Annotated in this window: 40 protein-coding genes (1 of these 40 running past the window's edge); 16 read left to right on the plus strand and 24 right to left on the minus strand. The window is 55.7% G+C overall.

All coding sequences use genetic code 11. The annotated features are described in order from the left end of the window. Window positions 1-174 precede the first annotated feature (174 nt). The 9 genes from LKE08_RS07110 to LKE08_RS07150 form a co-directional block, all read right to left on the minus strand. Window positions 175-1,719 (minus strand): phosphomannomutase/phosphoglucomutase, encoded by a 1,545-nt coding sequence (locus LKE08_RS07110; RefSeq protein ID WP_324703558.1) that lies wholly within the window; start codon window positions 1,717-1,719, stop codon window positions 175-177. A 287-nt stretch (window positions 1,720-2,006) separates the two neighbouring features. Then, window positions 2,007-3,299 (minus strand): hypothetical protein, encoded by a 1,293-nt coding sequence (locus LKE08_RS07115; protein ID WP_324703513.1) that lies wholly within the window; start codon window positions 3,297-3,299, stop codon window positions 2,007-2,009. Window positions 3,300-3,440: 141 nt separating this feature from the next. Beyond that, on the minus strand, window positions 3,441-3,632 hold the full coding sequence (locus LKE08_RS07120; protein WP_324703514.1) for a hypothetical protein: 192 nt from the start codon (window positions 3,630-3,632) through the stop codon (window positions 3,441-3,443). 124 nt (window positions 3,633-3,756) lie between these two features. Continuing rightward, a complete protein-coding gene (locus LKE08_RS07125; protein ID WP_324703515.1) occupies window positions 3,757-5,274 on the minus strand; it encodes a diguanylate cyclase domain-containing protein in 1,518 nt (505 codons plus the stop codon). Continuing rightward, window positions 5,258-9,517 (minus strand): PAS domain S-box protein, encoded by a 4,260-nt coding sequence (locus LKE08_RS07130; protein WP_324703516.1) that lies wholly within the window; start codon window positions 9,515-9,517, stop codon window positions 5,258-5,260. Before LKE08_RS07130 ends, LKE08_RS07125 begins: the two co-directional genes overlap by 17 nt. Before the next feature lie 49 nt (window positions 9,518-9,566). Further along, window positions 9,567-10,403 carry an ABC transporter permease gene (locus LKE08_RS07135; RefSeq protein ID WP_324703559.1) on the minus strand — a complete coding sequence of 279 codons (837 nt, stop codon included), beginning with the start codon at window positions 10,401-10,403 and terminating at the stop codon, window positions 9,567-9,569. 65 nt (window positions 10,404-10,468) lie between these two features. Continuing rightward, window positions 10,469-11,380, minus strand: coding sequence for an ABC transporter permease (locus LKE08_RS07140; protein WP_324703517.1), 912 nt, complete (start codon window positions 11,378-11,380; stop codon window positions 10,469-10,471). Between the two features lie 48 nt (window positions 11,381-11,428). Next, a complete protein-coding gene (locus LKE08_RS07145; protein ID WP_324703518.1) occupies window positions 11,429-12,517 on the minus strand; it encodes a spermidine/putrescine ABC transporter substrate-binding protein in 1,089 nt (362 codons plus the stop codon). 148 nt (window positions 12,518-12,665) lie between these two features. After that, window positions 12,666-13,826: an ABC transporter ATP-binding protein gene (locus LKE08_RS07150; protein ID WP_324703519.1), complete on the minus strand. Its 1,161-nt coding sequence runs from the start codon at window positions 13,824-13,826 to the stop codon at window positions 12,666-12,668. Between the two features lie 291 nt (window positions 13,827-14,117). On the opposite strand from LKE08_RS07150, the gene psb34 reads away from it, so the two are divergent. After that, complete coding sequence (gene psb34 / locus LKE08_RS07155; RefSeq protein WP_324703520.1) at window positions 14,118-14,285, plus strand: photosystem II assembly protein Psb34; 168 nt, start codon at window positions 14,118-14,120, stop codon at window positions 14,283-14,285. Between the two features lie 225 nt (window positions 14,286-14,510). Here psb34 and LKE08_RS07160 read toward each other — a convergent pair whose 3' ends face one another. After that, window positions 14,511-14,999 (minus strand): helix-turn-helix domain-containing protein, encoded by a 489-nt coding sequence (locus tag LKE08_RS07160; protein WP_324703521.1) that lies wholly within the window; start codon window positions 14,997-14,999, stop codon window positions 14,511-14,513. A gap of 200 nt (window positions 15,000-15,199) precedes the next feature. Here LKE08_RS07160 and LKE08_RS07165 point away from each other — a divergent pair, with 200 nt between their 5' ends. Together LKE08_RS07165 and LKE08_RS07170 are read left to right on the plus strand one after the other, a co-directional pair. Beyond that, entirely contained in the window at window positions 15,200-15,772 is a 573-nt protein-coding gene (locus tag LKE08_RS07165) for a TerD family protein (protein WP_324703560.1), read from the plus strand. Window positions 15,773-15,870: 98 nt separating this feature from the next. Then, complete coding sequence (locus LKE08_RS07170; protein WP_324703522.1) at window positions 15,871-16,653, plus strand: VWA domain-containing protein; 783 nt, start codon at window positions 15,871-15,873, stop codon at window positions 16,651-16,653. Between the two features lie 164 nt (window positions 16,654-16,817). Here the strand turns inward: LKE08_RS07170 and LKE08_RS07175 are convergent, their stop codons facing one another. Then, entirely contained in the window at window positions 16,818-24,041 is a 7,224-nt protein-coding gene (locus tag LKE08_RS07175; RefSeq protein ID WP_324703523.1) for a PAS domain S-box protein, read from the minus strand. A 412-nt stretch (window positions 24,042-24,453) separates the two neighbouring features. Between LKE08_RS07175 and LKE08_RS07180 the strand changes: the two genes are divergently transcribed. Further along, on the plus strand, window positions 24,454-25,641 hold the full coding sequence (locus LKE08_RS07180; protein ID WP_324703524.1) for an ATP-binding protein: 1,188 nt from the start codon (window positions 24,454-24,456) through the stop codon (window positions 25,639-25,641). Then, on the plus strand, window positions 25,638-27,368 hold the full coding sequence (locus tag LKE08_RS07185) for an EAL domain-containing protein (RefSeq protein WP_324703525.1): 1,731 nt from the start codon (window positions 25,638-25,640) through the stop codon (window positions 27,366-27,368). The genes LKE08_RS07180 and LKE08_RS07185 overlap by 4 nt, the downstream gene beginning before the upstream one ends. On the opposite strand, the gene LKE08_RS07190 is transcribed toward LKE08_RS07185, so the two are convergent. Continuing rightward, on the minus strand, window positions 27,357-28,337 hold the full coding sequence (locus tag LKE08_RS07190; RefSeq protein ID WP_324703526.1) for a glutathione S-transferase family protein: 981 nt from the start codon (window positions 28,335-28,337) through the stop codon (window positions 27,357-27,359). The genes LKE08_RS07185 and LKE08_RS07190 overlap by 12 nt on opposite strands. Before the next feature lie 69 nt (window positions 28,338-28,406). On the opposite strand from LKE08_RS07190, the gene LKE08_RS07195 reads away from it, so the two are divergent. After that, window positions 28,407-29,084, plus strand: coding sequence for an N-acetylmannosamine-6-phosphate 2-epimerase (locus tag LKE08_RS07195; protein ID WP_324703527.1), 678 nt, complete (start codon window positions 28,407-28,409; stop codon window positions 29,082-29,084). A 133-nt stretch (window positions 29,085-29,217) separates the two neighbouring features. Next, the gene (locus tag LKE08_RS07200; protein ID WP_324703528.1) at window positions 29,218-29,769 is read left to right on the plus strand and encodes a DnaJ domain-containing protein; all 552 of its coding nucleotides are present in this window, start codon (window positions 29,218-29,220) and stop codon (window positions 29,767-29,769) included. 435 nt (window positions 29,770-30,204) lie between these two features. Here LKE08_RS07200 and LKE08_RS07205 read toward each other — a convergent pair whose 3' ends face one another. Further along, window positions 30,205-31,152, minus strand: coding sequence for a ribonuclease Z (locus tag LKE08_RS07205; protein ID WP_324703529.1), 948 nt, complete (start codon window positions 31,150-31,152; stop codon window positions 30,205-30,207). A 165-nt stretch (window positions 31,153-31,317) separates the two neighbouring features. Between LKE08_RS07205 and LKE08_RS07210 the strand changes: the two genes are divergently transcribed. The 4 genes from LKE08_RS07210 (at window position 31,318) to LKE08_RS07225 (ending at window position 36,548) form a co-directional block, all read left to right on the plus strand. Then, window positions 31,318-32,460, plus strand: a complete 1,143-nt coding sequence (locus LKE08_RS07210) for a SpoIID/LytB domain-containing protein (RefSeq protein ID WP_324703530.1) — start codon at window positions 31,318-31,320, stop codon at window positions 32,458-32,460. A gap of 267 nt (window positions 32,461-32,727) precedes the next feature. Continuing rightward, window positions 32,728-33,405 carry a DnaJ domain-containing protein gene (locus tag LKE08_RS07215; protein ID WP_324703531.1) on the plus strand — a complete coding sequence of 226 codons (678 nt, stop codon included), beginning with the start codon at window positions 32,728-32,730 and terminating at the stop codon, window positions 33,403-33,405. A gap of 129 nt (window positions 33,406-33,534) precedes the next feature. After that, on the plus strand, window positions 33,535-34,434 hold the full coding sequence (locus LKE08_RS07220; protein ID WP_324703532.1) for a 6-carboxytetrahydropterin synthase: 900 nt from the start codon (window positions 33,535-33,537) through the stop codon (window positions 34,432-34,434). A 251-nt stretch (window positions 34,435-34,685) separates the two neighbouring features. Beyond that, window positions 34,686-36,548: a tetratricopeptide repeat protein gene (locus LKE08_RS07225; RefSeq protein WP_324703533.1), complete on the plus strand. Its 1,863-nt coding sequence runs from the start codon at window positions 34,686-34,688 to the stop codon at window positions 36,546-36,548. Between the two features lie 277 nt (window positions 36,549-36,825). Here the strand turns inward: LKE08_RS07225 and LKE08_RS07230 are convergent, their stop codons facing one another. Next, complete coding sequence (locus tag LKE08_RS07230) at window positions 36,826-37,110, minus strand: hypothetical protein (protein ID WP_324703534.1); 285 nt, start codon at window positions 37,108-37,110, stop codon at window positions 36,826-36,828. Between the two features lie 285 nt (window positions 37,111-37,395). Beyond that, entirely contained in the window at window positions 37,396-37,818 is a 423-nt protein-coding gene (locus LKE08_RS07235; RefSeq protein WP_324703535.1) for a RidA family protein, read from the minus strand. Window positions 37,819-38,015: 197 nt separating this feature from the next. Between LKE08_RS07235 and ilvC the strand changes: the two genes are divergently transcribed. Further along, entirely contained in the window at window positions 38,016-39,014 is a 999-nt protein-coding gene (ilvC, locus tag LKE08_RS07240; RefSeq protein ID WP_324703536.1) for a ketol-acid reductoisomerase, read from the plus strand. A 140-nt stretch (window positions 39,015-39,154) separates the two neighbouring features. On the opposite strand, the gene LKE08_RS07245 is transcribed toward ilvC, so the two are convergent. Then, complete coding sequence (locus LKE08_RS07245) at window positions 39,155-39,388, minus strand: hypothetical protein (RefSeq protein WP_324703537.1); 234 nt, start codon at window positions 39,386-39,388, stop codon at window positions 39,155-39,157. Between the two features lie 211 nt (window positions 39,389-39,599). On the opposite strand from LKE08_RS07245, the gene crcB reads away from it, so the two are divergent. Next, a complete protein-coding gene (gene crcB, locus LKE08_RS07250; RefSeq protein WP_324703538.1) occupies window positions 39,600-40,052 on the plus strand; it encodes a fluoride efflux transporter CrcB in 453 nt (150 codons plus the stop codon). 81 nt (window positions 40,053-40,133) lie between these two features. On the opposite strand, the gene LKE08_RS07255 is transcribed toward crcB, so the two are convergent. From LKE08_RS07255 to trpS, 3 genes are all read right to left on the minus strand, one after another. Continuing rightward, a complete protein-coding gene (locus LKE08_RS07255) occupies window positions 40,134-41,216 on the minus strand; it encodes a DUF1611 domain-containing protein (RefSeq protein WP_324703539.1) in 1,083 nt (360 codons plus the stop codon). 305 nt (window positions 41,217-41,521) lie between these two features. Then, a complete protein-coding gene (locus tag LKE08_RS07260; protein WP_324703540.1) occupies window positions 41,522-42,412 on the minus strand; it encodes a methylenetetrahydrofolate reductase in 891 nt (296 codons plus the stop codon). A gap of 349 nt (window positions 42,413-42,761) precedes the next feature. Further along, window positions 42,762-43,772 (minus strand): tryptophan--tRNA ligase, encoded by a 1,011-nt coding sequence (gene trpS, locus LKE08_RS07265; RefSeq protein ID WP_324703541.1) that lies wholly within the window; start codon window positions 43,770-43,772, stop codon window positions 42,762-42,764. Window positions 43,773-44,391: 619 nt separating this feature from the next. Between trpS and LKE08_RS07270 the strand changes: the two genes are divergently transcribed. Continuing rightward, window positions 44,392-49,725, plus strand: a complete 5,334-nt coding sequence (locus tag LKE08_RS07270; protein WP_324703542.1) for a PAS domain-containing protein — start codon at window positions 44,392-44,394, stop codon at window positions 49,723-49,725. 127 nt (window positions 49,726-49,852) lie between these two features. Here LKE08_RS07270 and ilvA read toward each other — a convergent pair whose 3' ends face one another. The 3 genes from ilvA to LKE08_RS07285 form a co-directional block, all read right to left on the minus strand. Then, complete coding sequence (gene ilvA / locus LKE08_RS07275) at window positions 49,853-51,364, minus strand: threonine ammonia-lyase, biosynthetic (RefSeq protein WP_324703543.1); 1,512 nt, start codon at window positions 51,362-51,364, stop codon at window positions 49,853-49,855. A 333-nt stretch (window positions 51,365-51,697) separates the two neighbouring features. Continuing rightward, window positions 51,698-52,249: a YetF domain-containing protein gene (locus tag LKE08_RS07280; protein ID WP_324703544.1), complete on the minus strand. Its 552-nt coding sequence runs from the start codon at window positions 52,247-52,249 to the stop codon at window positions 51,698-51,700. 49 nt (window positions 52,250-52,298) lie between these two features. Beyond that, the gene (locus LKE08_RS07285; RefSeq protein ID WP_324703545.1) at window positions 52,299-53,333 is read right to left on the minus strand and encodes a potassium channel family protein; all 1,035 of its coding nucleotides are present in this window, start codon (window positions 53,331-53,333) and stop codon (window positions 52,299-52,301) included. Window positions 53,334-53,629: 296 nt separating this feature from the next. On the opposite strand from LKE08_RS07285, the gene LKE08_RS07290 reads away from it, so the two are divergent. After that, window positions 53,630-54,937: a Tudor-knot domain-containing protein gene (locus LKE08_RS07290; protein WP_324703546.1), complete on the plus strand. Its 1,308-nt coding sequence runs from the start codon at window positions 53,630-53,632 to the stop codon at window positions 54,935-54,937. A 210-nt stretch (window positions 54,938-55,147) separates the two neighbouring features. On the opposite strand, the gene LKE08_RS07295 is transcribed toward LKE08_RS07290, so the two are convergent. Both LKE08_RS07295 and LKE08_RS07300 read right to left on the minus strand, forming a co-directional pair. Continuing rightward, window positions 55,148-55,390: a hypothetical protein gene (locus LKE08_RS07295; RefSeq protein WP_324703547.1), complete on the minus strand. Its 243-nt coding sequence runs from the start codon at window positions 55,388-55,390 to the stop codon at window positions 55,148-55,150. A gap of 218 nt (window positions 55,391-55,608) precedes the next feature. After that, window positions 55,609-56,505, minus strand: coding sequence for a hypothetical protein (locus tag LKE08_RS07300; protein ID WP_324703548.1), 897 nt, complete (start codon window positions 56,503-56,505; stop codon window positions 55,609-55,611). A 223-nt stretch (window positions 56,506-56,728) separates the two neighbouring features. Here LKE08_RS07300 and LKE08_RS07305 point away from each other — a divergent pair, with 223 nt between their 5' ends. Continuing rightward, window positions 56,729-57,671: the 5' portion of a DNA polymerase beta superfamily protein gene (locus tag LKE08_RS07305; protein ID WP_324703549.1), read on the plus strand. Its footprint extends 146 nt past the window's final position; the window shows 943 of its 1,089 coding nt (coding positions 1-943); it begins with the start codon at window positions 56,729-56,731; its stop codon lies off the right edge, out of view.

A 57,671-nucleotide genomic window follows, 5' to 3' on the forward strand; every position in this document is an offset into this window, starting at 1 on the left:
CGACTAAAGCCGCCGTTCGTTTTTCCTCCCTGCTCTAAAGAGACAGAGCTTCCAAACGTATCGGAGATTTTACGTGACGCTCTGTCAGACAGCATACCCGCGATTTCCCACTCCTGTCGTCGGCAGTGAAAAGTGAACAGTGAAAAGTTCCCGATTCCCGATTCCCGACTCCCCTCATTTCCCCGCCGAAAACTCCGAGATATCCAAATGAGCGATCGCCTCAAAAAACTCGAACAGCCGCCCGGAAATCTCCGCCACACCGCCTTCGACATTCGATTCGATATTCAGCGGCAAAACGGGGTCGTGCAGCGACAGCCGCAGCAAAAACCACCCGTCCTCCGCCGGCGACTTGCACGCCACCCGCACCCCCTCGTAATTCTTGGGGACGATTTCCCAATCTTCCTGTTGGGAAACGAACTGTTTCAGGTCGTCGATGATTTGATTGCCGTAGGATTTGAAGTCGTCCGCCAAAATCTTGATGCGAATTTCCCGACTCTCCTCCGGTTCCCGCAAATTGGCGATCAAATCGGTCAAAGATTTGCCCTCTCGGTGGGTTTTCGCCAACTCGATCAATAACTTACTCACCAAATAGGCGCCGTCGTCCAAGAAGTAGTTTTCCTTCATGGCGCCGTGGCCGGAGGTTTCGATCGCCAGCCCGGATTCCTGTCCGCTTTCGTTCAATTTTATCGCTTCGTTGATCACATTTTTGTAACCCCGTTTGAAGCGGTGGTGCACTCCCTTCAATTCCCCTTCGATAAACTGGGTCAAACCGTCGGAGGTGATGGAGTCCGTGACAATCGTCGAACCCGGATGTTCCTGCAAGACGATCGCGGAAATTAACGCGATCAAACGATTTCGGTTGAGTTCCTTGCCATCTTTATCCACCGCCGCGCCGCGATCGACGTCCGTATCGAAAATAATACCAAAATCCGCCTGATTCTCAACTACCGCCTTGCAAATCGACTCCATCGCTGCCCCATTTTCCGGGTTGGGGACGTGGTTCGGAAACGTGCCGTCCGGTTCCAAAAATTGGCTTCCCGAAATATCCGCCCCCAGCGGTTTCAACACCTTTTCCGCGTAGAATCCCCCCGCACCGTTGCCGGCATCGACGATAATTTTTAATCCTTTTAAAGGCTTGTCAAAATCTTCGGGATGGTTCGCCCCTTTCCGAATGGTATTCACTAACCCTTCTGCATAGACGGAGATAAAATCATGTTGGGTGATGCTTCCCGGGGAATCGGAGGTGTTGAAATCGTTCTTTTCCGCCAATTCTAAAATATCGGAAATATTCCCCTTATCCAAGCCCCCATCGGCCGTAAAAAACTTCAAGCCGTTGCGGTTGAAAGGCAGGTGGCTGGCCGTCAACATGATCGCCCCGTCGCACTCCCATCCCGGCGTGACGGTACTCACGAACATGGCGGGAGTGGAGGCGATCGCAAAATCGTAAACCCGACACCCCGTCGAGGCGATTCCTTCCATCGTCGCCGCCATCAATTCGGGGCCGGAAATGCGGCTGTCCCGCCCCACGGCAACGGTCAATTCTGCGGGCGATCGCTTCAATTTTTCCGCCAACCAAGTGACGAATGCCTTGCCCAAAATCCCCGCAATTTCGGGAGTCAAATTGACGGGTTCATTCTCGACCCCTTCGAGGGCGACACCCCGGATATCGGAACCGTTTTGCAGTTTTTTCCAGTCTAACTCGGTGATTTGAATGGTCATCAACTTTTCCCCGGCTGCGATCGAGTGGTTATAGGTTATCATAGATAGATATCAGTATTCGGCGATCGGCCGTCAGCCCCGCCATATTTAAGGATAATTTAAGATTGTGTCGCGACAGTATGATATCAGATCCGGTTATTAACCGGATCGACTCCCTTAAGAGAGGCAATAGGCAATAGGCAACAGGCAATAGTTCGGGAAAAAGGAACGGGAAAACTCGACTCCCGACTCCCGACTCCCGACTCCCCATTCCCTAATTCTCGACTCCCGACTCCCGACTCCCGACTTTAAGATGAACCGACGCGGACGGGAAACAGTTTTTCGATCGCGCGGGTTCCCAACAATCCCAAACTGCTGAATCCCAACCCCAAAACCAGAATAGTGAGTTCGACGCTATCGAACCACATCGCCTGCGGTTGAATGAGGCTGATTCCCAACCCGGACAAAGCCGCCAAACTGCCGATCGCAAACCCGAATCGGACGCTCGTTGGCGACACGATAAACCCTTTAAAATCCGACAAAAAATAGGCGATCAAGGGAACCCACAACACCGAGGCATAGGCGGCGTAGAAGCACAAAATCAAGCCGACGATCTCCCCACCTCTGAGGGCGATGCCGAACGCCAACAGGGCGTTGAGCGATGTTACGAAGACGCGGTTGGTAAACCGATTTTCCACGAGTTCCAAATCCAGCACCGTTTTGGTTTGGATGCGGAGGATATTGCTGCCAATTCCCAAAGCCGGAACCGCCAAAATTAAAATCAATATAATACCGATCGCGGGGTGAGTCCGATTCCCCACCCAAAACAGGACGTAGGGAATTAAAGACTTTCCGTCGATCGCCCCCGGCAGGACTCCAGAACGTTGTGCCGCGATCGCTACCGCCCCCGGTAAAAACGCCAAAATCATCAGGCAAATGCCGGCGACGATACATCCCCAGCGGGCGATTTTAATACTTTTCGCCCGGACGACAAACTGCTGGCATTTCATATCGATCGCCACCAATAAAACGGTGGAAATCATCACTCCCAAGGTACCCCGGACATCCATCGCCCCGACTTCTGGCACAAAATTTTGGACGGTTTCAAAATAAGAAATACCGCCGTCTATTTGCCACAAACAATAGGCGAGGGCGAGGATATTAGAAAGGAGCAAAACCCGAAAGATTAAACTCGCCCGTTCGACGGGAAGAAGGGAAATCAAACAAAATGAAATAGCCAAAAAAATGAGACTCGTAAGGGTCGGAATTCCGGCGACGTTGAGGATGGCGGCGGCCGCGATCAACTGGACGGCGGCGATGCCGATCAATGAAGTCCAGGACATCAAACCGACGCCGATTTTGACGGGTTTGCCGTAGCGATCGCCGAGTAAAGTCCAAATTTGCTCGACTTCCACCCAGTAGAATTTGGCGAGAAACGCCAGGGCGATTGTCCCCAGTCCGATGGCGATCGCGTAGAGACTCCCCGCCGCCCCGTTCAAAAACGATTTTTCTGCCGTCCCCAGGATAAACCCCAAGCCGTAGTGGGCGGATACCAGTAAAGTGGCGAGGGAAACAAGTCCCAACTGTCGCTGTTCTTTCACCGCAGTGATCCCAACTTCAAGGATTACACCTCGCATGGTAAGGATTTTTTCGGGTTTTGGCAAATTAGAAAAAAATCGCGATCGGTTGTATCAATCCGTACAGAAAATTTGGCAAGTCGGAAAGTATTAAAAACACCAATTTCAATCTTTGCAGCCGTCCCACAAACTGGCCTCATGGGGGACAGTCTCTGCGGTGACGCTCAAATCCACCGGATTCAGGATGGGGATCGATGCCAGGGCCAGGGAACCGACGACGACGACCAGCACCATCCCCAGCAGATCTTCGTTGGGGGATATCCTTTCCAGGCGTTTGGAATATTCTCGAATGTTCATATTGATACTCCCGGTGTTCCGGACTACCGATACCAATTTTGTATCAAAAAATACAGACAAATCAATCTGTAACAAGAATTACAGAATTGGAGCGATCGCGGGTTCGGGGTGACGAAATCGCCCATCAAGTCCCGATCGCGAAGCAATCGCGACCTTTCTGTTTGGCTTGGTAGAGGGCGACATCGGCGGCGTGGAGGAGCCGGTCTGGGGAACTTTCCGGGGTGGGAATCAAGCTGAAAATACCCTGGCTGACCGTGAGGCGATCGCTGACGCCGGACGTCTCGTGGGGAATTTCGAGAGCCGCGATCGCGTCCTGGATGCGGCGAGCCACCTCCACAGCTCCCTGAGTATCGGTATTCGACAGGATGACGGCAAATTCCTCCCCCCCGTAGCGGGCCACCAAATCGGTTGGGCGCATCGCCGAGCGATCGAGGGCCCGGGCCACCTGAATCAGACAGTCGTCCCCCGCCAGATGTCCGTACTGGTCGTTGTAGTTTTTGAAATAGTCCACATCGCACAAAATGACCGCGAGCGGCGACCGTTCCCGCCGCATCCGCCGCCACTCCCGCCCCAAAACCTCGTCGAAATGGCGGCGGTTGGCGACCTGCGTCAGTCCGTCCAACCGGGCCAGCCGTTCCAGTTCCCGGTTCGCCTGTTGGAGCTGTTGGTAGAGGCGGGCCTGCTGGAGGGGAAAACTCAGTTGTGCGGCCACGGCCCGCACCAATTCCAAAGTCCGCGGCTGGCAGGGAATAGCCCGGGTATTGTAAAACACCAGAACCGCCGACACCTCGTCCCCCAGCAAAATCGGGACACCGAACATAGCCTTCAAACCCGCCCGCTCCGCAATGGGGGCGCGATCATAAATATCGGGGGAACAGGTCGAACAATCTTCGATCCATTCCGGTTGTCGGGAGAGCCAGACCCGGCCGGCAATCCCCCGTCCGGGGGCGAAAGTGCGCCGGCTCGAATCCCGTTGAAAGGCGGCAAATCGGGCGTCCGTGCCCTGGGGGTTGGCGATATATTCCAACACCTGGCACTCGGAGTCCGGCTGCCAAGCTTCCCCATATTCCCAGAGGATATTTTCGCAGACCGCATCCAGAACCGCCGCGATCGCCACCCGAAAATCCGGCGCGCGGCCGATCGCCCAAGTCGCCCTCAGCAGCAGGCGAGTTTCCCGGGCCGAGAGTTGCAACTCTCGATTTTGCTCGGCGAGGGTTTGATTGGTTTCTTGCAGTTGTTTTTGCAGGGAATGGAGGGCGAGTTGATTGCGGATGCGGGCGAGCACCTCTTCCATCTGAAACGGCTTCGTGATGTAGTCCGCCCCCCCCACCTCGAACGCCTTCGCCTTGTCCAACCCCTCATCCAAAGCGCTCAAAAAAATAACCGGAACGTTCCCCATTTCCGGGTCGGCTTTGATTTGCCGGCACACCTGGTAGCCGTCCATCTCCGGCATCATGATATCCAGGAGGATCAAATCCGGCGCAAAGCGCGTCAGGCTGCGGAGCGCCAACTTGCCGCTGGGGGCAAGGCGGACATCGTAGCCCTGTTTTCGCAGCAGATCTTGAAGCAGGCGCAGGTTGTTGGGAATGTCGTCAACGACGAGAATAGTTGAGGGAGTCGGAGGCTCATTCGGAAGGTTCATAATTCAAATCAGTTTGTTCTTCTAGCATCTGCCAAATCTGTTCGTAATCAAAGTTCTCCGCACAGTGCCGGAGCGCGATCGCCAACTCCGAGCGTTCCGGGGGAATTTCCCCCACCAGTCGCCGTATTTCCGTCTCGTTGAGCGTCATGACCGCATCGGCCAGGGCCGTGCGCCAGCCGGCGGACATTTGAGCCAATTGTTCGGCGACCCGAGCCACATCCGGGGGTTCGGACTCGACCACCGCCGCCACCTCGGCATCCGTGTAGCGGACGCCCAAGTAATCGGACATACAGGCGAGCAGGGTGGACATTTGGATCGGTTTGTAGAGAAAATCGTCGCAGCCCGCCTCGATCGCCAAAATCCGCTCCTCTTCAAAGGCGCTGGCGGTCAAAGCGACAATAATCGTCCGCTCCGGAGCGTCCCCGGACGGCGGTGCGGAGCGCTCCAATTTTCGGATCGTCCGGGTCGCCTCGTAGCCGTCCGCCCGGGGCATCCTCAGATCCATCCAAATCAGGTGGGGGCGAAACGACTGCCACACCGCGATCGCCTCCAGGCCGTCCCGAGCCTCCCGCAGCTCCACCCCCAGAGGGGAGAGCATCTGTTGGAGCAGTTGGCGGTTGTAAACCTTATCTTCCACGATCAGAATGCGGGGGCGGGTGTCCCCGTGGAGGGGCGGCGGGGCATCCGGGGGGAGGGCGATCGCTTCTTTTTGGGGGGGAGGCTCGGGTTCGGCCGACTCCGCCGGCATCACATCCAACTCGAATTCAAACGCCGTCCCCTGCCCCACTTCCGAGCGGATCTCCAGCCGAGCTCCGAGCAGGTGCAGGTATTTTTGACAGATCGACAACCCCAACCCCGTCCCCTCCTGGGATTCCCGACCCGCCCGAGCCTGAAAAAACGGCTCGCAGAGCTGCGAAACTTCCTCCGGGGTCATCCCCACCCCGGTGTCAGCCACCCCCAGGCGCAGGCGGCAGGTCGCTCCGGAGTCCGATGGAGAGACGCGAGACGCCCGCAACTCCACCCGGCCCCGGTCGGTGAACTTGATGGCGTTGCCCAGGAGGTTGATCAGGATCTGTCGCAATTTGAGGCGATCGCCGCGGATGAATTGCGGCACGTCCGGGGAGCGGACACAATTCAAATGGAGGTTTTTTTGGCTGGCCTTGAGACCGAACAGATCCCGAAGTTCGTCCATCATCCGCCACAGGTCGAAGGCCTCCTCGGCGATCGTCACCCGCCCCGCTTCAATTTTAGACAGGTCGAGGATGTCGTTGATCAGACTCAGCAAATGTTCGCCACTGCGCTGGATGATGCGGAGGTTGTTGTGCTGGCCGGCGGTGAGGTTGTCGGCGTGGCCGAGGATTTGGGCGAATCCCAGCACCGCATTCAACGGCGTCCGCAGCTCGTGGCTCATGTTCGCCAAAAAGGTACTTTTCGCCTGACTCGCCAACTCCGCCCTTTCCTTGGCCCGCAGCAACTCCTGGGCCGCCCGCTTGCGATCGCTCACGTCCAAAACCACCCCGTGCCAGACGACATCGCCATTTTCCCGGCGCTCCGGCCGGGAATTGCCCAAAATCCAGCGGGTTTCCCCCGAGGGGAGGACGTGGCGCCACTCGTGGGAAAAGGGGGTCAGGTCGGCCATGCTGGCGACGACTTTCCGGTAGTAGTCCTCGCGGTCGTCCGGGTGGATTTGGTTCGACAGCAGGTTCGGATCGGCCAACACCTGTTCCGGCTCCACCCCGAACAGTTCCCGAGAGCCCTCGCTCATGTATTCAAACCAAAACCTGTCCGGACAGCGGGCGACGTAGCTGTAAATGGCGCCGGGGATGTTCGTCGCCAGACTTTCCAGGCGGGCCTGGGAGCGTTTGAGGGCCTGTTGAGCCCGGCGGCGATCGCTGATGTCCACCACGATCGCCAGGTCGGAAATCGGCCGGCCCTCGGCATTGAAAATCAGGGACAGGCTCACCTGGGTCCAGACCGGCGTCCGGTCCTTGCGGATGTAGCGCTTCTCGATGCACAGGGACGGGATCTGTTGGTGGTAGAGTCTGGCCATCAGCCCGTCGTAGCGTTCCACGTCCTCCGGGTGCGTCACCTCCCGGTAGGTTTTCCGGTACAGTTCCGCCTCGGTGTAGCCCAACAACTCGCAAAAATGCCGGTTCGCCCGGATGAATAAACCGGAGTCAAAGTCCGCCTGGTTAATGCCCACCGCCGCCTGCTCGAAGATCGCCCGCAGTCGGGTTTCTCGCTCGGCCAGTTGCCGTTCCACCTGTTTGAGGTCGGTGATGTCCATCTCCAGGCCGTCCCAGATCGTCCCCCCGTCCGACCGGCGCCGGGGGACGGCTCGCAACTGAGACCAGCGGATGCTCCCGTCGGGGGTGCGCTTCCGCACCTGCATCGAAAAGCCCGACAGGTCGCGGCAGGAGATTTCCAGGAGGCGATCGTATCGCCGCCGGTCCTCCTCCACGATCAAATCGTACAAAATCCTCGGGTCGTCCATCACGGCCTCCGGCGTCACCCCCACCCAGCGCTCGATTCCCGCGCTGATGTGGGAAAAGTGGAACGAGCCGTCCGGCTCCCGGATCAGTTGGTAAATCACCCCCCGGTCTAGGTTGTCCCCCAGAGTCCGCAGCAGGCTCTCCCGCTCCCAGAGGGCCTCTTCCATTTCCCGCCGTTCCGTGATGTCGTCGAAGGTGCCCAAAATGCCCACCACGTTTCCCGAGGCGTCGTGGAGGGGAATTTTGCTGGTTTCGATCCACCGCAGCAACCCGTCGTGCCGCAGCATCGTCTCCAGGAAACGGTATTCGGGCCGGTCGGAATCCATCACCCGGCGATCGCACTGCCGGTACCAGTCCCCCTCCATCTCCCCCCAGGGCAAATCGTAATCCGTCTTGCCGAGCACATCCCGGGTCGATTCCAACCCGGCAACTTCGGCAAAATTTCGGTTGCACCCCCGATAGATTAAATCCCGATCTTTCCAAAAGATCGCCTGGGGGACGCTGTCCATGATCAGTTGCAGGAACTGCTGGTATTCCCAGAGGGCGGCTTCGGCCCGCTTGCGATCGGTGATGTCCTGGACCGTCCCGAAAATCTGCGCCACCCGCCCCGACGAGTCCCGGGACACTTCCCCCTTCCCCAGGGTGTGGCGCATCTCGCCGTCGGGCCCGAAGATCCGGATCTCGTGTTCGTAGGGTTCGCCTTCGGCGATGCAGCGTCGGACGTTTTCCTCGAAGAGCGGGATATCTTCGGGGTGGGTTTGTTCGAGCAGTTGTTCGTAGGTGGGATGGGCCAGCAGGGGGTCGAGTCCGTAGATGCGAAACACCTCATCGGACCAGGCGATGGTTCGGGAGTCCAGGTCGAAGGACCAGTAACCCAGGTGGGCGATGCGTTCCGCCTCCGCCAGACGGCTTTGGCTCTCCCGCAGAGCCTCCTCCACCGCCACGCGATCGCTGACATCGGTTTGCACGCCGATGAAGTGGGAGACGGCGCCATCTTCGTCGTGGACCGGGGAAATGTTCAGTTCGTTCCAGAAGGGCGTCCCGTCCCGGCGGTAGTTCTGGAGTCGCACCTGGCAGGGTTCCCCTGTATCCAGAGCCGCTCTCAGGGCAGCCAGGGCGGGCTGATCTCGCCGTTTGCCCTGCAGGAAGCGACAGTTTTTCCCCAAAACTTCTTCGCGCTTGTAGCCCGTGATCCGCTCGAACCCCCGGTTGACGTAGACGAGGGGGCGGTCTGGCGCCCCGGCGTCGGCGATCGCGATCCCGTTGGTGGATTCGGCAACGGCCCGCTCCAGAATTCTCAGCCGCCGGGTCGTGGCCTTGTGGTGTTCGACTTCCGCCTGCAATTGCCGTTGCAGCGATCGCAATTTCAGTTGATGTTCGACCCGGGCGATCACTTCCACGATTTCAAAGGGTTTGGTAATGTAGTCCGCCCCCCCGACCGAAAAGGCTTTCACCTTATTTAAGGATTCATGTAAAACGCTGATAAAAATCACGGGAATCTCCCCGGTTTCTCGGTCCGCTTTCAGGCGATCGCACACCTGGTAGCCGTCCATATCCGGCATCATGATATCGAGCAAGATCAGATCCGGCGGGTGAGACCGCGCCAACTCCAGGGCCAGGGCTCCGGAGTTCGCCACCTGCACCGCATATCCCCGCCTCGACAACATTCGAGTCAGCACTCTCAGGTTGGCGGGCGTATCATCGACGACGAGCACATTGGCCGGGGATGAAGCGGGTAACTCTGGATGCATGGCTGGCCTCTCAACAATTAATCATTCATAATTAATCATTAATAATTCTCTATTTTTTCTCCCCCCGATTGCGGATGAATTCCCCCGCGAAAGCCAGCATCCCCGACCCCAAAATTAACAGGACGCTGAGGGCGTTGATGTCCGGTTTCACCCCCGTCCGGATGCGGCTGAAAATTTCCATCGGCAACGTGGTCGCGCCGCTGCCGGCCGTAAAACTGGCAATCAAAAAATCGTCCATGCTCAGGACGAAGGCCAGCAGACACCCCGAAATAATTCCCGGCATCAGTTGGGGCAGGAGCACTTTCACGAACGCCTCCACCGGAGTCGCCCCCAAATCCAGGGCCGCTTCTTCCAAGTTCGGGTCTAAATCGGCGAGGCGGGTAGACACCACCAGGGCGACGTAGGCGAGGCAGAAGACGATGTGGGCGGAAACGATCGTCCAGAGGCTCAGGGGAATCGCCAAAGCCGCCAGAAACACCAGCGTCGAAACGGCGATCGCAATGTCGGGCACGATCAGCGGCAGGTAAGAAACCCCCAAATACAACCCCTTGCCCGGAAACCGAAATCGCGCCAGCCCCACCGCCATCAGCGTCCCCAGCACCGCCGAAATCGCCACCGCCGTCAAACCCACGGCGAGGCTATTTTTGAGGGCGTTGAGAATGCGGGTATCTTGGAACAGCCGGACGTACCACTGCCAGGTGAATCCCTCCCACCCCGCACTGTAGCGGGACTTGTTGAAACTGTAAAACGTCAGGACAAAAATCGGCAGGTACATATAGAAATACATGAAGCCGACAAAGATGACCTGCCAAGAAACCCGAAATTTAGGTTTAGCCTTTTCCATCTCTAAAGGGGCGTCAGAGCGGTGATGTTGGATATCCTGCATGGAATAATTGATAATTGACAATTGAGTTTCTTTCTCCCGACTCCCTAATACCGATTCCCTATTCCCTATTTTGACGGCCGGCCGTCGCCGTAGCGGATCAACAGGGCGATCGCGATGCTGACGCCGAAAATCAGCACCATGCTCAGGGCGGAACCGAAGCCCCAATTTTGGGTCGCCCCCAAAAATTGATTGTAGATGAGGCGGGAAACCGTCATGCTCGACGCGCCGCCGAGCAGTTCCGGATCGACGAAATCCCCCAGGGCGCTGATAAACACCAGCAGCCCCCCCGCCACGATCCCCGCCCTCGCCTGGGGGACGGTAATTTTCCAGAAGGTCGTCGCGGGTTGGGCTCCCAAATCCGCCGAGGCCTCCAGCAGGCGGCGATCGAGTTTTTCCAGGGAGGCGTAGAGCACCGTCACCATGTAGGGCAGGTAGCTGTAAGCCATGCCGATCAACACCGCCGGGGTGCGGTTGAGCAGTTCCAGGGCCGGCAGTCCGACGAAGCCCAAAAACGAGTTGAGGACCCCCGTCGGCCGCAGGATGGTGATCCAGGCGTAGGAGCGCAGCAGGGAAGAGGTCCACAGGGGGAGCACGAACCCCAACAATAAGAGGTTGCGCCAGGGTTTGGGGGCCATCTGGGCGATCCAGTAGGCGACGGGAAATCCCAGCAGCAGACAGAGGACGGTGGTGCCGGTGGCGAAAAAGACCGATCGCCCGATCACCCTCAAATTCACGGGGTCGAACACCCGCAGGTAGTTGGCGATGCCGTCGGGGTTGACCACATCCCCCGGGCGGATGTCGGCCACCAAACTGAGTTGAAAAATCACCAGGGTCGGCAGCACCAGCAGCAGCAGCAGCCACAGTCCGGCCGGCCCGAGAAGGAGCAGCGGCCCCGCCAATTTTGACCACTTTTGGCCGATGCCGGTTTTGGGTTGGGGCGGTGGGGGAGGCGTGAGTGGGGGGGTAGATACAGCCATAGCGTCAGCAACGGTGGAGGTAATGGTCGTCGATGTACCCGCCGCCAGTTAACCGCTGGTGAGACGGGTCCAGTAGCGATCGAACAGGGCGTTGATTTCCGGGGGCAGGGGCGAGAGGGTTTCACTCCGGGCGATCACGCTTTCCGGCGGAAACAGGGCTCGATCGTTGCGGAGTTCTTTGGGGAGTTTGCGGAACGCCACCCGGGAGGGGGTGGCGAAGCTGAGGCGTTCGACAATTTGGGCGGCCACGTCCGGCTGCAGCATGAAGTTGATCCACTGGTAGGCCCCGTCCGGGTTCGGCGCACTTTTGGGAATGACCAGGGTGTCGATCCACAGGGAGGAGCCGCTGTCCGGGGTGATGTAGGCCAGATCCTCATTTTCCGGCATCACTTCGGCCGCGTCGGAGGAGTAGCACATCGCCAGGAGCAGGTCCCCGACGATGATTTGGGGCCGCCATGCGTCGGTGGTGAAGGATGCGATCGCCGGCCGGATTTTCACCAATTCTTCGTAGGCGCGGCGGATGTGTTCGGGATCGGTGCTGTTGTAGGAGTGGCCCAACCGCCGCAAACTGGCTCCCATCACCTCCCGCACGTCGTTGACCAGGGTCATCCGCTTGGCGAGTTGGTCTTGATTCTCCCAAATATAGTCCCAGTCCTCCGGCTCGCTGTCGAGCAATTTGCGGTTGTAAATGAGCCCCGTGGTGCCCCAACTGATGGGGATGCTGTATTTGGAGTCCGGATCGTGGGCCGGGTTTTGGAATTGGGGAAATAGGTCTTCCAAACCGACGAGCAGAGAATGGTCCAATTCGGCCAGCAGCCCCAGTTCCACCATTTTCTGCACCATGTATTCGGAGGGGTAGATGACGCTGTAGGCACCCGCGCCCCCGGCCTGCACCCGCGCCAGCATCGACTCGTTGGAGTCGAACACGTCCGCCACCACCTTCAGGCCCGTTTCTTGGCTGAAGCGGTCCAGGAGGTCGCGATCGGTGTACCCCGCCCAGGTGTAGATGTACAGGGTATCCGAGGACACGCGGCTGCTGGCCTGGGTTTGTACCTCGGCCAGCGTCCACCCGCACCCGGACGCCGAAGATGCGATCGCCCCGGCCGCCGAGGTTTGCAAAAACTGGCGCCGGGTCATTCCCCCGGGAAATCGAACTGGACGGAAATTCTTTGGAGGCACTGTTATCTACCGTTGGCATCCAACCCGCGAACAATTAATCCCATTTTCCCACATTTGCAGCCAATGAATTATCAATTATCAATTATCAATTATCAATTATTTTCAGTTATCGTTCGGGGAGGGCGAGACCATCTTCGGGTTTCCAGCAGATGTAGGTGGGGTCCCAAACCGAGGGAATATCGCCGCCGCCAGGTCCCTGACGCACCATGACGGTTTCTCCCGTCTTCAGTTTCACCACATATTGAATGTGGGTCCCTAGATACATCCGGTCGATCAACTGACCTTCAAAGCTGTTGCACTGGCCGTCCGCCGGATGGGAGGTGAGGGAGATTTTCTCCGGCCGGACGCTGACCACCGCATCGGTCCCGGGTCGGAGTTGGACCGGCGTTCGCGACCCGGTGCCGGCGGCCCGCCGTTTGCCCGGGGCGATGACCAGTTGCAGGCCGGTTTCCGTCACCACTCGCAGGCCGGAGGCGTCGGCCGCTTTCACCCGACCCCGAAATAGGTTGGTATCCCCGATAAAGTCGGCGACAAAGGGCGATCGCGGATATTCGTAAATTTCGTTGGGGGTGCCGATCTGTTCGATGCGGCCTTCGTGCATGACCGCGATGCGATCGGACAGACTCATCGCCTCTTCTTGGTCGTGCGTAACCATAACAAACGTCAAACCCAGGTTGCGGTGCAGGTTGGACAGTTCGATCTGCATCTGTTTCCGCAGCTTCAGATCCAGCGCCCCCAGGGGTTCGTCCAACAGCAGCACCGCCGGACGGTTCACCAGGGCGCGGGCTAGGGCCACCCGCTGCTGCTGCCCGCCGGACATCTGGGCGGGGTAGCGGTTGGCAAACGATTCCATCTTCACCAGTTGCAGGGCTTCGCGCACTTTTTCTTCGATTTCCGCTTTCCCCCGCCGCTTCAGTTTCAACCCGAAGGCGATGTTGTCCCAGACGTTCATGTGGTTGAATAGGGCGTAACTTTGAAAGACGGTGTTGACGGGACGTTGGTAGGGGGGGATCTGGTTCATCGACTGGCCGCGGATGAGCACTTCTCCGGCCGAGGGCATCTCGAATCCGGCGACTAGGCGCAGCGTGGTGGTTTTTCCGCAGCCCGACGGCCCCAAGATGCTGAAAAATTCCCCCCGGCGGACATCGAGATCGACTCCCCGAACTGCCGTTTCGCCGTTGAAGACTTTGAAGACTTTGCGGAGTTCTACATCCAGTCCGGAGTCGCTTTGAACTGCACCCGGGTTTTGCGCTGCGGTTTGTAGCATAGTTGCCTCGCGTGTGAGGAGATGTCCCTCCCTTAGCTTATCTGATGGAATCTGGGCTGACAAGATGATGGGGCGATCGCGAGTCGGGAAAGAAGCTGTCGCCCGCCACGGCAACCGCCGGAACTGCTGGGATCGCGGAAAACCCCGAAATCTACTGAGAGGGGGCGATCGGCCGCAAGCTGACCGCTAAATTGGTGAGGACGAAAAAAAAATTTGTCAACCCCTATTTACAAAACGTAACGCTTCTGTTACATTTATTTACATAGCGGTCAAACAACGGAGCCAAGCACCATGTACACCACCGAGGATAACGGCCTTCTCAACAACTTTGCCAAGGAACCGAAGATGTATTGCGCCGATGCACCTTCGTCTCAGCAACAGCGCAACTATCTCCTCCAAGGTGCGGCGGCTATCCTCCTCCTCGCCTCTGTATTGGTGGTGGCAGTCAGCGTCAGCTAACCCGCGACAGTTTTGTTCTCCCTTCCTGCATGGAAGTCTCCTAATTGATATCTGAGCCGGCGATGCCGGTTTTTTTTTGCTTTTTAAAGTTTTTGTCCACAGATTTCGCAGATGATCGCAGATTATATTTTTCAAGAAACCGGGTTTCTACGAGGGTGTCTCTGTTGTCATGAGAGATGGACAAAGAAACCCGGTTGCTACTTCCCACCCGACAGTCAGTTCGTTCTAGGTGTCGATACCATTTTTAAAATTCAGATCTTGGACGAGCTGTTCTGCATCCTGAGCCGTCGGTATCCTCAAGTTGATGTCAATCACCAATTGATTTTGCTCGATATTTATTTTGGTAATGTTAACAATACTCTTTTCTGGCAATAACTGATTGGCATCTACTGTGGCAGAAGATTGAGTTTTGTAGCCGGCTTCCTCCAGCCATTCCGCAATGTTGCGCCAGTTTTCTACTTTTTCGTTACATTTGTTAACCAAACTTTTAACATATCTATAGATACTGGCGCAGAGATCAGTTTCGACGCCATTGACATTTTTACCTAACTGTTCGGCGATTTCCGACGGACTGTAACTGCACAGGAGTCCCCGCAGGTGGAGCTTTTCGACGGGGGTGAGGCGCTTTCCCTTGGCAGAGGCTAAGTCGGCGTACAGGGTTTCCAAGTCCCAGTGCTGTGCCGCTTGGGAAAACTGCTGGTCAGTCGATGCCATAGCTTTCAGTTCCGACAATTCCTGATGAAATCCTAACACAATTCCTGACGCACATCAAGAAAAAGAAAACCGAAATCGGTTTATCATTAACTGAAAGCGACGCGACATCCCATATTTAAATCGGTAAAAAAACGTCGTTTTACTCCGGAATGGCGCCGGACGCTTTTCCGCGAATTCTTATTTTTAAAGAGGATGCAGCAATGGGGATCAATCTCGGCAAAGGGGAAAGAATTAATCTCTCCAAAGAAGCTCCCGGCATGAAACAAGCCGGCATTGGTTTGGGATGGGATATCAATGCCACGGATACGGGGGCGGAATTTGATTTGGACACTTCGGTTTTCATGCTGGGTTCCAGTGGAAAAATTCCCAATGAGCAATATTTTGTTTTTTACAATAATCAAAAATCGGCGGATGGTGCGGTCGAGCATATGGGAGATAATCGCACTGGACAAGGGTCGGGAGATGATGAGGCCATTCAAATTGATTTGACGCGAGTGGATGCTGCGGTTCGAGAGATGGTTTTTGTCGTGACTATTCACGAAGCCGATGCGAGACGTCAAAATTTCGGACAAGTCAAGAATTCGTTTATCAGAATCTACGACCAAGTTACCGGTCAAGAAGTTGCCAAGTACGAACTGGAAGAGGATTTTTCGCGAGAAACCGCCATCGAATTTGGACGGCTTTATCAGAAAGATGGAGAGTGGAGATTTCAAGCGGTCGGACAAGGCTACAATGCGGGATTGCAAAAATTTGTCGATCAATATGCGTCTTGATGTCTTTTAGATTTTAAGTCGATGATTCGTTCCCGAGTCGCGACTCGGGAACGGGGTTTATCTTTTGGGTTCAGATAGCAGTTCAATTGGGGTCTATTATGGCGATATCACTCGAAAAGATTGAACGGGAAGCTCCCGCGCTGATCGATCTGGCTAAAAAGGCAGATATTTCGATCCAAAAAGCCGATTTGAAAAATCACCGAGCCAAGGTGGCGCTGTGCCTCGACATTTCCGGCTCGATGTCTGGGTTGTATCTGTCAGGAAAAATCCAACGACTCGCGGAAAAAATCCTGGCGTTGGGGTGTCAGTTTGATGATAATGGCGCGATCGACATTTTTTTATTCGGACAGAATCCGCACCAAGTCGGTGCGATGAATTTGGCAAATTTTCAAAATTTCATTGCCGAAGTGCAAGAAAAATATCCCTTGGAAGGGGGGACGTATTACGGCAAGGTGATGAAGAAGATCAGAAGCTTTTACTTTCCTTTGGGGAGGGGTGGAAGTCGAAAATCGCCCGTCTCTTCCAAGCAGCCGGTTTATGTAATGTTTGTGACCGATGGGGCGACCTTTGACGAGTCCGAAACGGAGCAACAAATGCGGTGGTCGTCATTCGAGCCGATTTTTTGGCAATTCATGGCGATCGGCAAGTCTCGCAAGGACGTTCAAGGAGAGGGGTTCTTTGGGTGGCTGGCAAAAACATTTGCCAGCGATTTTACGTTTCTTGAAAATCTCGACGACATGAGCGATCGCCATGTCGATAACGCCGATTTCTTCAGTTTGGAAGATCCGGAAATGATCGACGACGATCGCCTCTATGAATTGCTGATGAACGAATATCCGGGTTGGGTGAAGTCGGCAAAACGAAAACAATTATTGCGCTAATTGTTGGGAATAGCAATGAGCGCTGTTGTCTTGATTTCATGTCCGCTAAAATAGTAGTTTTTATGAAAGCTATTTTTTAAAGAAACCGGGTTTCTACGAGGATGTCTCTGTCGCCATGAGAGATGGACAAAGAAACCCGGTTTCTACTCCCCCACCGGACAATCTCAATATCGCTTGCGGTAGTGCAGCTCGGAAAAAATGATGGTGAAAATCGTGCCGTTGTTTTGTCGCATGGTTATTTCTCCTTCCAGTTGTTCCGTGAGGGTGCAGATGAGTTCCATCCCCAAAGATTCCACATTGTGGAAGTCGAGGTCGGGGGGAAATCCCACGCCGTCATCCTGCACCGTGAGGCCGATTTTGTCATCGGGGAGGCGGTGCAGTTCCAGGCGGACATTGCCGGTTCGGCCGTTTGGAAAAGCGTGTTTGAAGGTATTGGATAACAATTCGTTGACGATCAAACCGCAGGGGTGCGCGGTTTCGATGTTGAGGTCGATCGCCTCCACGTCCAACTCGACGGAGATGCGGTCTTCGGCGACGTTGTAGGACTCGAACAGGTTGTCAACCAAGTTCTCCAAATACTCGCCGAAATCGATGCGATCGAGGTTGGTGGAGCAGTACAGTTTTTCGTGGATGAGCGCCATCGAATAAATGCGATCGCGGCTCTCTTCCAAAACCCGGATCAGGGTTTCATCTTCGAGGTAGTCGCCCTGAAATTCCAGCAAATTGGAAACCACCAACAAGTTATTTTTGACCCGGTGGTGAATTTCCTTGAGCAACACTTCCTTCTCTTGCAGGGAACTGACGAGGCGACTTTCCGCCTGTTTGCGATCGCTGATATCTCGGTACATCCACAGGTGGCCCTGATGGCGATCGCCGATGCCGATGGGGACGTAATCCCACTCCATCGTCCGGCCGTCGGCGAAGCGAATTTCCTCGTTGGTGACGGCTTCTCCGACGCTCAAAATCTCCCGGGACCGGCGCACGAACTCCGTCGGATCGGCGAACAAATCTTGATATTCCCGGGCAAAATTGGAACCATCGTTTCCGAACAATTTTTCCGGCGGTGTCGCCACTCCAAACAGGTCGCAAAACGCCTGGTTAACCAAGACGATACCGTGGATTTCGTCCTCCACCAACACCCCGAATTGCAAGTTTTCAATTAATGTACTCAGCCGGGAAGTCGTCGCCCACAACTGCTCCTCGATGCGTTTGCGGTCAGTGATATCGATGCCGATGGACACCACGGAGCGATCGCGGTCGTACTTTTGAGAAACCAACAAATGGTAGCGGGTTTCTCCGTCCAAATGGGTTTCGATCGTCACCTCGCTGGTTTTCAGTTCCGGCTGGTTGAGGAACTCGCGGACAAATCCGGCGAACCCCCGGGAACTCTCCAAAAATCCCACGTCCCGGCCGACAAAATCCTCCGGAGTCAGGCCGAAGGTGCGGGCGAGTTGTCGGTTCACCCCCTGATAGTAACCTTGGCTGTCGATCCAAGACACGAAACCCGGGACGGCATCCAAAATGGCTTGCAATTGTTCGTTGGTGGCCCGGAGGCGTTCCTCCGCCTGTTTGCGATCGCTGATATCGATCCAGTAGCCGACGATTTCCAGGGGATTTCCCTCGCCGTCCCGGATCAATTTCATCTGGTCGTAAATCCAGCGGTGGGACCCGTCACGGTGCAGGAAACGGTATTCGTGATTGTAATATCCCCGCTCGAACAGGGGGGCCAACCCGACCGCTTGAATGTTCGGCAAATCTTCGGGGTGGATGTGATCCATCCAAAATCCGGGGGCCTTCAATTCCGCGATGTCGTAGCCCAAAATTTGGGTGGCATTATTGCTGACAAATGTAGCTCGGAAGTCCCCCGTCACTTGGAGGCTGTAGAGGATGCCGGGACTCGAAGACAGGAGATATTCCAGCCGTTCTTGACTCACCAACAACGCCCGTTCGGCCCGGGAGCGATCGCGCAATTCCGCCTGTAACCGCTCGTACAATTCCGACTGGTGGATGGCGATCGCCAGTTGTCCGGCCAATTGCTGCAACAGTTCGATTTCCTGGGGTTGCCACTGCCGGGGGCGGGAACACTGGTGGACGATCAGCAACCCCCACAACCCTTGACTTTGGACGATGGGGACGGCAATTTGGGCTTTGATTTCTACCCGTTCCAGGAAGGCTTTCATGCAGGGAGTGACGACTTCCCCATCAACATTATCAACATTGCAAAGTGTATAGGTTTGACCGCGAGTATAGCAGTCGTAACAGTCGGGGGGGAACATCATCTCGGGAAACGCCTCATCTAACATCCGATGACCCTCGGGATCGACCGCTTCAGCCACCGCCGCCCCTGTCAAATCGGACTCGATCCGATACACCAAAACGCGATCAGCATCCAACAGATTTTTCACCTCCGTCACCGTCGTATTTAAAATGGACTCCAAATCCAAAGACTCCCGGATGCGGCGGGTCAGGGTGGCCAGCAATTGTTCCCGTTTGACCTGCTTTTGCAGTTGCTCTTGCACCTGTTTGGAGGCGGTAATGTCGTTCTGAATGCCCAGATAGTGGGTGAGGTTGCCCCGGGAATCGAAAATCGGGGAAATGGTCAGTTCGTTCCAAAACAGACTGCCGTCCCGGCGGTAATTCCGCAGCACCACCGTGCAGCTTTGCCGATTTTTGAGGGCATTTCGGAGGGTTTTGAGAGCGGGTTGGCGGCGGTCTTTCCCCTGTAAGAAACGGCAGTTTTTCCCCAGGACTTCGGCAGCCTTGTAGCCGGTGTTGCGCTCGAAGGCCGGATTGACGAAAATGAGGGGATTGTCGGGGAGGGTGGGGTCGGCGATCGCGATGCCGTTGCTGCTGGCCGCGATCGCCCGCTCGCTCAGTCGCAGCCGCTCCTCCACCCGCTTGCGTTCGGTAATGTCGGCGGCCGCCCCGAGCATCTGTTTGGGGCAACCGTCGGGGGTGCGGGCGAACACCGTATCCCGACTCACCAGCCAGTGCCAGTTTCCCGCCTTGTCCCGCATCCGATATTCGATCTCGAAAATTTCCCCGTCGGCGGCGGTGGCAATTTTTTTGATGTATTCGGGCATTTCTTGAAAGTCGTCCGGGTGCATGAGGCTGGGGAAGAAGCTGTCCCCCATGTTTTGAATTTCGGCGGGGGTGTAGCCTATAAGGTTGCCGATCTGGCCGTTGACGTAAACATTGCGATTTTCGATCAGGTCGTAAATGTAGAGGATGTTGGGACTGGTGTCGGCGATGCGCTCGATGAAGCGGCGGCTCTCTTCCAGGTCGAGTTCGGCCTGCTTGCGATCGCTGATGTCGAAGTTGATGCCGATCATCCGCCGGGGTTCGCCGCCGTCGCCGAGCTGGACGAGGCCGAAGGCTTTCAGGTGGCGGACCGAACCGCTCGGGTGGACGACGCGAAATTCCGTGTCGAATTCCCCGTCCCCTTCCAGGGCTTTTTCGAGGACCGAGATGGCAGTTTGGCGGTCGTCCGGATGCAAGCCGCCGATCCAGGCGTCGTAGGCTCCGCCGAAGTCCGATCGCGCCACCCCGTAGAGTTCATACATCCGGTCGTCCCAGGTCAAAACGTCGTTGACCACATCCCACTCCCAGGTCCCGATCGCCCCGGATTTCAGGGCCAGGGCGAGGCGGTCCGAGAGGTCGCGCAACTGCCCTTCGGTGCGCTTGCGATCGCTGATATCCCGGGCCGCAGCATAGATGCGGTCGCCCACCGGGGTAGACCGCCACTCGATCCAGCGGTAGGACCCGTCTCGACAGCGGTAGCGGTTGACAAAATTGAGGATCGGTTTGTGCTCGGACAGGGTCCCCATCGCCTCCAACGTCGTCGCCACGTCGTCCGGGTGGACCAGATCTAAGAAATGTTGCCCCTCCAACTCGGCGATCGGATATCCCAAGGTGGTTTCCCACTGCCGGTTGAGGCGCAGGAAGCGGCCGTCGAGGTCGGCGATGCACAGCAGGTCCAGGGCGATGGAAAAGAAGCGGTCCAACTCCTCCGTCTTCCGTTCCAGGGCGATGGCCGTCTGTTTGCTCTCGGTGATGTCGAAAATCGCCCCGTCGAGCCAGAGCACGTTTCCGGCGTCGTCGAAAGCCGGCTGACCTTTTTCGTAAACCCAGCGGATGCTTCCGTCGGCGCGGACGATGCGATATTCCAAGATATAAGGGCAGCGGCGGGCGATCGCTTCCCAAACGCCCGCTTCCACCTGTCGCAGGTCTTCTGTGTGGATCGTGCTGGCGTAGGTGCGGACGCGGTTATTGATAAAATCCGAGGCGGGGTGGCCGGAAATGTCCGCGATCGCTTCGCTGATGAATTCCATCGTCCAGTTTTCGTCCCGGGCGCAGCGGTAGATGGCGCCGGGTAAATTCGCCAGCAGGGTGCGGAACCGCCGTTCGCTGGCGGACAGGGTTTCGGCGGCCCGCCGCCCCTCGATCGCCGTCGCCAGGGTGTGGGCGATGCTGCGGAGGAAGTGCAGGTCGTCCGGGCTGAAGGTTTCGGAGTGGCGGGAGTAGGCGGCCACGGTGCCCAAACTTCCGCCCCGGCCGAGAATCGGCAGGCAGACGCCGTAAAATCCCCGCCGGCAGGCGATCGCGTCCGGCGTCGTTTCCCCGTCCCGGCGGTCGCCGGTGATGGAAACTTGCAGATCGACCGGCCCGAAAGCGGGGGTTTGCAGGCCGAGGGTGAGGCGGTTGGGGGACTCCGCGCCCGATTCCAGGATCTTGCAATACTCGACGCCCAGGCCGGAAATCACCATCGTCGCGGCCCGCCGGACGATCGCGCCGATGTCGGGGTCGGAGAGGGCCAGTCGGCCCAATTCGGCGACGATCGCCTGTTGGCGGGCGCGGATGTCTTTGACGGCCTCGACTTGCCGCCGCTCCTCGATTTCTATTCGCAGTTGTCGGTTGCTGTGTTGCAGTTCGGCGGTGCGCCGTTCCACGAGATCTTCCAAGTCCCGGTTGAGCCGTTCCAAGCCGAGTTGGGCCCGGCGGCGATCGCTGATATTGCGGATGATGACGATGGTTTGCCCGTCGAGAAAGGGGACGAACCGGGCTTCGTAATATTCGACGCCGTTTTCGTCTCCCCGGAGGTCGCGACATTCCGGGGTGAGGCAATATTCGACCGCCACCAATCCCCCCGTTTCCCGGACTCGGGCCAGGGCGGTTTCAAATTGGCGGGCCAGGTCGGGGTCGGGCAGGCCGGCGGCGGGGCGGTTGAGGAAGGTTTCCGGCGCCCAGGGGAAGGCGGTGGTCGGGGTGGGTTTGTAGTCCCGGATCATGCCCCGGCCGTCGATGCGGAGGAACAGGTCGGGGACGGCGGCTAAAATGGCTTCGAGTTCGGCATTTTTTTCGTGCAGTTCCCGTTCGGCCCGCTGCTGTCTGACGGCCGCGGTGAGGACGTTGGCGATCGCCTGCAGGAAGTCGATGTCGTTGACGTCGAAGGAGCGGGGGCGATCGGCGTACACCCCCAAAACCCCGAAGGGATCGTCGGGCCGGCCGACGGGGAGGGCGACGCCGGAGATGATGCCGGCATCGCGCAGCTCCTTCGAGCCCCGAAATCGGGTTTCGACCCGCAGGTCGTCCACCGTCACGGGCACTCCGGCCGCGAGGGTATAGCCGGCGTAGGTGTCGGGATCGGCCGGGAGGGTGGCGGCGTTGAGCCGGTCTTCGGGCCACCCCACCCCCGCCCTCAGAAAAAGGGTGCCGCCGTCGGGGAGCCGTTCCAATAGGGCCACATATTTGATTTTGAGGGTGTCGGCCGCGATTTCGGCGGCCTGCCGCAGCAGGGGGTCGAGGTCGGTTTGGGTGAGGGCGGCGCGGCTCAGTCGGGCGATCGCGGCCTGTTGGGACGCCCGGGCGGAACTGATTTCTTCGAGGCACCGGCGTTTCACGCTCTCGGTGCGGGCCTGTTGGAGGAGGGTGGCCTGTCCGATGGCGATCGCGACTTGGGCGGCGAGTTGTCCGAGCAGCTCCCGTTCCCACGCCCGCCACGGCCGGGGACTTTGGCAGTGTTGGACCGCCAACAACCCCCACAACTGCGGCGATTCCGAGGTTTCGGAGGCGAGGAAAATGGGGACGACCAGGTTGGCCCTCACCCCGATCTCTCGCAACAAGTCCCGGTGACAGGGGGTGAGGGAGGCCGTCTCGATATCCGTGATCGCCTGGATGCGCCCGTTTTTGTAACGTTCGGCGAATTCGGCTTCAAAGTGGGGGTCGCAGATCTTCTGCCCGAGGATGGATTCGCACCCCTTGGCAACGGATTCGGCGACGACGAACCCCCCGGAGTGGGGGTCGAGGCGGTAGATGATGGCGCGATCGCACTCGAGCAGGGGGCGGATTTCGGAGACGGCGGTGTTGAGGATTTGGTTGAGGTCGAGGGTCTGCCGGATTTTGTGGGAGAGTTCGGCCAGCAGGCGGACGCCCCGGCGGGATGCGGGTTGGCGGCGACGCAGGTCGCGTTTTTCTTGCTCTAGGCGATCGATGCGAGACTGTAGGTTTTCCACCACGGCGTACCAGTCGCCCGGATCGTCGGGCGAGAGCTCCGAAGCGGGGGCGAACAGGCCGCAAAATTCCCCCCGCTCCCCGGTGACGATCAGGGTCTCGCTTCCCTCCCGTTCCATCCGCCCCCGCGCCTCCCAGAGGCTGGCCGTCCGGGGGATGCAGGGGGGGGGCGATCGCATGAGAGTGCCGGCATTTCCCCCCCCGAAGCCGTCCCGAATCAGCGCGGGCACCAGGTCGGTTTCGGTCACCAGGCCGACGGGGGTGGGTTCTGAGGGATGCCCGGACGGTTCGACGACCGCCACCGCCCCGAGGCGGCGCTCTACGAACAACCGCGCCAAGTCCGGCAGCGATGGGGTCAGGGAAACGGCTAACGGGTTCTTCTCCATGCGATCGCCGACGCGACAGCGTTTGAGGTGGCGCTCGGACGGTTTCAGGAGCGAGTGCAGCCGTTCCCGGGTGACGACGCCCACCACCGCTTCCGTTTCGTCGAGAATCGGCAGGCGATCGACCCCCCACTCCCGCAACGCCGAGAGCAGGGTGAGGGGATTTTCCACCTCCCGCCGGTGCAGGGTTCGCGGATCGGACTCCATCGCGTCGCCGGCGGTCAGGCCGTCGAGTCCCCCGCCGGCCAGGGCGAGGCGGAGCAGATCTCGCCCGCTCAGAATGCCGAGCAATTGATTCTCGCGGACGACCAAAGCGTAGGGCGTTCCGACACCTCCCGTGCCCCGAGTCGGCCCGGATACGTCCCGTTCCCGAGTCGGCCGATACATCCGATCCGCCACATCCGGCACGGGGAGATCGGGTGTTACAGTAAGAAAGGGAAGCTCCATCGCCTTTTCTAGCAGGGGCGAGTCAAAGTTTGTCGTGTTGGATTTCATGGGTATTGGGATGAACCGGGAGCATGATAATCTTGGGTTCGGATTAATTTGATCTTAGCCCTGAAGCTCGGAATCAGTCCGCCTCTGTTGTCTCACAAGGAACGACCCCCCTGAAACTTTTGGTCGGCGAGTTGAGAACCCTCGGAGATCAACACCCCATCCGGCATGATGTCTGGAGCCGGATTTTTCGCTCGCAAACACCCGGCTCGGGAGCATATCCGTTGTGACATTCAACTTTAAATGGATTGATGATTCTCCAAAACATTGATGGTTTCGCCAGTGCAGTTCGGGCTGAACTTGCCCGTTTATATTGGGTCGAAATTGGGCGATAAACACTTGAAGATAACGGTCAAATTTGGGCGGTTTAATCTGTCCGAGAGTCCCCGTATCCATCCACTCTGTATGATTGAGTATGTCGAGTCATCCTAAATTTTGGCAGACGGGTCTGTTGGAAAATCTGATTCTGGAACCCTCCCCGGTGACGATCGCGCCGGAAACGGTTCTGCACGATGCGATCGCGACGATGAGTCGGGGGGCCGTCGATGTCCTGGTCGTCCTTGACAATCAGATTCCCGTCGGCCTGCTGACGGCGGCTGACGTGGTGCGGGGGGTCGCCGAAGGGATCGATTTCACCCGGGTTCCGGTCGCCGAGGTGATGGGTTCTTTAGCCCCCACCGTTACAGCGTCGGAGTTGGCCGATATCTCCGCCCTCTGGCAGTTGTGCGATCGCACGGCCGCGGATTATTTGGTCGTCGTCGGCGACGGGGATGAATTCGCCGGCTTGATTTCTCGCTCGAACCTTTTGAAAAGTATCGACCTCGCCGCCCTCTGGGAGCAGGTCGCACGCCTGGAAGCCGAAAATGCCGAACTGCGCGATATGGGCCGCCAGAGATTTCAAGAAATCGAGCAAGAATTTAACGACCTCAAAAGTCGCTTTATCACGACAGTTTCTCACGAATTTCGCACCCCCCTGACCACCATTTCTTTCTCGGCGGGATTGCTGGAAAATCACGGCAAAAAATTTTCTGACGAAAAACAAAAAACCCATTTCCACCGGATCAAGTTGGGCATCCAGCAGATGACCGAAATGTTGAACGAAATTCTGATCATCGGGCAGGCGGAAGCTGGGAAAATTGTCCCCCATCCCACCGCGATCGACATCGCCCAATTTTTGACGAATTTGATCGAAGAATTTCAACTGACGACGGACAGACACAATTTGATGATGACCGGCCAGACGGACTGTCCTCAAGCCCACCTCGACGAGGATCTTCTCAACCAGATTGTGGGCCACCTCATTTCCAACGCGATCAAATATTCTCCCGAAGGAGGGGATATCAAAATTGACTGGTTCTGCTCGGGCGATCGCCTGATATTTCGCATCCAGGACTGGGGAATTGGCATCCCCGAAAAAGATCGGGAGTATCTGTTCGAGCCCTTTCATCGGGCGAGCAATGTCGGTACAATATCAGGGACGGGCTTGGGACTGCCGCTGGTCAAAAAAGCTGTGGACCTACAGGGCGGAGAAATCATCGTGGAAAGCGAAGAGACCGGCGGCACAACCTGTACTGTCATACTGCCACTGATGCTAAAAAAATGAAAAAAATATTGGTGATCGAAGATGAAGAGCTGGTCCGCGAGAACTTGGTGGACTTGCTCCAAATTGAAGATTTTCAGGTATTGGAAGCCGCCGACGGCCGGCTCGGCGTAAAACTGGCTCAGGAGGAGCAGCCCGACCTGATTTTGTGCGATGTCATGATGCCCAGACTCGACGGCTACGGCGTCCTCTCCCAACTCCGCAAGAATCCGAAAACAGCCATGATTCCTTTTATTTTTATGACGGCTTTGGCCGACCGGACCAACGCCCGCAAGGGGATGGAATTGGGGGCCGACGATTATATTACCAAACCCTGCACGGCGACGGAACTGCTGACGGCGATCACCGTCCGCTTGGAGAAACATTCCGCCGTTCAAAATCATTATCAAAATCAACTCCTTTCCATCGAAGAAAAACTCAATCAACTCATTTATCGCGACGGGGTGACGGAGTTGCCCAACCGGCTGGCCCTGCGCGATCGCTTCCATCAAATTCGGGACGAAGCAGAACTGTTCCGTTCCGGACTGATTCCCATCTTCTGTTTGAGTTTGGATCGATTCAACCGCATCAACGATACCTTGGGCTATGAATTCGGAGAAAAACTGCTGAAAGCCGTGGGAGAACGCCTCCAGAATTTTATCGCCTCCCAAGGTACCGTCGCCCACCTGAACGGTGAAGAATTCGCCGTGATTTTGGAGACGATGAGAACCGAAGCGGAGGTCTGCCAACAGGGAGAAATCATCCGAAATTCTCTGTCCCAACCCTTCTCCATCGACGGACATGAAATTTTTCTGACGGTGAGTCTCGGCATCGCCCTCTACCCCCGCCACGGAACGGAGATTGATTCCCTCCTCAAAAACAGCAAAACAGCCCTGCACGAAAGCCGCCGGCAGAACGGCAATTGTTGGACGATGTATCAGGAAATATTGGATGCAGCCGATTCCGATTATATCGCTTTGGAAGCGGATCTCCAACACGCGATCGAGCGGAACGAATTGCAGCTTTACTACCAGCCTAAAGTGGACTTGAAAACCGGCGAAATCGTCGGGGCGGAGGCGTTGCTGAGGTGGCAGCGGGGCGATCGCGGCTTCGTCTCGCCGGCGGTCTTTATCCCCCTCGCTGAAGAAACCGGTTCCATCGAAGCCATCGGAGAATGGGTTGTAAAAACCGCCTGCCGCCAGCTCAAATCGTGGCAGGCCGTCGGCATCTCGCTGCCGGTGGCGGTGAACATTTCCGCCTGCCAGTTCAACCAAACTAACTTCCGGAAACAGTTGATCGATATTTTACTCCAAGAATCCTTGGATGCCTCCTATCTGGAATTGGAACTCACCGAAAGCGTCTTGGTCAAAAATGAGGAACTGTCGATCCGAAAATTGAATTCGTTGAAAGCTCTGGGGTTGGGAATCGCGATCGACGATTTCGGCACGGGTTACTCCTCCCTCAGCTACCTGAATCAATTCCCCTTCGACACCTTGAAATTGGACCGCTGCTTCGTCCAAAATGTAGACCAAAATCCGAAAACCCAAGCCATCGTCCGGGCGGTGACGGCGATGGCCAAGCAACTCAACCTCCGGATCATCGCCGAAGGGGTGGAAACGGAAGCCGAACTCCGCTTTATCGCCGAAAATCTCTGCGATGAAATCCAGGGTTATCTCTTCAGTCGCCCCCTCCCCGCCGACGAATTTTTGGCCCTGGTGAAAAGCGGGAAAAAATTGCAACTACCCGACTAAATTGCGGTCGTGGGGTTCCATAAAATCAATTTCCGGGCCGAGGGGGACGATGCCAGTCGGATTGATGCTTTTATGGCTTTCGTAGTAATGCCCTTTGATGTGTCGGAAATTCACCGTTTCCGCCACCCCCGGAATTTGATATAAATCCCGCAGATATCCCCACAAATTCCGATAGTCCGCGATGCGGCGGAGATTGCACTTGAAATGCCCCACATAAACGGGGTCAAAACGCACCAACGTGGTGAACAATCGCCAGTCCGCCTCCGTGACGCGATCGCCCGTCAAATACCGCCGCGAAGACAGCCGATCTTCTAACCCATCCAGGGTTTCAAACAGCGGTTTCACCCCCTCTTCGTAGGCGGCTTGGGTCGTCGCGAATCCGGCCTTGTACACGCCGTTATTCACGGTATCGTAAATGCGATCGTTGAGGGCGTCGATCTCCCCCCGCAACGGTTCTGGATAGTAATCCCCCGGTTTCGCCCCCACCCCGTCAAACGCACTGTTGAACATCCGGATAATTTCCGCCGACTCATTGTTGACAATCGTCTGCTTTTGCTTGTCCCAAAGCACCGGAACCGTCACCCGCCCGGAATAATTCGGATCGGCTTTCGTATAAACTTCGTGGAGGTATTTCGCCCCATGAATCGGGTCGGGAATCACCCCTTCCGCCGGTTCAAACGTCCAGCCATTTTCCCCCATGTACCAATTGACGACGGACAGGGAAATCATCGATTCGAGTCCCTTCAACGCCCGAAAAATCAGAGTCCGGTGGGCCCACGGGCAGGCGTAGGAAATATACAGGTGATAGCGTCCGGGTTCGGCTTTGAAGCCGCCGGACCCCGCGACTCCCGGACTGCCGTCGGCCGTCACCCAGTTGCGAAATTGGGACGCTTGCCGGACGAAACGGCCCCCCGTGCTTTCGGTGTCATACCACTGGTCATGCCAGACGCCATCAATCAAAAGTCCCATAATTTTTCACGACTCAATGTATTATTTAAACGTTATTATAAAGCCGTCCCAAATTATTTTAAAAAAATTATGTCTTCCATCCCCTCCGGTTTGATCGTTTCCTGTCAGGCGCCCGCCGACTCCCCCCTCCACGATCGCGAAATGATCGCCGCGATCGCCCAAACTGCTGTGATGCGGGGGGCCGTGGGGGTGCGGATCGACAGCCCCGCCCACGTCGAAGCGGTACGAAAGCGGATTTCCGAACCCATCATCGGCTTGTGGAAACGGCAAATTCCGGGTTATTCCGTCTACATCACCCCCCAATTTGAAGATGCCGCCGCGATCGCCGCCGCCGGGGCGGATATCATCGCGATCGACGCCACATTGAGGAAGCGTCCGGGGGGCGAAACGGTGTCCGATTTGATCGCACAAATTCACGACAAACTCGGCAAATTGGTGATGGCGGATATCGATACTTTAGACGCCGCGATCGCCGCGATCGAAGCCGGTGCGGATGTGGTCGGAACCACGCTATACGGCTACACAGAAGCCACTCAAAACCTGTCGCCCCCCGCCTTTGAACTCCTGGAAGAATTGGCGAAACGGGCGGAGATTCCGGTGATTTGCGAGGGGGGAATCGCATCCCCGGAGATGGCAAAACGGGCGATCGCGTTGGGGGCGGATGCGATCGTTGTCGGCACGGCAATTACCGGCATCGATTACTTGGTAGAGGGATTTAATGAGGCGGTGAAAGCGGCTTTTTCTTGATTCGATGGGGGGTGAAATTTGGGTGCGATCGCACCCCCTAAAATTTCCCATTCTACCCGGTGACAAATCCCTCAAACTTTGCTATAATCGGAACACCACAAGCCCACAATACACTCGGCGTTGGATTGTTGATATGGCTCAGGCAACTCTTACCCCAAAAGTTAAAGACGAAATTACCCGTCTTTCGGAAACCAATAAAGTTGATGCAAAGCTCCTTGAGGAGTTTGCCTATTTTGTAGTCAAAAATTCCGACAAGAAATCCGATAAAAGCGTCAAATCTTTGAGCATCGACGAATTGAAAACAGCAATTTACAATCGCTTTAGTGTTAACAATACCGATGATTTGAAGCGATCGGGTGCCTTTAAAATGGCGACAGAGGGCATGGAAAAATTAAATTTTCGATTCAAATCGAGCTGGGAGTTAATGTATCGAAAATTTATTGGAATATTGCCCCACGAGCAGAATCAAGAAGGGTATGGTTGTATTAACGGAATCGATGTGTTTCAATATTTCAAGCCTTGGCAGGTATTTGGTTTAGACCCTAAAATTGCTACCAAAGATGACATCAAAAAGGCTTATTATCGGTTATCTAAAATTTATCATCCCGACAATCCAGAAACTGGAGACAGGCAAATTTTTGAAAAAATTGAAATCATGTATAAAAGCATTGTATTCGAGTTGTAAATACGTCAATAATTGATATTGTGCGATTAATTTTCGTTATCTATTTTTCGATAAGCCGGTCAATTTTAAAAATAATTGGAAGATAAATTGGCATGAACTTTGACAGCACAACATTTTACATTAAAGACACTCAGCTTAGTATTGCTTTGGACTTGAAACCCCAAAATTTTGATGTGAAGGTCAATGCTATTGCTTCTTCACGCAGTGGAATGGTGGCAATGACAAAAGCTGTACGGTGGATAACTTTATCGACTTTATTGAGTGGCATTATCCGAACAAACATCAAGCCATTTTAAAGTTATACAATAGGCGCAGAATTCTATTGTTGAAATTAAGTCAACTCCAACGCGCATTACCTGCCGGACCCGAACGGGTTGCAGAAACGATGCGACAACTCTCTCTTTTCGATGATTTAGACGATCGCTCCGACTTCTCCTAAACCGACACCAATTCCTGATTCCGGGGGATCTCGTAAGTCATAAAATCGTGAGCCATTTCCGTATTCGGAAAAATCGCCCGGGCTTCCTTCAACAAATCCTCCAAAATGATATCGTTTCCCGGCGCGTAGCGGGGGCTGAAATGGGTCATCAACAGCGTTTTCACCCCGGCGGCAAGAGCCACCTGCGCCGCCATCGTGGAGGTGGAATGGAGGCGCTGAAATGCCATCTCCGCATCAACGTGGGAGAAGGTCGCCTCGTGCACCAAAACGTCCGCACCCTGGGCGAGTTCCACGGCCCCTTCGCAGAAAACCGTGTCGGTACAGTAAACGAATTTGCGGCCGATTTCCGGCTGGCCGCAGAGGGCGGAACCGTTGATGATGCGGCCGTCCGGGAGGGTGACAATTTCCCCCCGTTTCAGTTGGGCGTAAACGGGTCCGGGCGGGATGCCCAACGCCTTGGCTTTTTCCACGTTAAACCGTCCGGGGCGATCTTTTTCTTCCACCCGGTAGCCGAAGGCCGGGACGCGGTGTTTCAGGGGGCCGCAGCGGATGATATATTCGTTATCTTCGTAAATGATGCCGGGTTGGACGGGGTGGATTTTGACGGGGTAGGAAAAATGGGTGTGGGAGTAGCGGATGCAGGATTTGATGTACCTTTCCAAGTCGGCCGGACCGTGGATATCGATGCGGGTGGCATTTCCCGCCAGACCGCAACTGGCGAGTAACCCCATCAATCCGAAAATGTGGTCGCCGTGCATATGGGTGATGAAGATACGGTTGAGTTGGCTGACCCTGAGTTCGCTGCGGAGAAATTGGTGCTGGGTTCCCTCGCCGCAGTCGAACAGCCAAACTTCCGCCCGCTGGCTGGGACGCAGGGCGATGCCGGAGACGTTGCGCGATCGCGTCGGGACGCCGGAACTGGTTCCTAGAAAGGTAATTTGCAAAACTTCGATTCCCCCAATCCAATTTCACTGTGTGTTATAAATCCAGGATGTGGCAGGCACAGACGCACTGCCCCTGAATGCGGCAGGCACAGACGCACTGCCCCTACCACGATTCTATCGGGATTTAATTGTATCTAGGTATACCATCTACCGAATACCGACACCATGACTTCTGGCATCTTTGTAACTTCCCTCGTTTTTCGGCCTCTGAAGCGTTACGGGGGGCTGTCTCTGCTGTTCTGGCTGCTGTCAGTTTCCCCGGCGGCGGCTTCCGTTTTGATGCGGGTGGCGGTGGAAACGGGAGCCTCCCAGGTGAAGGTGGGAAGTTCCACCGCCGCCACGGTTCGGGACGGGAGCGGTCGCGTGTTGGGCCAACTCTCCCAAATGGGGGGAAGCGTCGCCCAGTCCGCATCGGGTCAGGTGGCGATCGGAGAGTGGAAGGCGAGCCAAATTTGGGTGGAACCGGCGGAAAACGGCCAGGTGTGGATCGGGGATGGATGGTATCGGGGGCGGGTGTTGCTCGTGCCCCGCAACGGCGGTCTGACGGCGATCAATTATGTCGATCTCGAACAGTATCTCTACAGCGTCCTGGGGGCGGAAATGGGGGGAAATTGGCCCCAGGAGGCTTTGAAAGCCCAGGCGGTGGCGGCGCGGACCTACGCCCTCTACAAGCGTCAAAATAACAGCGGCGAACTCTTCGATCTCGGCGACGACCAGAATTCCCAGGTGTATCCGGGGGTGTCCGGGGAGTCGGCGGGAACCCAGGCGGCGGTGAATGCCACGGCGGGCCAGGTGTTGACCTACAACGGCCAGGTGATTTTGGCGGTGTTTCACTCGTCTTCCGGGGGGCACACGGAAAATGTGGAGGATGTCTGGGACAACCCGCTGCCCTACCTGCGGGGGGTTCCGGATTTCGATCGCGGTTCTCCGGTGTTCGAGTGGACAAAAACTTTTTCGGTGAGTGACCTCAGCAACCGCATTTCTGGGGTGGGCGAAGTGACATCCATGACGCCGGAGCGGACTTCGGCTTTCGGCAGTGTGATTACTATGAAGGTGGTGGGAAGTGGGGGGACTCGGGTGGTCAGCGGCGAGGATATCGCCCGGGCGTTGGGGTTGCGGAGTACCCGATTTCGGGTGAATCGCAACGGCAGTTCGGGCAATTTTGTGGTCAACGGCCGCGGGTTCGGCCACGGGGTCGGCTTGAGTCAGTGGGGGGCGTATAATTTGGCGAATTCGGGTTACAATTACCAGCAAATTCTCGCCCATTATTATCGGAATACGACTCTGGCACGGATTCAGATTCAGTAAATTATCGGGTCTAGAAACCCGGTTTCTTTCAATATCTGTGCGGGGAAAAAGAAAAGCTTCTAGAAACCGGGTTTCTTTCAATATCTGTGCGGGGAAAAAGAAAAGCTTCTAGAAACCGGGTTTCTTTCAATATCTGTGCGGGGAACGAAAACTCTTCTAGAAACCCGGTTTCTTCTGTCCACAAGGCACTCTTCCCCATTCCGCCAATATCGGTTTAAAATAGAATGTCACGACCCGCAGGATATCGACAGAGAGCAATTATAAATTATGGCACAGTTAAATTACTATAGAGTCTTGGAAATTTCCCCGCAAGCCACCCAGACGGAAATCAAAAACGCCTACCGCCGGCTGGCCAAAAAATTCCATCCGGACAGCCAAAAAGAAACGGCAAATCACGACCGGATTATCAGGATTAACGAAGCCTACGAAGTGCTCGGCGACCCCCAAAAGCGGCGCGGGTACGATCGCACCCTCTCCAGCCGACCCACCGTCAACCGGGGCGCCTCCAGAACCCCGTCCCGGCGATCGCGTCAGACGGCGCGATCGGTGGATTTCGACCTGCAGAGGTGGCTGCAACAGGTCTATCAACCCGTCAATCACAATATTGATCGCATCTTCAAACCCTTCAAACGGGAACTCGACAACTTATCCGGCGACCCATTTGACGACGAATTGATGGCTGATTTTCAAGATTATATCGAAACCTGCCGGGACATTCTCGCCGAAACCCAAACCCTGTTCCGTTCCACCCCCAACCCTTCCAATATCGCCGGAGTTGCCGCCCATTTGTACTACTGCCTCAACCATATCGGCGACGGCATTGAAGAACTGAATCTGTTCACCCTCAATTATGACGATTCCTACCTGCACGCCGGACAGGAATTTTTCCGAATTGCGGAGGGACTGAGGCGGGAAGCCCGGGCGGAAATGAATCAATTTTTCTGAGTCAACGGCGATCGCAGCGCGATGGTTCGGAGCGCGATCGCCCCGGCGGGGATATCGGCCTTGAAAAAGATTGCCAAACTCATTAGATTAGTTGAAACGAACTTAACAAGAAAAAATTAACGTGCTTTTATGGAATGCATTGTCACTCGTCGGGCGCAGTTTTCAGCCAGTCACCGCTACTGGTTGCCGGAACTGAGCGAAGCGGAAAACTTTGAACGGTTCGGGCCGACCGCCCGCGCCCCCGGTCACGGACACAATTACGTCCTGTACGTTTCGATGGTCGGGGAACCGGACGAATACGGCATGGTCTTCAACCTGTCCGATGCCAAGCAGACCATCCGAAAGGAAGTCACCGACCAACTCGACTTTTCCTTTCTCAACGAAGCGTGGCCGGAATTCAAACAGACGTTGCCCACCACTGAATGTCTGGCCCAGGCGATCTGGAACCGTTTGGCCCCCCACCTGCCCCTGACCAACATTCAAGTATTTGAACACCCGGAACTTTGGGCCGATTATCGAGGAAATGGAATGGAAGCTTATTTGACCGTCAGCACCCACTTTAGCGCGGCCCACCGACTCGCCCACCCGGATCTCAGCTACGAGGAAAATTGCCGGATTTACGGCAAGTGCGCCCGCCCCCACGGTCACGGCCACAACTACCACTTGGAAGTCACCATCTGTGGCGACATCGACCCCCGCACGGGGATGATCGCCGACCTGGCCGCCGTCCAACGGGCGATCGCGGATCGGGTGGTCGAACCCTTCGACCACACCTTCCTCAACAAGGATATCCCCCACTTCGCCAAAGTCGTGCCGACGGCGGAAAATATCGCGGTTCACATCCGGGATTTGCTGCAAAATCCGATCCGCGAGTTGGGCGCCGAACTCCACAAAATCAAACTGATCGAAAGCCCCAACAATTCCTGCGAGGTTTACTGCACCCGGTCGGAGGGGCAATCGACCCCCAGTCAAGACCGGGAACCGATCGCGGTCGGGGTGCGATCGATTCCCGATATCAGCCACAATTGAATCCAGACACGGCGGGCATTTGGCCCGCTTTTTTGTCAGGGGAACTGAAATCACCTGAATCTGAGGGTTTCCCCCTTTCCATTCCCCATTCCCCATTCCCCATTCCCTGCCCTGAAATTCCTGAGCGATCGAAATCCCCCCGTAGTTAGGAAGTAGCCGTGAGCCCCCCCGGAGTGCCGGCTCCGAAGGCAGATGGGGGGTCGCGTCGAGCGGTCCGTCGCCCATCCCCCCCATTATCAACAGTGAGATCCATGAGGTTATCGACCATAGCCCTTCTGACCCTGGCGGCCCTGGCGGCTCAGGAATCCCTGAGCGAGGCGAGTCCCGTCCCTGAACAGACCTGGGAAAACAACCCCGTTTCCGAGGCGGAAAATTTTGTCGATGCGATCGATATCGCGACGCCCCAAACCGTCGCTTCCGTGAGCGCCCCCGAAACCTGGAGTCGCCCCCAGTTGGGCGGAGAATCGCCATTTTCAGCGACGGTCGCCTCGACTCAATCCGCCCAACTCAACACCGGGTCGGGTCAATCCGAATTGGGCGCCACGATTATTTTACTCAATACGTTACTTTTGAGCGCGACATTATCGCCCATTTTGACCCTGATGTTTTTCTGGATGGTGCGGCGGTTTGTGATTCGGGAACTCGTGGGCGAAACGGCAAAACGCCTGCGGCAGGTGGACGGCTTGGAAACGCAATTGAAAACCTCCAATCACCGTTCCAGGCGATTGATCCAAGATTTAGAACTGCAAGTTCAAACCGCTCAAAAATCCATCGATTTTCTGACCCGAGAAGCGGAAGCATCGAAGGCTTCGATCCGGGAATTGGAACAACTCAAAGCCCAGTTTATCAGCCAGTTGCAGGGGATGATCGCAGAGGTGCGGCAGGCGAAAACCGAGGCCTTGGGACGGGTGGAAAAGCCGACCGTGCCGACCCCTAAAACGCCACCGAGCGCGCCGAAACCCGCGCCGAAACCGCAGGCGGCGACGATCCCACAGAAGAAGCATTCCCCGCCTCATCAATCGTTGATTGCGGACGATTATTTGAAACAGGGAGAAGCGCTGATTTCTCAACGCAAATATACGGAAGCGATCGCCGCGTGCGATCGCGCCTTGGAACTCAACCCCAATTTGGGGGAAGCCTGGTATCAGCGGGGCAATGCCCTGGTGCGGTTAAAGCGCCATTCGGAAGCCCTCGGGAGCTATGATCGCGCCCTCTCGATGCAGTCCGGGCGAGCGGAAACCTGGTACAATCGGGGCAACGTGTTGGTGCGCCTGAAGCGCTACTATGAGGCTCTGGAGTCCTACGATCGCGCCCTAAAAATCCGACCGGACGATTACGAAGCTTGGCACAATCGGGGGGCCTTGCTGCGGAAATTTAAGCGGTATGAAGAAGCGATCGAGTCCTACGATCGCGCCATCGCGGTGGAACCGAACCACTACGAAACTTGGCACAATCGGGGTAATGTATTGAGTAAATTGCGGCGCTACGAGGAGGCGATCGGGTCCTACGACCGCGCCATCCAAATCAACGCCGGCCAATTCGAGATCTGGGCGAATCGGGCGATCGCCCTGTGTCACCTGAACCGATACGCCGACGCGGTGGCGTCCTATGAACAGGCGATCGCCATCCATCCGAAAGAACCGGAATTGTGGAGCGCCCAGGGGGCACTTTTTGCCAAGTTGCGGCGGTACTCTGAGGCCCTGGAATCCTACGATCGCGCCACGAGTCTCAAACCGGACAATTATGCGGCGTGGATGGCGAGGGGGGAAGTGTTGGGGGCGTTAAAAAAATACGACGATGCGGTTGCCAATTGGGACCGGGCGATCGCTTTGAAACCGGACGCCGGCGACGCCTGGCGCCGGCGGGGAATTTGTTTGGAAAAATTGCAACGCCACGACGACGCGATCGCCTCTTTCGACACCGCGATCGCCCTGAAGCCGGACGACGCGGAAAGCTGGCGGCACCGGGGGGCCCTGCTGTCGAGACTCAACAAATACCAGGAGGCGATCGCTTCTTTGGGAAAGGCGATTTCCATTCAAAAAGAGTTGCGAAATGGCAAAGTTGAGGGCGACTCGCCGACGCAACAGAACGGCTTTTCTGCGGTGGCCACTTAATTGATACCGTTTCGTCGATAGAAAAGCACTCGGAGTTCCCGATGACCGATGACCGATGACCGATGACCGATGACCGATGACCGGCGCGCCACGCTATTCTCGCCAAAAAAAATCCCCTGGCCGTAGCCGGGGGAAAGCCATCAGGGTGCATCTATGATTGATATTTCCTGTCCTGGGTGAAGCGATCCGGGAAATTTTTAAAAAAGACGTGCGCGAACTGGAAATCCCCGCAATCCGGCGATCGCGGGGATGTTGTTCGGTATTGCACCCACAAATATCAGGCGATGATGGTGTCGGGATTAACATAAAAAACCGCCACCGTCGTATTTTTTACGGATATTTTAATCTTTTGAGCCAGACGCATCAGCGAAACCGGTTCCTGAAGCAGAGACTTCGAGGTGGCGATCGCTTCTGCGAGATCCTGACTCATGCACTGAATGTGCAGAACACCCCACCGCCGATATACCTTACATTGCCCCAAGGGCTTGAGCTGTTGCAGTTCCGCTTGGTTCTCCCGGTAGAAGTCCCAGATCAATCGTGTTAACTGTGAAGGTCTTCTCATGTCACTGATGGCAATAACATCACATTCAGCAGTATCGGCGCCCACAAAAATTGTTAAAGTGCGCGTTCTTATATTACTCATTGAAACTCATATTTCGGATTCTGAGTATGACTTCGACACAAGACTTAATAAGCGAATGATCGCGACAACTTGGCTTTAAAAGCTAAAAGCCAATTGTGACACGAGTTTGGAGTGGCGGCCTCGTCAATTCCATGTAACAAAATTGAAAATGATCTTTACAAAACGCGATAAACGTGAGATGAGCTGTCCTCTGACCTTTGCCTTTTAGTCGCCGCAATACACCACCAAATCGATCTCGACATCGCCGAAACCCGCCAGTCCCAAGACCCCCACCGTCGTCCGGCAGGGGAGGCGTCCGGCTTGGAAGTAGGACGCATAGACGGCGTTAACCGCCTCGTAATAGCGAAAATCCGTCACGAACACCCGGGACATCACGACGCGATCGAATCCCGTCCCAGCCTGTTCGAGGACCAATCTCAAGTTTTCCATCACCCGCCGCGTCTGTTCTTCGATGGGTCCGGTGACGACTTCCCCGGTTTGGGGATCTTCCGAAAGCTGGCCGGTCACGAAGAGAAAATCTCCCGCCCGCACGGCGTGGGAATAGGGCGCAACCGGGGGAAGCAGGTTGTCGGGGAGGGTGAGATATTCCAGCATGGGGGCGACCAGAGGGTTCGAGTTCGACTTCACTTTAAATCAAACCGGTTCGGTTGCCCACAGTTTTTCCAAAATTTTCTCACAATTCTCTAAATTTTCTAAAATTGGCGACATCGCGCCCATTTCCCACGATCCGCAAATCGCACCCCCCGCATCGGTCGGCCGCCGTGATAGGATATTAGTTTTGCAATAACTCTTACACACGACTTGCACCGAAGGAGATCTCCGCTATGGCCCGTATGTACTACGATGCCGATGCCAACCTCGACCTATTGGCCGGTAAAACGATCGCGATCGTCGGTTACGGCTCCCAAGGCCACGCCCACGCCCTCAACCTCAAAGACAGCGGCATGAACGTCATCGTCGGGCTGTATCCGGGGAGCAAGTCGGCCGCCAAAGCCAAAGATGCCGGACTGACGGTGTACCCCGTGGACCAGGCTGCCAAACAGGCGGATATCATCATGATCCTGCTGCCGGACGAAGTGCAAAAAACCGTCTTCAAAAACGAGATCGAACCCAACCTCAGCGAAGGCAAAGTGTTGGCATTTGCCCACGGATTCAACATCCACTTCGGCCAGGTCGTCCCCCCCGAAAATGTGGACGTGATCATGGTGGCGCCCAAGGGCCCCGGACATCTGGTGCGCCGCACCTACGAGGAAGGCCAGGGCGTCCCCTGTCTGTTCGCGGTGTACCAGGATGCCTCGGGACAGGCTCGCGATCGCGCGATGGCCTACGCCAAGGGCATCGGCGGTACCCGGGGCGGCATCCTGGAAACCACCTTCCGGGAAGAAACCGAAACCGACCTGTTCGGCGAACAGGCGGTCCTGTGCGGCGGCTTGAGCGCCCTGATCAAAACCGGATTCGAGACCCTCGTCGAAGCCGGCTACCAGCCTGAACTGGCCTATTTCGAGTGCCTCCACGAAGTCAAACTGATCGTGGATTTGGTCGTCGAGGGCGGCTTGGCGCAGATGCGGGACAGCATCTCCAATACCGCCGAATACGGGGATTATACTCGCGGCCCCCGGGTCGTCAACGAGGCCACCCGCCAAGAAATGCGCCAGATCTTGAAAGAAATTCAAAGCGGCCAGTTCGCTCGGGAATTCGTGTTGGAAAATCAATCCGGCAAACCCGGTTTCACAGCCATGCGCCGCCAGGAGGCCGAACATCCCATCGAGGAAGTGGGCAAAGACCTGCGGGCCATGTTTAGCTGGCTGAAGAAGAAAGCCTAGGGCGCGGCGCGGGAGTCGGGAGTCGGGAATAGGGAATAGGGAATAGGGAATAGGGAATAGGGAATAGAAAGCAGAGCCCCTTTGCTCCCTCCGCTTCCTCTGCTTCCTCCGCTTACCGAAGCCCCTTAGCCCCGCCCCACCTAATCTTCTTCGGCGGGTTGGCCTTTTTGCTCCAACTGTTCCACATCCTTTTCCCGCTGTTCGTTGAAATTCTGAGGAGTCAGCCAGTCGGGGACGAGTCCGACCAAAAACTCGCGGCTCGTCTGGCTTGCACTCCGGACGGACTTCGGCAGGAATTCAAAACTATCTCCGGAGGTGATAAAGGTAATCACCAAAATGATCAACGCAGTCCCAAGAATTTTTTTAGGGGTCATATCGCACCATTGGGGATGAAATGTTATCGCAATTTACCATCGCCGAAGTCGGTGGAAATTCAAGTGACCGACTCGCCACGACCGGCCAAAATTGTCATCTACAAAGAATTATAGACACCGGCAAAACCCAATTCCCTGACCGGAGGACTCAGTCCCAGGAGAATGGAAATCGCGTCGTGTTAAGGTATCACAAACCCGCGACCGATGTCTCATGTTCAGAACCTTACTTCAACTGCTGGTTGCCATTCCCGCATCTTTGCCCGACGTGCTGCAACTGCCGGCAGTCCGCAATCCGATCGCGATCGCTTTCGGGGCGGTCGCCGGGGCGCTGTCCCGCTATTATCTGACCCTGTGGTTTGTCGAGCGATTCGGGGTGGCCTTTCCCTACGGCACGTTGTTGATCAACCTCACCGGATCGATGGCAATGGGTTTTTTCGTCCCCCTCGCCCTCAATTCCGGAATCATTTCTCCGGAAGTTCGCCTGATCGTTGCGGTGGGCTTTCTGGGATCTTACACCACCTTTTCCACCTACGAACTGGAAACGTATAATTTATTTCAACAACAGCGTTTTGCGATCGCGGTTTTGTACTGGGCCGGCAGCGCAATTTTGGGGGTATTGAGCGTTTTGCTGGGGACGATGTTGGCGCGATCGCTGCTGCGATGAATGGGGGGGAGTCGGGAGTCGGAAGTCGGGAGTCGGGGATGGAAATTCAGGGGAGGGGGAGTCGTTCAGAAACTTGGGTTCTCAACTATCCATCACCGCATCGAGCAAAATATCCGCCCCGAAGCGGACGGCATCGGTGCAGGGCAAACCCGTTTCGTCCCGGGTTTGGGCGATCGCGTCCCGGGCCTCAGCGTCGCCCAAACCGTAGGTGTTGAGGGCGATACCGACAACCTTGGACGGTTCCATTGCCCCGGCGGCGGAAGCAACGAGTTCGTACAGGGCGATCGCATCCCGCAGGGGGGGGATCGGGACGTGGGGATGTTTTTTAATGTGGGTCCGTCCGGCCGCGTGGGCCAAAATCAGGTGGGTAGGCTGGCTCCCCCGCAGCAGGGGCAGGGTGGCGGTGGAACCGGGGTGGAGCACGGACCCCTGCCCCTCCACAATCAGGAGGTCATGGCCCTGCGCGAACCGCATCACCATCTGCTCGACGGCCCCGGCGGCGAAATCCACCCGCACCGAATCCAGGGGGATGCCATCTTCCCCCAACATCAAGCCCCCCTGGCCCGTCGCCAGGAATTTGGAGCGGATGCCGCGTCCTTGAGCCGCCCGGTCCAGTTCCAGGCTGGTGGACATTTTCCCGATCGCCATGTCCGTCCCCACCGTCAGCACCCGCCGGCAGTCGAGCGATCGCGCTTGAGCCGAGGCGATGGGGAGATTCGGGGGTTCCTGTCGCACGTCCCAAATCCACTGGTTGCCTCTGAGCAACGCCTCCAAGCTCGCCCCGTGCCGCCGTTCCACCAAGGGAATCAGTCGGGTGTGGAGGCCGTTGACGATGGAGAGTCCCCCGTGCACGGCGCGATCGAGATCCCCCCACCAGGCCTCCGGCAGGGCGCCGCCGGGGGGGGCGATGCCGATTATCAAAATATTGGGATTGACGGCGAGGGCCTCTTCCACCGAGGCGAAAATCGGCACGTCCCGCTCAATTCCCGTCAGTTCCGGAAGCGATCGCCCCGCACAGTCGCGATCGACGACCGCCACGATATTCGCCCGACTGTAGCGCAGCAGGGACAGGCCCGTTTTTCCGATCGCACTCCGGATACCTTCGTGGAGTAGAATCGCCAACCGGCCCGCTTGAATTTTGGCTTGGGGATTGTCAGGAATCATCTGTTTTGGGGTGTGGGGTGTGCTCGGTGGGGTGTAGGGGAGCGGAGGGAGCGGAGGGAGCAGAGGGAGCAGAGGGAGCGGTTGGGACATCCAGACCGCTTGGAAATTAATTCCCAAGGGCGCAAGCCAGGGGCCCCGACCAGCAAAAATCATCGGTCGATGATTGGGGAATTTGTACGGTTCAAAAACTGGATCTGATATAAACTTGCCCCCCTGCCTCCGGTCGCCTCCGGTCGCCTCCGGTCGCCTCCAGGAGCCCCCTCCGCTTCCTCCGCCTCCCCTGCCTCCGGTTGCCCCCATCCTCATCAACCGAGGGGGGGAATCCCGGCGGCGTCCAAAATTTGGGGAATCAAATCTTCCCGCTTGACGGCCATCAGGTGGACGCCGCGGCAAATTTGGCGGGCGATTTGTACCTGTTCAGCCGCAATTTTAACGCCCTCTTCCAGGGGGTGGGGGGCTTTTTCCAAGCGATCGATGATGGGATCGGGGATGTTGACGCCGGGGACGTACTTGTTGATAAAGCGGGCATTTTTGGCGGATTTTAACAGGAAAATTCCCGCCAAGATCGGCTGGTCTGTTTCCGAACCGATTTGATTCATGAATTTGTAGAGGCGATCGAAGTCGGTGATCAGTTGACTTTGGAAAAAGCGGGCGCCCGCCTTCAGCTTGCGGTTGAATCGACTTTTCAACCCCGACCAACTGGGGGATTGGGGATCGACGGCCGCGCCGGGAAACAGGTCGGTGCCGCCTTGGGGAAGGGTTTTTTCGTTCCAATCCAGGCCGTGGTTAAGTTTGTCGATCGCCTGCAACAATCGCACGGATTCAAAGTCGAAAACGGCTTTGGCTTCGGGGTGATCTCCGGCTTTCACCGGGTCCCCCGTCAGGGCGAGAATGTTGCGAATTCCGAGGGCGTGGGCGCCCAAAAGGTCAGCCTGCAAACCGATGCGGTTGCGATCGCGGCAGGCGACTTGCAAAATCGGCTCAATTCCATGATGTTGGAGAATGGCACAGGAGGCCAGGGAACTCATCCCCAGCACCGCCCGACTGCCGTCGGTGACGTTCACCGCGTGGACGCGATTTTTGAGCAACCGCCCCATTTCGATCATGTGATGGGGGTCGCCCCCTTTCGGGGGGGCCACTTCGGCCGTGATGACAAATTCCTTGGGGGTCAAACAGGCGTTCCGAAAACGATTCATAGAATGTAGAGTTTAAAAGGGATATTGAATGGGATAATGCTTTACCCGTTTGTTTGTTAAAAATTCGGGTAATTCCGAGCCGATGGCGGGGGGAAAATCCTCGTTTTTTCCGTTTTCTTTTCCCGACGATCGCACCGAGTTGATGGGGTGGGCAATTGTCGAATTGCCAGAATTGGCGAATCCCATTGCAGGTTGACAACGGTTGAGAGCGGCCGGCGACGATGGCGGGAAGCGCACCGGCAAAGCCGATCGCCCTGATATCGGATGGGATAAAATCGTTTGGATTCCGACGATTTCGGGAATTCAATCATCAGAAATCTATCCGATAACTGATGCTCCGAACTCGAGATCACAGGGGTTTGGAATAGCCCAGGGCATCCTTGACGCGACTCAAAGTCCGGTTGGCGACCGCCTCCGCCTTTTCCCGGCCCGATCGCAACACCGACTCCAAATAGCCGCGATCGTCCATCACCGCTTTATAGCGCTCCTGAATGGGTTTGAGCCGCTCGATCGCCGTTTCCGCCAGCAGGGGTTTGAACTGTCCCCAACCCATATCGGCGCACTCTGCGGCTACCTCCGCCTTGGTTTTGCCCGCCAGCAGGGCGTACAGGCCCAGCAGGTTGTGGCACTCCGGGCGGTCGGGGTCGTCGAAACTCAAGCCCCGCACCGAGTCCGTCTTGCACCGCTTCACCTTCTTGGCGATCGCGTCCGGGGAGTCGAGGAGGTTGATCCGGCTCAATTCCGACGGATCGGACTTGGACATCTTGCGGGTCCCGTCGGTCAGACTCATGATCCGGGCGCCCTCGGTGCGGATCAGGGGTTCGGGGATTTTGAGGATCTCCTCGTCCTTTTGGCCGAACAGGTGGTTGAACCGGGCGGCGATGTCCCGGGTCAGTTCCAAGTGCTGTTTTTGGTCTTCTCCGACGGGGACGCGATCGGCATCATAGAGCAAAATGTCCGCGGCCATCAACACCGGGTAATCCAGCAGGCCCGTGCTGACGTTTTCCCCTTGCTTCACGGCTTTTTCCTTGAACTGGATCATATCTTCGAGCCAGTTGATCGGCGTCAGGCAGTTGAGCAGCCAGGTGAGCTCGCTGTGGGCCGGAATGTGAGATTGGACGAAGATCGTCGAGTGGTCGAGATCGATGCCGCAGGCGAGGTACAGCGCCGCGACGGTGTAAGTGTCCGCCGCCAGCGTCGCCCGGTTGTGCGGGACGGTGATGGCGTGCAAGTCCACCACGCAGAAGAAGTTGTCGTACTGGCTTTGACCTTCCACCCAGTTGCGGATGGCGCCGAGGTAGTTGCCCAGGTGAAGGTTGCCGGTCGGCTGCACGCCAGAGAGAACTCGCTGTTTACCCATGAGCTTTGATGTCAGTTGAACTTAATAATCTATCTTGGCACGATCGACCGTCGTAACCGGCATCCGGCTCGGGAAAATGTCTCGGATGCGAGAGGGCTTGACGAATTTGACCGCCCGTCCGACTCACGGTAGATATTATCGGAGGGGGCGGGGGAAAGACAAGGGTCAAAAGGGGACGGCAGTCGCGCCCCGATTCATTAATTTTCTTGAAAAAGCCAAAATTTTTATTAACTTGCGAACTCTCCTTTCAGGTCGATCGCCCGATCGCCGCCCGAACCTGCAGAACCGCTACCATCCGAACCCACCCGAAAGTTCGGTCAATTCTCCCACCCATTCGATCCGGCTCTAGGAACGGACCGAATCTGGCAAAATTAAAGAAGTAGATCCCGCCCATTTTGATAGATCAGTACCAATGTACCTGGGGACGATCGCCCGACATTGATCGAATTCTCAAATCCTTTTGGCGGAGAAATGCGATCCCCGGGTGTTCGGGTGGAGACGGAGGAATTATTTCAAGGGTCAATTCTTCAAGTTTAAACAGATTTTAAAGCGCAATATTTGAACAAAAAAAATTAAAATCGACGATTTGGACTCGGATTTTTAGAAAGGGGAATAGGAAGTGAATCGACAATCCTCGGCACGGCACGAACGGCCCGGAAACCCGACAACGTGGGAGAGTTTGCTGCTCAACGTCGCCCGCCAGATTCACTCGTCCTCAGATATCAAGACAATTTTTGAGACGGCCACAGACGAAGTGCGCCGGCTGCTCCAAACCGATCGCGCCCTGATTTACCGCCGGGAAGCGGATGGCGGCTGGCGGGGGGTGGCTTCTTCTCCCCTGCTGAATTGGGCTAACTTTCCGGCTCCAATTGGACTCATTTCCGGATGGGAACCGATCGCGATCGCGGACTTTCAAAATGCCGATATTGCCGCCCATCTGAAGACATCGAAAATCGGAGCCTGCGTTATTCTCCCCATCCACATCGAAGGCGATGTGGGGGGGCTGCTGGTGGTCTGTGAGGACGACAAAACTCGGGACTGGCGGCCGGAGGACATCGATCGCCTCGAAACCCTCTGTATCCACCTGGCGATCGCGATCCGACAAGCAACCCTCCTGGAAAACAATCGCCACCTGCGACAGAAACTCGACCGCCAGTCCAAACTAGCCGGAATTTTGGAGATCGCCGAAGATGCGATCGTTTGCGTGGACGAGTCCGGGCAAATTACCCTATTCAATCAAGGTGCCGTGAGACTGTTCGGCTACTCCCGGGAAGAGGCGATCGGGCAATCTCTCGATATTCTGTTACCCGAACGATTCGCCCGAGTCCACCGCCGCCACGTCCGGGAATTCCGCAACTCTGACGACTCGGCCCGCCGGATGGGCGATCGCGATGTCACCATTTGGGCCCGCCACAAAGACGGCCGGGAATTCCCCGCCGAAGCCTCGATCTCGCGGTTCGAGAGCGGGGGGGAAGTCATTTTGACGGTCATCCTGCGGGATATCTCGGACCGCAAGCGGGCCGAAACCGCCCTCAAAACCAGCGAAGCGCAACTGCGATCGATTTTGAACAGCGCCTTCACCACGTCGATCGTCAATTTTAAAGTGTTTGCCAATCGGGATTGGAAATACAACTACCAATCCGACGGTTGCGAAGCCCTGTTCGGCTACACGGCCGCAGAAATTTTGGCGGACAAAAACCTGTGGATGTCCCGGGTGTGGCCCGAAGATCGGGAACGGGTAATTTTACCGCTGTTCGATCGCTTTTTTGCCGAAGAACCGGCCTCCGTCGAGTATCGCTTTCGGCACCGAGATGGAAGTATCCGCTGGATTGCCGCCAGCTATACCGCCGTGCGGGACGAGGGGGGCGAGTGTTGGAACGTGACCGGCATCAGCGCCGACATCAGCGATCGCAAACGGATGGAAACCCTTTTGGCCGAGAGCGAGGCCCGGTTCCGCACCCTGGTGGGCAACCTCCCCGGCGCCATCTACCGCTGCGCCTGCGATGAAAATTGGACGATGGAATTCATCAGCGCCGCCATCGCCGATATTTCCGGATATAAACCCGAGGAATTGATTCAAAATCGGGTGCGAGCTTACGCCAGTCTCATCCACCCCGATGATAGCCTGACGGTGGAAACCGGAGTGTTGGAGGCGATCGCACGACGGCAACCGTTTATTTTGGAATATCGCATCGTCCACCGGGATGGTGGCATCCGCTGGGTGTACGAAAAAGGCCAGGGAAAATTCGACGCGGGGGGAAATCTGCTGTGGTTGGACGGGGCGATTTTTGATATCAGCGATCGCAAGGCCGCGGAGGTCGCCCTGAAGGAGAAAACCAAAGAACTCGACCGCTTCTTTTCCCTGTCCCTGGATTTGCTCTGCATCGCCGATCTCGAAGGACATTTCCTGCGCTTAAATCAACATTGGGAGGCGACCCTCGGCTATCCGCTGCAGGAGTTGGAGGGCACCTCGTTTTTGGATTTCGTCCACCCGGACGATTTGGCCCCCACCCTGGATGCGATCGCCGAGTTGTCCCAACAACACCCCGTGATCAATTTTGTGAATCGCTACCGGTGCCAGGACCGGTCCTACCGCTGGATCGAGTGGCGTTCCACTCCGGGGGGAAATCGCATCTACGCCGCGGCCCGGGATATCACCGAACACAAACGGACCGAACGGCGGTTGCGCGACCTCTCGGACCGCCTGAGTTTGGCCGTCAAGTCGGCCGCGATCGGGATTTGGGAGTGGGATATCGTCCGCAATCTTTTGATCTGGGATGATCGGATGTACGAACTCTACGGGGTGAAGCGGTCGGAGTTCGGCGGCGCCTATGATGCTTGGGTGAAGGGCATCCATCCCGACGATCGCCAACACGCTGATCGGGCGATCGCATCGGCCCTGGCGGGGGAAAAAGAGTTCGATACGGAATTTCGCGTCCTGCACCCGGACGGGACGGTGCGCTGTTTGAAAGCCTACGGTTTGGTACAGCGGGACGAGCGGGGCGAACCCCTGCGGATGATCGGCATCAATTTCGATATCAGCGATCGCAAGCGCATGGAAGCGGCCCTGCGGGAGAGCGAGGAACGCTGGCAATTCGCCTTCGAGGGCAACGGGGACGGGGTTTGGGATTGGAACGCCCAAACCGACACGGTTTTTTTCTCCCGGCGTTGGAAGGAAATTCTCGGCTTTGAGGAGTGGGAGATCGGGGACGATCTCTCGGAGTGGGAAACCCGCATTCACCCCGACGACCAACCCGAAGTCTTTGCGGTTTTGGAGAAACATTTGAACGGGGAAACCGCCCGATATGTGAGCGAACACCGGGTGCGGTGCAAGGACGGCAGTTATAAGTGGATTCTCGATCGCGGCCGGGTGATCGACCGCACCCCCGACGGTAAACCCCTGCGGGCGATCGGTACCCACACCGACATCAGCGATCGCAAACAGACGGAACTGGCCCTGCAAGAGAGCGAAGAAAAATTCCGCCAGTTGGCTGAAAATATCCGCCAGGTGTTTTTCATGACCTCCACGACCGGGGAAATGCTCTACATTTCCCCCGCCTACGAGGAGATTTGGCAGCGGTCGCGGGAGAGTTTGTACGAAGATCCCCGCCATTGGCTGCTCTCGGTCCACCCCGAGGAACGGGGGGCGATCGGGGAGATGTTGACGCGACACATCCGGGACGGAGAAATTTTTAATGAAACCTACCGCATCCTGCGGGCCGACGGAGAAATCCGGTGGATTGAGGCTCGCTCCTTTCCGGTTCGGAATGACAACGGGGACATTTATCGATATACGGGGATCGCTGAAGATATTACCGATCGCAAACAGGCGGAAGAAGCCCTGCACAATCAACTGCAAAAAATTCTGTTATTGCAGCAGATCACGGACAAGATTCGCCAGAGTTTGGATGTCAACGAAATTTTTCAGACGGCGGCCCGGGCGATCGGGGAAGCCTTTCAAGTGAATTGCTGTCTGATTCATACCTATACGTCGGAACCCATCCCCCGCGCTTCGTTGATGGCGAAGTATTCAAAATCAAACTGTCGTTTACTCGATGCCTTGGAATCCGAAATTTCCCTAGATGGAAATGCCGATATCGAAGCGTTGATGCGCCAGGATCGGGCGATCGCATTTCAGATTTCCACCTTTTTGGGAATGCAATGTGCCGCGCCACATCGGGGTTTAGTTTCTCCGATTCTGGCCTCGATTCAAGAGTTGGAGCGGGGGCCGACACCGACCCTCAAATCGATGCTGGCGATCGCCACATTTTATCGGGGCAAGCCGAATGGTATTATCAGCTTGCATCAATGTGAATATGAGCGGAATTGGAGTGCCGATGAAATCGAATTGATCGAGGCCGTCGCCTCCCAATTGGGGATCGCGATCGCCCAGACTCAACTGCTCTGTCAAGAGCAGCAGCAACGCCAAGAATTGCTCCGCAAAAATATCACCCTCAAACGGATCACCCGGGAGGCGGAGGCGGCGAATCGCGCCAAGAGCGAATTTTTGGCGAATATGAGCCACGAAATCCGCACGCCGATGAATGCCGTTTTGGGGTTCGCAGACTTGCTCCAATCGATGATTGCCGACCCGACGGCGCGTTCCTACGTCGATGCGATCGCCTCCAGCGGCCGCACCCTCCTCGCTCTGATCAACGATATTTTAGATCTGTCTAAAATTGAAGCGGGGAAACTGCAAATTCATTGCGAACCGGTGGAAATTCGGGCGATCGTATGGGAAATTCAGCAGATCTTTTTACAGAAGGCGATCGAGAAGAATTTGCAACTGCACGTTGCGATCGACGAACAACTGCCGAAAATGATCATGACGGACGAAGTGCGATTGCGTCAAATTCTGTTTAATGTGGTCGGAAATGCGATCAAATTTACCGAATTTGGCTCCGTCCAGATCGCCGTCCGCCGCTGCGAAAATCAAATCAATCCCTCTCCAGACCACCTCTGCCTTGAAATTGCCATTTCGGATACGGGAATCGGCATTTCTGAGGACAATCAACAAAAGATTTTCGATGCCTTTACCCAGAGCGAAGGTCAAAGCAACCGCAAATACGGGGGGACGGGTTTGGGTCTGGCCATCACCCAACGCCTCGTCCACCTCCTGGGGGGGACGATTCACCTGGAAAGTGAATGCGATCGCGGCAGTACATTTACTTTTTATTTTCCCGAAGTCGAACCGGTGGAAATCGAATCAAATTTGACTAAAAAATTTGATGCAGATATCAACTTACAACAATTCCAACCCGCCACTATTTTGGTCGTCGATGACGTGCAGTCAAATCGGGATCTGATCGCCGGATATTTTGCCCCGACAAAACACGAAATCCTGATGGCAAATGACGGACAGGAAGCCATCCGATTGGCGCTCATTTATCATCCCGATATCATTTTTATGGATTTGCGGATGCCACGCATGGACGGACGGGAAGCCGTCCACTTCCTGAAAGATCGTGAAGACACTGGCAACATTCCCATTATTATTTTGACCGCATCTCCCCAATATCAAAACGAACAGGATTTGAAAGAGTTGTGCGAGGGGTTTTTAGGAAAGCCGGTGAGTCAGGCCCAAATTGTGACCGAACTGAAGAAATATCTCACCCCGATTCCAGTGGAAACGACGCCGGAATTGGCGTCACCTCCCCCGGCGGCTTCCGATGTCGCGCCGGCAACGGTTCGGTTGCCGGAATTAATGAAAAAACTCCGCCGGGAAGCGGAAACGACCTGGCTCGAGTTGCGAGAAACTCTGGTCAATCGCGATTTAAAAAAGTTTATCCGACGCCTGGAAAGTTGGGGGAAAGAACACCAATGTTCGACATTACTCGATTATGTCGAAACCCTCAATCAACAATTGCAGGCTTTCGATTGGGATCGGATTCCCGAAACCGTCCGTCGCTTTGGGGAATTGTGCGATCGCATCGAAGAAAGTGAGGAGGGTTGACATGACTCAATCAGTTATAGTTGGCGCTGTCGCCCCCCGCCGCACCCCCACCCGCACCTCAGAAACCGGGTTTCTATGAGACGCTTTGCATCCTCACCGAAATATTGCCAATAAACCCGGTTTCTTACTACCCCAAAAATAACTTGTAGGCGGGATTTTTATTTTCGTCCCAATAGCGATAACCCAAGGTTTCCAAAAATTCCTGCCATTCTTCCATTTCGCTGGGTGGCACCTGCATCCCCACGACAATTCTACCATAATCCGAACCGTTATTTCGATAGTGAAATAAGCTGATATTCCAGTTCGGACTCATCGATGCCACGAACTTCATCAGCGCCCCCGGACGTTCGGGAAACTCGAAGCGGTACAATAATTCATCGTGGGCCAGAGGCGATCGCCCCCCCACCATGTGCCGCAGGTGCATTTTGGTCAATTCGTCGTCCGTCAGGTCGATCGCCGTCAACCCGTGAACCGCGAAACTGTCCGCCAATTTCCCCGCATCTTCCCGATCTTTGATCTGGACTCCCACGAAAATATGGGCTTCTTTTTTATCGGCAATTCGATAGTTAAATTCGGTGAGATTGCGCTTCCCCAAACAGTCGCAAAACTGCCGCAAACTGCCCGGTTTTTCGGGAATTGTCACGGCGAAAATCGCCTCGCGGCGTTCCCCCAACTCCGCCCGTTCCGCGACAAATCGGAGGCGATCAAAGTTCATATTCGCCCCGCAAGCCACGGCAATTAACGTTTGTTCGCTGATTTTTTCCCATTCCGCATAGGCTTTCATTCCGGCGATCGCCAGTGCCCCGGCGGGTTCCAAAATCGATCGCGTATCCTCGAAAACATCCTTGATCGCCGCGCAGGTGTCGTCCGTGCCCACCAAAATGATGTCGTCCACATATTTTTGACACAGGCGAAACGTCTCTTCCCCCACCTGCCGCACCGCCACCCCGTCGGCAAATAGCCCGACTTCCGACAACTTCACCCGCGATCCGGTTTTCAAAGATTGAGACATGGCGTCGGCATCCACGGGTTCGACTCCGATCACCTTAATTTCGGGCCGCAACCGCTTCACATAGGCGGCGATGCCGGAAATCAATCCCCCGCCCCCGATCGCCACGAAAATGGCGTGAATGGGCTGCTGGTGCTGCCGCAAAATCTCCATGCCGATGGTCCCCTGCCCCGCGATCACGTCCGGATCGTCGAAGGGGTGAATAAACGTCAAACCCTTTTCCACCTCCAACTCGCGGGCGTGGGCATAGGCATCGTCGAAGGTTTCCCCGTGCAACACCACTTCGCCGCCCCGGGCTTTCACCGCCTCGACTTTCACCTCCGGCGTGGTGACGGGCATGACAATAATAGCCCGGGTTCCCAGGCGACTCGCCCCCAGGGCGACGCCCTGGGCGTGGTTTCCGGCGGAGGCGGCGATGACTCCCTGGGCGAGGCGATCGGGGGGCAGTTGCGCCATCTTATTGTAGGCGCCCCGCAATTTGAAGGAAAACACCGATTGCATATCTTCCCGCTTCAGCAAAACGGTGTTGTGCAGCCGTTTGGAGAGTTGGGGGGCGGACTCCAGGGGGGTTTCCTGGGCGACATCGTAGACGCGGGCGGTGAGGATTCGTTCGAGGTAGTCGGAGTGCATTCTGTCGGGCCAATCATCGCATGGGATTCAATTGTACTGGATCGGGTGCGATTTCGATTCTGAGATTTGTATCTGAATCCGGTATTTTCCCGAAAATCGATGGAAAACCCCCTCAAGCGATCGCGTTTTGAGAAGTCTTAAAAGTCCGAAAATTGAATGATATCGAATCCGGTTCAATACCAGAAGCCAAGGCATTCTCTGTCTCCCCCCTTTTTAAGGGGGGCTGGGGGGGAGCTACAATTTTCAAATCAATCAAGGCATTCTCTGTCTCCCCCCTTGTTAAGGGGGGCTGGGGGGGATCTACAATTTTCAAGTCAATAACCGAATCCGATCTTAAATTTGATGAGATTCGTAGATTCCCGGAACTTTGCCCAAAACGGAGGCATCCGCCCGTTCTCCATCGGTTCCTTTTTTGATGACGGCGATCTTCCCCGCCGACTCCATGACGATCGCTTCCACCGCCTCCAAAGAGCCAATTTTCTTTTGGCGCACGACCGCCAACAGTTGGGATTTCGTGACCCGCTGCTTTCGCATTGCCGGCTGTAAAAATTGCCCCCGAAAATACAGAAGCGACGGGTCGGCCGTCACCAAGTCGGCAAATTTCGGCGATCGCACGGTCAGCCAAGATAACAGGTATTGCAAGATGATCAGGGTCAAAAATGCCGTGATACTTTCGGCCAGCGAGACGCCTTTGGCGGTGATCAGGCGCCCGAGGGTGGAACCGATCGCGATCGTGATGACAAAATCGAAGGCGTTCAACTGCGCCAGGGTGCGTTTGCCCGATATCCGCAGCAAAATTAACAAGCTAAAATAAGCCAGCGTCCCGATGACGACGATGCGGACGATGGGTTCGATACTTTTATAAAAGAAAGCGACATTTTCCATTATCTAAATCGGGATTAAATTCGACAGTTTTAGTTTTGAAATTGGGGAATTATAGCGAACCTTGGGGCCACCTGAAGCTGTTGCGTTCGACCAAGCCCAAAAGGAGTTTGCGGCGGTGGTTCAGGTCGTCGAGCGATCGCGCAAATTCTTCGTCGCTGACGACGGGAATTCCCGCCTTTCGCAGGGGCGCGAGGTCGGGGGCGGGCGGCACGCGATCGGCCGGATAAATGGAGGCGGATGCCAGGGTTCTCAGGTAACTTTGCACGGTCGATCGCGCCGATTTCAGCAGGGCGGGGGGCGGTCGGTAGGACTCCTGCAACCCGTAATTCATAATTGTCAGCGCATCGTCGAAAATCGCCACCGCCGGGGCGCTGTCTTCCTGGGGAGACGCGCCGTGATAGCGGTGCAGCACGGGGTAAGCGAGTTGTTGCTCGGTCAGAGTTCCCAGTTGGGAAGACATGGAAATCAGTTGCAGATCCAGACCGGAAAATCCCTTCCCGTCCCAAACATTTAAAATAAATTCTTCGGCCGAATTTCCCAGTCCGGTAATTTGACTCGCCAAAGATTGTTTGGTCGTCACGCCGCCGATCACGGACAGCAAGAAACTGACGACCATCGTGATCAAAAACATCCCGCTCAGGGTCGTAAAAGAGGCGGCGATCGACCAGCCGCCGCGGCTCGGATAAAGGTCGCCGTTTCCCATCGTTGACATGGTGTAGGCGACGAAGTAGATGCGATCGATCCAAGTGCCGGATTCCGGTGCCGGCGTGCGGGTGTAAACTAGCGCGCCGGAGTCGGAACTGAACATCAGCACCCACCCGGCCCACAACAAACCTACCCAAGCAAAAACCGTCAATATTTGAATTAATGGACCGGCCAAACTGAGCCAATAATTGCGTTTGGTGCGAATCGACTTTTTCATCACCCACCAAACCCCGTTGGTGATTTGAGCGGTGACGGGTCCCGCGCCGCCATCGACCCACACGGCCGTCCACAGCGCATCGAGGAGGGATAACACCACCAAAAACAGTCCGAGAATAAACAGTAAAACGTTCACCGCGACTTCCATGACCCGAGATTTCATCCCTATTGATTGTCGCCGGAAACGCAATTTCTCGAATCTAGCCAGAGACATATAGCGCTGCGCGCAGGGAATAGGTAATAGGGAATAGGGAATCGGGAATCGGGAATCGGGAATTTTTCACTTTTCACTTTTCACTTTTCACTTTCCCCACACCCCACACCCCACCGAGCACACCCCACCGAGCACACCCCACCCGATATTGACAAAAATATTAAATTTCAATACGAAAAATTCCGGCGGTTCTCCCGACGGCATAAAATTGAAGGAAATTGAGTTTAATTCGAGGAGGTCGCCCCATGGATCGATCTATTATTCAGTTGGTTGACGATCTGCCCCAAGATAATATTACGGTTAAAGTTTTAAATGCGATCGACGCGATCGCGCCCTCCCAGTGGAATAACCTCGTCGGTTTTGAAAATAGCATCCGCAGCATCACCGGGGAAACCGACCCCCAGATTATCCAACAAATCCGCGATCGCGCCGTCGTCTTCTACCACGACCCCCAATATGGCTATCAAAACGCCGTCAAACTGTACCAAACCGTAGACAAGGCGGACGCGGCGATCGGGGCGATGGCGCTGGCGAATAAAGTTGGAGAAAAAATTAGCTTTCTCTCCTTTTTAAATAATATCACACCCAAGGCGGATACGACGCAAACGGTCGATTTATTGATTAAAATTGCCGTCGAAATAATCGCGTTTTGTCAACTCAACGGCATTCCGCAGCCCAACCCGCAGGTTTTTGCAGCGAGTCTTAGCAACAATTATAAAGATGCGGCGCTGATGCGAATGGTCGCCCTCGTCTGTCTGGATGCCGTCCTGCCCTTGGGGGCAAATTTCCTGGCTAAAATTCACGGCATCATCGACAATGCCGATGCCGGAATTGTCACGAATAACCCGGTTTTTGGGGCGGCGAGCGGTTTTCTTCCGGGCAATAGTACCTCGGAAAAATTTGGATTTATCACCCAAAGTTTCAATGCCGTTCAGGGGTGGATGGACGGCTTCATTTCCCAAACCGGAATCACGCCCCAATCGATTTTTGACAGTTTGGGAAATATGATTCAGATTGCCGACGACAATCTGGATTTTGTCGCCGCTTTTGTGGATCAAGTCACCAACTATTACGAACACACTGGCATTCAAACCGTCGCCCAAAAACTGATCGAACAAACCTACAGTTCCATGCAGTCGGAATTGGGGAGCGATCGCACCCTTTCTGCACCGCCGCCGTCCGCGAGTCAAACCATTTCGGATGGGGGCGAATATGCGATCGCCCAGGCGGTTGAGGTGTGGGATGAAGACGAGGAAGATTGGTATCAAGCGACGATTTTGAAGGCGAAAGACGGCGAATATTTCGTCCATTATGTCGGCTACGGTTCCTCGGATGATGAATGGGTGAATGGGGAAGATGTCCGGGTTCGGGATCATTCCAAAACCGACGATAACGGATTTGCGGAGGGTCTGAAAGTCAAAGTTTGGGACGACGATAAAGAAGAGTGGTATACCGCCCAAATTCTCCGATGCAAGCGGAAGAAATATTTCGTCCACTACTTCGATTTTGACGAGTCCGAAGACGAGTGGGTACACAAAGACGACCTCGTTTGACCCCATTCTTCGGGTTTCACCTTGAGCTAAAAAAAAACATGGCATCGGACCGAAAACTCGGACTCGATGCCATGTGGGGATGAAAGTATAGCAACGAGGGCTCCCAAATTAACAGTGTCGTTCAGGGGGCAAACCTTGAAATCCTTATTTAAAGGTCGTTTCAGTTCCCTACACCCCACACCCTGCGTGCAGCGCTATATCATCCGGAAGTTAGTCTTCCGCTTCTTCCTCCTCTTCCTCTTCGTCACCTTCCTCTTCGTCACCTTCCTCTTCGTCACCTTCCTCTTCGTCACCTTCCTCTTCGTCGCCTTCCTCTTCGTCACCGTCTTCCATTTCCGGAGCTTCTTCTGCCGGGGTTTCCGGTGCCGTCTGTTCGGGGGCCGGGGTCGAACAGGCTCCCAGGAACGCAACTAAACCGAGGGCAAGAAATAGTTCTACGGGTTTGACGCGCATTTTGGCACTCCTCACAGATCGCCTAAATTTAACTTCTACTTAATATAATCTTAAACTCGGCGATCGGGACATCCATCAAAAAAAAATCTCATTATCGGGGGACTTGAGAAGGCGCTCCCCTACCCCCGGCCAGAACAGAACTCGGGCCGGAACCCGTGAAGTCCCCCATGACAAACCCCGGCGGCGAAAGGTGCGAGTGTCATGAGGGGGGGATTTCTCTATCCATCCACCACCGGGGTATCGTCGAGTTCGTTCATGACTCGTTCGTAAAACCGACGGTTGCCATCGCGGCATTCGGACAAACTTTCGGGATAGGAGCGACAGTTTTTGAGGTGCGATCGCCAACCTTCAGTATCGCATAAAAACTTCGTTTGGTCGTAACGTTGGTAGAGGGTTTTGCCAAATATCCTCAAACTGAGATCCGGTTGTTTCCAGCGTTCCACCGGATAGAGAGTTACGGGGTGTTTGAGGGTAAAAAACTTGCTCGTAAATGGAAAAGCCAACACTTTTCGCCCCAGCAGCGTCCCCCAGTATGCACCGTGAAAAGAGCTGGTGAGAATGGTTTCCCCTGATGCCAAAAATCTGACAATTTCTTCAAAATTTTGGGCTTCGTTCGTCATCCGGGGAAAGTTTTCAATATTAATTTGAAATTTTTTATGGGAAAAAACAACAAACTCGTGTTTGATCGGGTATCGGCGATCGAAGACTTCGTGCATACAGCTCACGCAGGGAACCCAATCATATCCGTCGTCAAAATCTCGGATGCCGACAATATCAAATTTTTCTAAATAAGGAAGATAGTCAAATTTGACATCGCGATCGCGTTGATAGATTTGATGTCCGGCTCCCCACATCACCAAACGGCGGTCGTTTTTTCGAGCTTGCAAACGCTGAAAATGATTGAGAAATCGCTCGAACATGAGCCCCCCACCTCCGACGATCGCATGGTGAGGTAATGGGGAGTCGCCATCGTCTTCGGGGCGTTCTTTATCCAAAGTCCGAAGGTCGATTTTGCTCACTTCGTAGCCCGGAAAATTAAAGTAATGTAACGGAGAGGAAAAGAAGTCTCCGATATTGGTCTCGTCGATAACGTGATAGTTGGCGATCGCTTTCATTGATAACTTTTAATTGATCAGTTGTGGAGGAGTTAAAATCTTGTAGATATCCCTTCAATATAGCAGGGTTTGGATAGCCCAATCAAAATATAACCCACGACTCGATCCGATGTCAAGACCGCGATCGCCCGAAAATCCCCGATTTCACACGGGACTTGCACCCCATTCCAAAATCAGGTATAATACAAGTATAATACAAGCTACCCGATGGGCAAAAAAACCCATGAATCGTATTGAAATCGAGAACCGGACGATCGCGATCGCCCTGACGGGTTCCCGGGGTTACGGACTGGCGACAGAAACCTCCGATTACGACTATCGCGGTGTTTTCATCGCCGGCAAACCCTATTATCTGGGACTCCAACACATCGAACAAAAGGATCGGGGTTGGGATGTCGAACCCTCGGAAAAATTTCCCTTTTTGTCGGAAGATACCTGCATTTACGAATTGCGGAAATTTCTCAACCTCTCGATTGACAACAACCCCAACATTTTGGAGCTGCTTTGGTTTCGGGATTACGCCCACCTCACCGAAGTAGGGGAACGGCTGCGACAACACCGACACCTGTTTTTATCCAAACGGGTGAAATGGACCTATTCCGGCTACGGTTACGCCCAGATAAACAAGCTGGAATCGCACCGTCGCTGGCTGCTGAATCCCCCCACCCACAAGCCGACACCGGGGGAATTCGGACTGGTGGAAACGCCGCCCTTAACCGTAAGTCAGGCGAACGGTTTTTTGGAATATTTATATCTGTTGGTGCGCGATCGCATCGAGTTTTTAGAACCCGCCCAGAAACTCTACGAACTACTCAACGGGGAAATCGACTACAAGGGGATTTTAAAACAGCATCCCCTCCCCGACGAGGCGTTGGATTACACCCAAACCCTCGCCGGTTCCTCCAAGGAATTTTTGCAGCGGTTGCAGAAAAGTCAGCGGTATCACCGGGCGGTTAGGGACTACAAAAACTATCGGCAATGGCAGAAAAACCGCAACCCAGCCCGGGCGGAAATGGAGGCAAAAGTCGGCTACGACTGCAAGTTCGCCATGCAGGCGATCCGGCTATTAAAAACGGGGATCGAAATTCTCAGGGATGGAATCCTGATCGTCGATCGCCGGGAAGCCGGAGATGCCGAAGAATTGCTCGACATCAAAACCGGCAAAT

Origin of the sequence: Lyngbya sp. CCY1209 (genome assembly GCF_035615495.1) — a bacterium.
Taxonomy (GTDB): domain Bacteria; phylum Cyanobacteriota; class Cyanobacteriia; order Cyanobacteriales; family Microcoleaceae; genus Limnospira.

What these genes read in the sequence shown, in the direction of transcription:
- LKE08_RS07135 (WP_324703559.1), bottom strand. Translation starts at nt 10,403, where the DNA reads ATGCAGGATATCCAACATCACCGCTCTGACGCCCCTTTAGAGATGGAA.
- trpS (WP_324703541.1), bottom strand. Translation starts at nt 43,772, where the DNA reads ATGGGTAAACAGCGAGTTCTCTCTGGCGTGCAGCCGACCGGCAACCTT.
- LKE08_RS07195 (WP_324703527.1), top strand. Translation starts at nt 28,407, where the DNA reads ATGTCTTCCATCCCCTCCGGTTTGATCGTTTCCTGTCAGGCGCCCGCC.
- LKE08_RS07220 (WP_324703532.1), top strand. Translation starts at nt 33,535, where the DNA reads ATGGAATGCATTGTCACTCGTCGGGCGCAGTTTTCAGCCAGTCACCGC.
- LKE08_RS07200 (WP_324703528.1), top strand. Translation starts at nt 29,218, where the DNA reads ATGGCTCAGGCAACTCTTACCCCAAAAGTTAAAGACGAAATTACCCGT.
- LKE08_RS07180 (WP_324703524.1), top strand. Translation starts at nt 24,454, where the DNA reads ATGTCGAGTCATCCTAAATTTTGGCAGACGGGTCTGTTGGAAAATCTG.
- LKE08_RS07185 (WP_324703525.1), top strand. Translation starts at nt 25,638, where the DNA reads ATGAAAAAAATATTGGTGATCGAAGATGAAGAGCTGGTCCGCGAGAAC.
- LKE08_RS07145 (WP_324703518.1), bottom strand. Translation starts at nt 12,517, where the DNA reads ATGACCCGGCGCCAGTTTTTGCAAACCTCGGCGGCCGGGGCGATCGCA.
- LKE08_RS07170 (WP_324703522.1), top strand. Translation starts at nt 15,871, where the DNA reads ATGGCGATATCACTCGAAAAGATTGAACGGGAAGCTCCCGCGCTGATC.
- psb34 (WP_324703520.1), top strand. Translation starts at nt 14,118, where the DNA reads ATGTACACCACCGAGGATAACGGCCTTCTCAACAACTTTGCCAAGGAA.
- LKE08_RS07215 (WP_324703531.1), top strand. Translation starts at nt 32,728, where the DNA reads ATGGCACAGTTAAATTACTATAGAGTCTTGGAAATTTCCCCGCAAGCC.
- ilvC (WP_324703536.1), top strand. Translation starts at nt 38,016, where the DNA reads ATGGCCCGTATGTACTACGATGCCGATGCCAACCTCGACCTATTGGCC.
- LKE08_RS07125 (WP_324703515.1), bottom strand. Translation starts at nt 5,274, where the DNA reads ATGAACCTTCCGAATGAGCCTCCGACTCCCTCAACTATTCTCGTCGTT.
- LKE08_RS07290 (WP_324703546.1), top strand. Translation starts at nt 53,630, where the DNA reads ATGGATCGATCTATTATTCAGTTGGTTGACGATCTGCCCCAAGATAAT.
- LKE08_RS07245 (WP_324703537.1), bottom strand. Translation starts at nt 39,388, where the DNA reads ATGACCCCTAAAAAAATTCTTGGGACTGCGTTGATCATTTTGGTGATT.
- LKE08_RS07300 (WP_324703548.1), bottom strand. Translation starts at nt 56,505, where the DNA reads ATGAAAGCGATCGCCAACTATCACGTTATCGACGAGACCAATATCGGA.
- LKE08_RS07295 (WP_324703547.1), bottom strand. Translation starts at nt 55,390, where the DNA reads ATGCGCGTCAAACCCGTAGAACTATTTCTTGCCCTCGGTTTAGTTGCG.
- crcB (WP_324703538.1), top strand. Translation starts at nt 39,600, where the DNA reads ATGTTCAGAACCTTACTTCAACTGCTGGTTGCCATTCCCGCATCTTTG.
- ilvA (WP_324703543.1), bottom strand. Translation starts at nt 51,364, where the DNA reads ATGCACTCCGACTACCTCGAACGAATCCTCACCGCCCGCGTCTACGAT.
- LKE08_RS07230 (WP_324703534.1), bottom strand. Translation starts at nt 37,110, where the DNA reads ATGAGAAGACCTTCACAGTTAACACGATTGATCTGGGACTTCTACCGG.
- LKE08_RS07160 (WP_324703521.1), bottom strand. Translation starts at nt 14,999, where the DNA reads ATGGCATCGACTGACCAGCAGTTTTCCCAAGCGGCACAGCACTGGGAC.
- LKE08_RS07130 (WP_324703516.1), bottom strand. Translation starts at nt 9,517, where the DNA reads ATGCATCCAGAGTTACCCGCTTCATCCCCGGCCAATGTGCTCGTCGTC.
- LKE08_RS07175 (WP_324703523.1), bottom strand. Translation starts at nt 24,041, where the DNA reads ATGAAATCCAACACGACAAACTTTGACTCGCCCCTGCTAGAAAAGGCG.
- LKE08_RS07255 (WP_324703539.1), bottom strand. Translation starts at nt 41,216, where the DNA reads ATGATTCCTGACAATCCCCAAGCCAAAATTCAAGCGGGCCGGTTGGCG.
- LKE08_RS07120 (WP_324703514.1), bottom strand. Translation starts at nt 3,632, where the DNA reads ATGAACATTCGAGAATATTCCAAACGCCTGGAAAGGATATCCCCCAAC.
- LKE08_RS07165 (WP_324703560.1), top strand. Translation starts at nt 15,200, where the DNA reads ATGGGGATCAATCTCGGCAAAGGGGAAAGAATTAATCTCTCCAAAGAA.
- LKE08_RS07150 (WP_324703519.1), bottom strand. Translation starts at nt 13,826, where the DNA reads ATGCTACAAACCGCAGCGCAAAACCCGGGTGCAGTTCAAAGCGACTCC.
- LKE08_RS07285 (WP_324703545.1), bottom strand. Translation starts at nt 53,333, where the DNA reads ATGAAATCTCGGGTCATGGAAGTCGCGGTGAACGTTTTACTGTTTATT.
- LKE08_RS07225 (WP_324703533.1), top strand. Translation starts at nt 34,686, where the DNA reads ATGAGGTTATCGACCATAGCCCTTCTGACCCTGGCGGCCCTGGCGGCT.
- LKE08_RS07140 (WP_324703517.1), bottom strand. Translation starts at nt 11,380, where the DNA reads ATGGCTGTATCTACCCCCCCACTCACGCCTCCCCCACCGCCCCAACCC.
- LKE08_RS07110 (WP_324703558.1), bottom strand. Translation starts at nt 1,719, where the DNA reads ATGACCATTCAAATCACCGAGTTAGACTGGAAAAAACTGCAAAACGGT.
- LKE08_RS07280 (WP_324703544.1), bottom strand. Translation starts at nt 52,249, where the DNA reads ATGGAAAATGTCGCTTTCTTTTATAAAAGTATCGAACCCATCGTCCGC.
- LKE08_RS07210 (WP_324703530.1), top strand. Translation starts at nt 31,318, where the DNA reads ATGACTTCTGGCATCTTTGTAACTTCCCTCGTTTTTCGGCCTCTGAAG.
- LKE08_RS07260 (WP_324703540.1), bottom strand. Translation starts at nt 42,412, where the DNA reads ATGAATCGTTTTCGGAACGCCTGTTTGACCCCCAAGGAATTTGTCATC.
- LKE08_RS07190 (WP_324703526.1), bottom strand. Translation starts at nt 28,337, where the DNA reads ATGGGACTTTTGATTGATGGCGTCTGGCATGACCAGTGGTATGACACC.